The 45870-nt window shown below is 63.8% G+C and carries 47 protein-coding genes, 1 pseudogene and 1 riboswitch; of the genes and pseudogenes, 33 read left to right on the forward strand and 15 right to left on the reverse strand.

Translation table 11 applies throughout. The features are described 5' to 3' along the window. From FJ426_RS29440 to FJ426_RS29465, 7 genes are all read right to left on the reverse strand, one after another. A partial coding sequence (locus tag FJ426_RS29440) for an inositol monophosphatase family protein (RefSeq protein WP_140825679.1) occupies positions 1–757 on the reverse strand: 757 nt, incomplete at its 3' end. A gap of 87 nt (positions 758–844) precedes the next feature. Next, positions 845–1411 carry an elongation factor P gene (gene efp, locus FJ426_RS29445; protein ID WP_140493174.1) on the reverse strand — a complete coding sequence of 189 codons (567 nt, stop codon included), beginning with the start codon at positions 1409–1411 and terminating at the stop codon, positions 845–847. 112 nt (positions 1412–1523) lie between these two features. After that, positions 1524–1841 carry a UBP-type zinc finger domain-containing protein gene (locus tag FJ426_RS29450; protein WP_140560789.1) on the reverse strand — a complete coding sequence of 106 codons (318 nt, stop codon included), beginning with the start codon at positions 1839–1841 and terminating at the stop codon, positions 1524–1526. A 1-nt stretch (position 1842) separates the two neighbouring features. Beyond that, positions 1843–2016, reverse strand: a complete 174-nt coding sequence (locus FJ426_RS31565) for a hypothetical protein (RefSeq protein ID WP_181171627.1) — start codon at positions 2014–2016, stop codon at positions 1843–1845. A gap of 36 nt (positions 2017–2052) precedes the next feature. Further along, positions 2053–3093: a tetratricopeptide repeat protein gene (locus FJ426_RS29455; protein ID WP_140517548.1), complete on the reverse strand. Its 1041-nt coding sequence runs from the start codon at positions 3091–3093 to the stop codon at positions 2053–2055. Position 3094: 1 nt separating this feature from the next. Then, the gene (locus FJ426_RS29460; protein ID WP_140560790.1) at positions 3095–3742 is read right to left on the reverse strand and encodes a thiamine phosphate synthase; all 648 of its coding nucleotides are present in this window, start codon (positions 3740–3742) and stop codon (positions 3095–3097) included. 131 nt (positions 3743–3873) lie between these two features. Next, on the reverse strand, positions 3874–4779 hold the full coding sequence (locus tag FJ426_RS29465) for a DMT family transporter (protein WP_140560791.1): 906 nt from the start codon (positions 4777–4779) through the stop codon (positions 3874–3876). Positions 4780–4909: 130 nt separating this feature from the next. On the opposite strand from FJ426_RS29465, the gene FJ426_RS29470 reads away from it, so the two are divergent. The 3 genes from FJ426_RS29470 to FJ426_RS29480 all read left to right on the forward strand — a co-directional run bounded on the left by FJ426_RS29470 (position 4910) and on the right by FJ426_RS29480 (position 7053). Further along, positions 4910–5350: an Lrp/AsnC family transcriptional regulator gene (locus FJ426_RS29470; RefSeq protein WP_140517551.1), complete on the forward strand. Its 441-nt coding sequence runs from the start codon at positions 4910–4912 to the stop codon at positions 5348–5350. 87 nt (positions 5351–5437) lie between these two features. Further along, on the forward strand, positions 5438–6166 hold the full coding sequence (locus FJ426_RS29475; RefSeq protein ID WP_140517552.1) for a class I SAM-dependent methyltransferase: 729 nt from the start codon (positions 5438–5440) through the stop codon (positions 6164–6166). Between the two features lie 116 nt (positions 6167–6282). Beyond that, positions 6283–7053: a sulfite exporter TauE/SafE family protein gene (locus tag FJ426_RS29480; protein WP_140493196.1), complete on the forward strand. Its 771-nt coding sequence runs from the start codon at positions 6283–6285 to the stop codon at positions 7051–7053. Positions 7054–7074: 21 nt separating this feature from the next. Here the strand turns inward: FJ426_RS29480 and FJ426_RS29485 are convergent, their stop codons facing one another. Further along, on the reverse strand, positions 7075–7626 hold the full coding sequence (locus FJ426_RS29485; protein ID WP_140517553.1) for a DUF2269 family protein: 552 nt from the start codon (positions 7624–7626) through the stop codon (positions 7075–7077). Between the two features lie 321 nt (positions 7627–7947). On the opposite strand from FJ426_RS29485, the gene FJ426_RS29490 reads away from it, so the two are divergent. The 7 genes from FJ426_RS29490 (at position 7948) to ruvB (ending at position 12298) form a co-directional block, all read left to right on the forward strand. Continuing rightward, the gene (locus FJ426_RS29490; protein ID WP_140493202.1) at positions 7948–8328 is read left to right on the forward strand and encodes a cbb3-type cytochrome c oxidase subunit I; all 381 of its coding nucleotides are present in this window, start codon (positions 7948–7950) and stop codon (positions 8326–8328) included. A gap of 383 nt (positions 8329–8711) precedes the next feature. Beyond that, positions 8712–9245 (forward strand): DUF1465 family protein, encoded by a 534-nt coding sequence (locus FJ426_RS29495; protein ID WP_140560792.1) that lies wholly within the window; start codon positions 8712–8714, stop codon positions 9243–9245. A 92-nt stretch (positions 9246–9337) separates the two neighbouring features. Further along, the gene (ruvC, locus tag FJ426_RS29500) at positions 9338–9847 is read left to right on the forward strand and encodes a crossover junction endodeoxyribonuclease RuvC (RefSeq protein ID WP_140560793.1); all 510 of its coding nucleotides are present in this window, start codon (positions 9338–9340) and stop codon (positions 9845–9847) included. 55 nt (positions 9848–9902) lie between these two features. Beyond that, positions 9903–10172 (forward strand): AbrB/MazE/SpoVT family DNA-binding domain-containing protein, encoded by a 270-nt coding sequence (locus tag FJ426_RS29505; RefSeq protein ID WP_140493211.1) that lies wholly within the window; start codon positions 9903–9905, stop codon positions 10170–10172. Continuing rightward, positions 10150–10569, forward strand: coding sequence for a type II toxin-antitoxin system VapC family toxin (locus FJ426_RS29510; protein WP_140493214.1), 420 nt, complete (start codon positions 10150–10152; stop codon positions 10567–10569). The genes FJ426_RS29505 and FJ426_RS29510 overlap by 23 nt, the downstream gene beginning before the upstream one ends. A 27-nt stretch (positions 10570–10596) precedes the next feature. Then, entirely contained in the window at positions 10597–11217 is a 621-nt protein-coding gene (gene ruvA, locus FJ426_RS29515; RefSeq protein WP_140525049.1) for a Holliday junction branch migration protein RuvA, read from the forward strand. Between the two features lie 43 nt (positions 11218–11260). Next, entirely contained in the window at positions 11261–12298 is a 1038-nt protein-coding gene (ruvB, locus tag FJ426_RS29520; protein WP_140554916.1) for a Holliday junction branch migration DNA helicase RuvB, read from the forward strand. A gap of 107 nt (positions 12299–12405) precedes the next feature. Here ruvB and FJ426_RS29525 read toward each other — a convergent pair whose 3' ends face one another. Next, the gene (locus FJ426_RS29525) at positions 12406–13674 is read right to left on the reverse strand and encodes a cellulase family glycosylhydrolase (protein ID WP_140560794.1); all 1269 of its coding nucleotides are present in this window, start codon (positions 13672–13674) and stop codon (positions 12406–12408) included. 57 nt (positions 13675–13731) lie between these two features. On the opposite strand from FJ426_RS29525, the gene ybgC reads away from it, so the two are divergent. From ybgC to ftsH, 11 genes are all read left to right on the forward strand, one after another. Further along, a complete protein-coding gene (ybgC, locus tag FJ426_RS29530) occupies positions 13732–14202 on the forward strand; it encodes a tol-pal system-associated acyl-CoA thioesterase (protein ID WP_140554918.1) in 471 nt (156 codons plus the stop codon). Positions 14203–14469: 267 nt separating this feature from the next. Next, positions 14470–15180, forward strand: coding sequence for a protein TolQ (tolQ, locus tag FJ426_RS29535; protein WP_140493236.1), 711 nt, complete (start codon positions 14470–14472; stop codon positions 15178–15180). An 11-nt stretch (positions 15181–15191) separates the two neighbouring features. Next, positions 15192–15644: a protein TolR gene (gene tolR / locus FJ426_RS29540; RefSeq protein ID WP_140493239.1), complete on the forward strand. Its 453-nt coding sequence runs from the start codon at positions 15192–15194 to the stop codon at positions 15642–15644. A 7-nt stretch (positions 15645–15651) separates the two neighbouring features. Beyond that, positions 15652–16806, forward strand: coding sequence for an energy transducer TonB (locus FJ426_RS29545; protein WP_140493242.1), 1155 nt, complete (start codon positions 15652–15654; stop codon positions 16804–16806). Positions 16807–16847: 41 nt separating this feature from the next. Continuing rightward, entirely contained in the window at positions 16848–18158 is a 1311-nt protein-coding gene (gene tolB, locus FJ426_RS29550) for a Tol-Pal system beta propeller repeat protein TolB (RefSeq protein ID WP_140493245.1), read from the forward strand. Between the two features lie 168 nt (positions 18159–18326). Continuing rightward, entirely contained in the window at positions 18327–18446 is a 120-nt protein-coding gene (locus tag FJ426_RS32115; protein WP_246672549.1) for a hypothetical protein, read from the forward strand. Then, the gene (locus FJ426_RS32120; RefSeq protein WP_246675013.1) at positions 18425–18568 is read left to right on the forward strand and encodes a four helix bundle protein; all 144 of its coding nucleotides are present in this window, start codon (positions 18425–18427) and stop codon (positions 18566–18568) included. Before FJ426_RS32115 ends, FJ426_RS32120 begins: the two co-directional genes overlap by 22 nt. A gap of 221 nt (positions 18569–18789) precedes the next feature. Beyond that, positions 18790–19296, forward strand: a complete 507-nt coding sequence (gene pal, locus FJ426_RS29560; RefSeq protein WP_140493251.1) for a peptidoglycan-associated lipoprotein Pal — start codon at positions 18790–18792, stop codon at positions 19294–19296. Between the two features lie 212 nt (positions 19297–19508). Beyond that, positions 19509–20630 carry a tol-pal system protein YbgF gene (gene ybgF / locus FJ426_RS29565; protein ID WP_140525051.1) on the forward strand — a complete coding sequence of 374 codons (1122 nt, stop codon included), beginning with the start codon at positions 19509–19511 and terminating at the stop codon, positions 20628–20630. 58 nt (positions 20631–20688) lie between these two features. Then, positions 20689–22047 (forward strand): tRNA lysidine(34) synthetase TilS, encoded by a 1359-nt coding sequence (gene tilS, locus FJ426_RS29570; protein ID WP_140654788.1) that lies wholly within the window; start codon positions 20689–20691, stop codon positions 22045–22047. Positions 22048–22180: 133 nt separating this feature from the next. After that, a complete protein-coding gene (ftsH, locus tag FJ426_RS29575) occupies positions 22181–24106 on the forward strand; it encodes an ATP-dependent zinc metalloprotease FtsH (protein ID WP_140493260.1) in 1926 nt (641 codons plus the stop codon). Between the two features lie 483 nt (positions 24107–24589). Here the strand turns inward: ftsH and FJ426_RS29580 are convergent, their stop codons facing one another. Continuing rightward, positions 24590–25456 carry a hypothetical protein gene (locus FJ426_RS29580; protein ID WP_140493263.1) on the reverse strand — a complete coding sequence of 289 codons (867 nt, stop codon included), beginning with the start codon at positions 25454–25456 and terminating at the stop codon, positions 24590–24592. Positions 25457–25824: 368 nt separating this feature from the next. Here FJ426_RS29580 and glmM point away from each other — a divergent pair, with 368 nt between their 5' ends. The 6 genes from glmM to FJ426_RS29610 all read left to right on the forward strand — a co-directional run bounded on the left by glmM (position 25825) and on the right by FJ426_RS29610 (position 32888). Beyond that, positions 25825–27177 (forward strand): phosphoglucosamine mutase, encoded by a 1353-nt coding sequence (glmM, locus tag FJ426_RS29585; protein WP_140493266.1) that lies wholly within the window; start codon positions 25825–25827, stop codon positions 27175–27177. Positions 27178–27424: 247 nt separating this feature from the next. Continuing rightward, positions 27425–28258, forward strand: coding sequence for an outer membrane protein (locus tag FJ426_RS29590; protein WP_140493269.1), 834 nt, complete (start codon positions 27425–27427; stop codon positions 28256–28258). A gap of 184 nt (positions 28259–28442) precedes the next feature. After that, a complete protein-coding gene (locus FJ426_RS29595; RefSeq protein ID WP_140517559.1) occupies positions 28443–29207 on the forward strand; it encodes an outer membrane protein in 765 nt (254 codons plus the stop codon). A 202-nt stretch (positions 29208–29409) separates the two neighbouring features. Beyond that, positions 29410–30585: a phosphoserine transaminase gene (locus FJ426_RS29600; protein WP_140825680.1), complete on the forward strand. Its 1176-nt coding sequence runs from the start codon at positions 29410–29412 to the stop codon at positions 30583–30585. 156 nt (positions 30586–30741) lie between these two features. Continuing rightward, a complete protein-coding gene (gene serA, locus FJ426_RS29605; RefSeq protein WP_140517561.1) occupies positions 30742–32340 on the forward strand; it encodes a phosphoglycerate dehydrogenase in 1599 nt (532 codons plus the stop codon). Positions 32341–32522: 182 nt separating this feature from the next. Next, positions 32523–32888, forward strand: a complete 366-nt coding sequence (locus tag FJ426_RS29610) for a cytochrome c (RefSeq protein ID WP_224618070.1) — start codon at positions 32523–32525, stop codon at positions 32886–32888. Between the two features lie 64 nt (positions 32889–32952). Here the strand turns inward: FJ426_RS29610 and FJ426_RS29615 are convergent, their stop codons facing one another. After that, entirely contained in the window at positions 32953–33855 is a 903-nt protein-coding gene (locus tag FJ426_RS29615; protein ID WP_140554926.1) for a DMT family transporter, read from the reverse strand. 214 nt (positions 33856–34069) lie between these two features. Between FJ426_RS29615 and FJ426_RS29620 the strand changes: the two genes are divergently transcribed. Beyond that, entirely contained in the window at positions 34070–35368 is a 1299-nt protein-coding gene (locus FJ426_RS29620; RefSeq protein ID WP_140493285.1) for an adenylosuccinate synthase, read from the forward strand. A 74-nt stretch (positions 35369–35442) separates the two neighbouring features. Further along, complete coding sequence (locus FJ426_RS29625; RefSeq protein WP_140554927.1) at positions 35443–37128, forward strand: hypothetical protein; 1686 nt, start codon at positions 35443–35445, stop codon at positions 37126–37128. A 106-nt stretch (positions 37129–37234) separates the two neighbouring features. Here FJ426_RS29625 and FJ426_RS32205 read toward each other — a convergent pair. The 4 genes and pseudogenes from FJ426_RS32205 to FJ426_RS29645 form a co-directional block, all read right to left on the reverse strand. Then, positions 37235–37330 (reverse strand): annotated as a pseudogene (locus FJ426_RS32205) (hypothetical protein); the annotation flags it as partial. Positions 37331–37396: 66 nt separating this feature from the next. Continuing rightward, the gene (locus FJ426_RS29635) at positions 37397–37639 is read right to left on the reverse strand and encodes a type II toxin-antitoxin system CcdA family antitoxin (RefSeq protein WP_140560798.1); all 243 of its coding nucleotides are present in this window, start codon (positions 37637–37639) and stop codon (positions 37397–37399) included. A 44-nt stretch (positions 37640–37683) separates the two neighbouring features. Then, a complete protein-coding gene (locus FJ426_RS29640) occupies positions 37684–39501 on the reverse strand; it encodes an ABC-F family ATP-binding cassette domain-containing protein (protein WP_140560799.1) in 1818 nt (605 codons plus the stop codon). 1 nt (position 39502) lies between these two features. Beyond that, positions 39503–40147 (reverse strand): thiamine diphosphokinase, encoded by a 645-nt coding sequence (locus tag FJ426_RS29645; RefSeq protein WP_140525059.1) that lies wholly within the window; start codon positions 40145–40147, stop codon positions 39503–39505. An 88-nt stretch (positions 40148–40235) separates the two neighbouring features. Next, positions 40236–40350, forward strand: a riboswitch (TPP riboswitch). 42 nt (positions 40351–40392) lie between these two features. Between FJ426_RS29645 and thiB the strand changes: the two genes are divergently transcribed. The 4 genes from thiB to FJ426_RS29670 all read left to right on the forward strand — a co-directional run bounded on the left by thiB (position 40393) and on the right by FJ426_RS29670 (position 45745). Further along, entirely contained in the window at positions 40393–41391 is a 999-nt protein-coding gene (gene thiB / locus FJ426_RS29650) for a thiamine ABC transporter substrate binding subunit (protein ID WP_140560800.1), read from the forward strand. 237 nt (positions 41392–41628) lie between these two features. Continuing rightward, positions 41629–43242 carry a thiamine/thiamine pyrophosphate ABC transporter permease gene (thiP, locus tag FJ426_RS29660; RefSeq protein WP_140560802.1) on the forward strand — a complete coding sequence of 538 codons (1614 nt, stop codon included), beginning with the start codon at positions 41629–41631 and terminating at the stop codon, positions 43240–43242. Next, positions 43242–44024 carry a thiamine ABC transporter ATP-binding protein gene (gene thiQ / locus FJ426_RS29665; RefSeq protein WP_140560803.1) on the forward strand — a complete coding sequence of 261 codons (783 nt, stop codon included), beginning with the start codon at positions 43242–43244 and terminating at the stop codon, positions 44022–44024. The genes thiP and thiQ overlap by 1 nt, the downstream gene beginning before the upstream one ends. A gap of 257 nt (positions 44025–44281) precedes the next feature. Further along, positions 44282–45745: a M48 family metalloprotease gene (locus tag FJ426_RS29670; protein WP_140560804.1), complete on the forward strand. Its 1464-nt coding sequence runs from the start codon at positions 44282–44284 to the stop codon at positions 45743–45745. Positions 45746–45870 lie beyond the last annotated feature (125 nt).

The raw sequence follows: 45870 nt of genomic DNA on the forward strand, positions 1-45870 counted from the left end.
GCTGGATGATCTCGTTGCCGGCGACCACCGAACCGTTGTCGAGCATGTCCTGACCGCCGTCCATGTCGGAGGCGAACCCTCCTGCTTCACGGATCAGCAACAGGCCGGCTGCGATGTCCCAGGGCGACAGGCCGACTTCCCAGAATCCGTCCATGCGGCCGGCGGCGACGTAAGCGAGATCGAGCGAGGCCGAACCCAGGCGCCGGACGCCGGAAACCTCGGCCATGACATTGCGTAACTCGATCAGGAAATTGCCATGCTGGCCACGCCCCAGATGCGGCACCCCGCAGCCGATCACGGTGTCGATGAGCTTGGTGCGGCCGGCGACACGCAGGCGGCGGTCGTTCATGAAGGCGCCGCCGCCGCGCTCGGTCGTATAGAGCTCGTCCATGGCCGGATTGTAGATCACGCCGGCCACGATCTGGCCCTGGCGCTCGAGCGCGATCGAGACAGCGAAAAGCGGAATGCCGTGCAGGAAATTGGTGGTGCCGTCGAGCGGATCGACGATCCAGCGGTGCTGGCTGTCATCGCCGGCGATCGTGCCGCGCTCTTCCATCAGGAAGCCGTAACCGGGCCGCGCCTTCGACAGTTCGGCAAAGACAATATCCTCAGCCTTGCGGTCGGCCTGGCTGACATAGTCGCCCGGTCCCTTCATCGAGACCTGCAGGTTCTGGACCTCGCCGAAATCGCGCGACAGCGAGCGGCCGGCCTTCATTGCGGCCTGGACCATGACGTTGAGAAGGGCTGAGCGTGCCATCGTAACTCTTCCTGCTGCCCGCGCTTTAACCTTTGTCCTGATGCATGTCGGTGACCCGAAACCTGGGCCACCTTTGGGCGACATGCATCAGTCGGCGCGGCGCATATAAGTGATTTCATTGGTGTCGACGACGATGCGTTCCCCCGCGCCGATGAAGGGCGGCACCAGCACGCGAATGCCGTTTTCCAGCACCGCCGGCTTGTAGGAAGAGGCCGCCGTCTGGCCCCTTACCACCGGGTCCGCTTCGGTGATGGTCAGCGTTACCTGGTCGGGAAGCGAAATGCCGATAGGCCTTTCCTCGTAGAGCTGGACCGTCACCATCATGCCGTCCTGCAGGAAAGCGGCGCGGTCTCCGACGAAGTCCTTCGCCAGCTCGAGCTGCTCGTAGCTCTCGGTGTCCATGAACACCAGGGCGTCGCCCTGCTCGTAGAGGAAGGAAAAATCCTTGAGATCGAGCCGGATCTGCTCGACCGTCTCTGCCGAACGGAAGCGCTCGTTCAGCTTTGTGCCGTTGATGAGGTTCTTCAATTCGACCTGGTTATAGGCGCCGCCCTTGCCCGGCTTGACCGTGTTGGTCTTGACGGCCACCCACAGGCCGCCATCGTGCTCGATGACGTAGCCGGGACGGATTTCGTTGCCGTTGATCTTGGCCATGATGATGTGATCCGGGAATGAGATGTTCGCAAGACAGCGATTTCGGGCCTCCAAGACCACAAATCGCCCGAAGAGGCAAGCTGGCGCTGATCGGGTGTCCCGTGGCGGCGGCTCAATCGAAGCGCACGATGGTGCCGCGTTGCGGCGTCTTGTCCTGCGAGAAATCGAGCATGACCTCGTCGACATAGCACCAGCCCCACGTCTCGGGCGGGTCGTAGGCCTCGATGACCGGATGGCCGGTCGCCCGGTAGTGGCCGGTGGCGTGACGGTTCGGAGAACTGTCGCAGCAGCCGACATGGCCGCAGGTGCGGCACAGCCGCAGATGCACCCACCAGGAACCCGTCTTCAGGCACTCCTCGCAACCTTCGGCGCTTGGCGCTACCTCGAGGATGAAGCTGCCATGCGTGCATCGTTTGTCGGGCGAAGCCATTTCATTGCCTCCTTGGAGAAGCGATGCCGCGATATAAACCCTCAACCGCTCTCATCGAAACCGCGGCGACCGCTTCGGTAGTGATATCGAAGACTTTTGCCAGCCGACGGATCTGCGACGACCGCATGATAGCCATCTGCATGGAAAGATCGAGGTCACTTGCCTCGACGAGCATCGCGCGATGACTTCCGCTGGATTTCCGCTGATCGCGTCAGGGCAGGCGGTTTGCCTTCTGCAGTGCCTGCTTGGTCTGGTCGTCGCTCAATCCTTGCAGGAAATCGTCCATCTCGGGGTCGATGAGGCCGGCGCGGCGGGCGACGATGTACCAGGCGCCGGCAAGCACGAGGTCCGGCTCGGTGCCGATGCCTTGCATATAGAGTTTCGCCAGGCGGTTCTGGGCGGCGACATTGCCGCCTTCGGCGGCCTGCTTCATCCAGCCGAAGGCGGATTTCAAATCACGCCCGCCGCCGCGGCCCTCGATCATCCAGGTGGCGAGGTCGAGTTGCGCGGTGTCATAGTTTTGCCGCGCGGCCTGAGCCAGCAGGCGCCGGGCCTGGGCGTCGTCGCGCGATTTGCCGCCGACGCCGTTGGCATAGATCTGCGACATCGCATACTGGGCGTCGGCGAGGCCGGTCGCCGCGGCGCGCTCGTAATAGGTCACGGCCTTGGCGATGCCGGCGTCGCCGGGGTCCTGCTGGACCAGCATCTGCGCGAAATTGAATTGTGCCAGCCGGTTGCCCGCTTCGGCGGCGGCCTGCATCAGCGCATAAGCTTCCTTTTCGTCCTTTTTGACGTAGCGGCCGTCGAGCAGCATCAGCGCATATTGGAACTGCGATTCCGGCACCCCTTGCTCGGCGGCGGCTGCGTACCATTTCGCCGCTTCGGCCGCATTAAGGGGCACGCCCAGTCCGCGCGACAGGATCTCGGCCACCAGCGTCTGCGCCGCCGGGTCGCCGTTTTGCGCCCGCACCAGCGCGAGGTTGTAGGCGGTCTTGTAGAGTCCGCGCTGGAAAGCCCCGTAGGCCGCATCCGCCGGCTTGGCGCCGAAGCGGTCGGGATTGATCGCGTCGGCCGAAGGCAATGGCGCTGGCTCGGCGGTGGTGGCGGGCTGCGGCAACTGCTTTTCGATCGGCTTGTCGGTATGCACGCCGGCATCCGGCTTAGGGTGCGGCGAAGGAATCGTTTCGGCGGCAGCGGCCTGGATCATGACCGCAGCAAGCAGGGCCTGAAGGGGAAGCCTTGCCGAAGACACGTCAGTCCTCGAAACGCGGTGCGGTTTCGTCGAGCAGCGCATTGGCCCGCGCGATCGCCGCCTTGGGATCGTCGCCGTCGGCGAACACCGCACTCGACAGGGCGACGAACTCGGCGCCCGTATCTGCGACGGTTTCGATCGAAGCGAGCTCCGATCCGGCCATGACAATGCAGGGGATCTGAATCATCTGCGCCCACCATTGTCCCAGCGCCAGGTTGCGCGGATGCGGATCGGGCTTGTTGTCGTAGCCGAAGCGGCCGAAGAAAATATAGTCGGGCCTGACTTCGCCGAGTTCGAGCGCGTCATCACGTGTCTTGGCGCCGCCGGCGCCGACCATCATTTTTGCCTGGAAATGCTCGACCGTCTCGGCGAGCTCGGCCTTGGAGACCTCGACATGAATGCCGTCGGCCTGGACACGCCCGGCGATGCGCGTATCGCCGGCAATGACGACCGCGATGCCAGCCGCCTGTGCCGCCGGTACGATTTCGGCGGCGAAGGCCTGGAAGGAAGCTTCGTCCATGTCGTTCTGCGGCAGGATGAGCGAGGCGACGTCGCCGCCCTCGAAGGCCGAGACGATACGGGCGGCCGGCACGCCAGATGGCGCGATCAGCACGATGCGGCAGCGATTGGGGGGCGTTGCGTCGTTCATGGTCTTCGATCCCGGGTTTCGCCTATGCCGGGCGAAGATGGTTGGATTGCGGCATAGAGCAAAGTGCCCGCTTTGAACAGGCGGGCAGGCGGGATCGCTATTTTTGACCGCCGAAGCGCCGGCGATTGGCGTTACTCGATCGGTTGCGCACCTGCCGCGGCAGGCCTTGGCTTCCACAATTTCCAGCCGAGATTCATGCCGGCGGCCGCGATCAGGATGGCGGCGGCGCCGACGAGTTGGCTGAGATGCAGGCGATGGCCGAATGCCGTGACGTCGACCAGGATCGCAACGATCGGGTAGATGAAGGACAGCGACCCCTGCAGGTGCGTCGGCAGCTTCTGGATGGCGCCGTACATCAGGATGTACATCAGACCGGTGTGGACGATGCCGAGCGTCGCCAGCATGGCCCAGCTCCTTGCGTCGGTCGGAAGATGCGAGAGATTGGCGAAGGGCGCCAGCATCAACACGCCGACGCAGACCTGGACGAGCGCGATGAGATGCGGCGGCGTGCCCTTGAGCTTCTTGGTGACGATGGAGGCGACGGCCCAGAAGAAGGCAGCGGCCAGCGCCATGACGATGCCGGCGAAATAGTTGGTGCCGATATCGCCGGCGTCAGGGGCGGCCTCGACGATCAGCACCATGCCGGCGAAGGCGATTGCCAGCCAAGTCAATTTCGTCAGGGTCAGCCGCTCGCCGAAGAAGAGCGCGCCGAAGCCGACCAGCATGAAAGGCTGGGTATTGTAGACAGCGGTGGCGATCGAGATCGACGCGCGCGAGAATGCACTAAACAGCAGCAGCCAGTTGACGACGATAGCGGCGCCACCGAGGGCCGCGATGGCGAAAACGCGAAGCGACAGCCTGTTGCGCAACAGGCCGAGGCCGACGCAGATGAAGAGCAGCGTCACCGCGCCGAAAGCGCAGCGCCAGAACACCACATCCATGATAGGCTGGCCGGACAGGACGACGAACCATCCGATCGTTCCCAGGATCGCCATTGCGGTGGACATTTCGATCGTCCCACGTGCTGTATCGCTCACGGCAAATCTCCAGATCATTGAGCGTGCATAATCTCATGCTGATCCTGGGCTTTCCATCCAGCGAGAAAGGTGACATGCTGGTTTTGCCTATTAAAAATAGGTAAATACCCGGAAATCCTGAGAATGTGAAATGCTTGACGATCTCGACCGACGTCTCCTCGAAATCCTGGTGAAGGATGCGCGGACTTCACTGAAGGAGCTGGCCGGCCAGGTCGGGCTGTCATCGCCGAGCGTTTCGGAGCGGCTGCGGCGGCTCGAGGAGCGCGGCGTGATCAGGGCTTTCACCGTCGAGATAGACCCGCTGGCGCTCGGCTATACATTGCAGGCGATCGTGCGCATCAAGCCGCTGCCGGGCAAGCTGCACATCGTCCAGAAGCTGATCGAGGAGATCGCCGAATTCGGCGAATGCGACAAGGTGACGGGGGACGACTGCTTCGTCGCCAGGCTGTTCGTGCGTTCGATCGGCGACCTCGACGGCATCCTCGATCGGATCGCCGACAAGGCCGAGACCAGCACCGCCATCATCAAGGCGCAGCCGATCCGGCGGCGGCCGCCACCGCTCGGCGCATGACCGGTCCGCGTTTCTTGACTCTGCTTGGCGGTGGTGGAAATGCGTGGCGGCTCCGCCAGTCAGGCATATGAACAACGAGGAAAGAACATGGCGCAGAATGTCTATGATCAGCCGGACTTCTTCGCAGGCTACAGCCAACTTGGCCGGTCCGTCGAAGGGCTGGAGGGCGCCGCCGAATGGCCGGCGTTGCGCGCGATGCTTCCCGACGTCAGCGGCTTGCGAATCGTCGATCTCGGTTGCGGCTTCGGCTGGTTCTGCCGCTGGGCTCTTGAACACGGGGCCAAGGAGGTTCTGGGTCTCGACCTGTCGGAAAAGATGCTCGCCCGGGCGCGTGCCGCCGGCCCGGACGCCGGCATCGTCTACGAACGCGCCGATCTCGATGAACTCAGCCTGCCGCCGACGGCTTTCGATCTCGCCTACAGCTCGCTTGCCCTGCACTATGTCAGCGATGCCGCGCGGCTGTTCCAGACCGTGCACCGGTGCCTGGTCCCCGGCGGGCATTTCGTCTTTTCGACGGAGCATCCGATCTATATGGCTCCGACGCATCCCGGCTGGTCTGTCGATGCCGAAGGCCGCAAGACATGGCCCGTCGACCGGTATCTGGTGGAGGGACCGCGCAAGACGGACTGGCTGGCCAAGGGAGTTGTGAAACATCACCGCACCATCGGCACCACGCTCAACACGCTGATCCGGTGCGGCTTCACCATCGAGCATGTCGAGGAATTCCGTCCGACCGACGCGCAGATCGCGGCCAAGCCCGAACTGGCGGAAGAGCTCGAGCGGCCGATGTTCCTGCTGGTCTCGGCCCGGCGATAGGCAGAGCAGAATGGGCCGGCCTTGCTGTGGCGACGCCCACATTTGCTGTCGCTCCGCTCGGGAATCTGGGCTATTCAGGCGTTGACTCGCTTTCCCTCCAGACCAGTCCCTCCTCCATGTCAGGCCTGCTTTCCGATCCGTGGTTCTATGCGGCCGCCGTCCCGGCGGTCATTCTGGTCGGCCTGTCCAAGGGCGGATTTGGCGGCGCGGTCGGTTTCGTCGGCGTGCCGCTGATGGCGCTGACCATGCCGCCGGTGCAAGCGGCGGCCATCCTGCTGCCCATCCTATGCCTGATGGACATCGTTTCGGTATGGACATGGTGGGGCGTCTATAACAGGAAGATGCTGGTCGACATGATGCCCGGCGCGGTGATCGGTATCGGTCTCGGTTGGCTGACGGCCGCACTGGTCACCGAGGAGGCCGTGCGGCTGATCGTCGGCGCCGTCGCCATCATTTTCGTGCTGCGCTGGCTCTATCTGAAGTACCGCCACGGCGCCGACCATGCGGCGCAGCCCAACCGCGTCGCCGCGGCCCTCTGGGGCACGGTCGCCGGCTTCACCAGCTTCGTCGCCCATGTCGGCGGCCCGCCCTTTCAGGTCTACGCGCTGCCGATCCGGCTCGACCCGAAGGTGTTGTCCGGCACGGCGGCGATCTTCTTTGCCGCCACCAACGCGCTGAAGCTCGTTCCCTATTTCGCGCTCGGCCAGTTCGACAGCACCAATCTGACCGCGTCGGCGGTGCTGATGCCGCTGGCGCCGCTATCCACCATCGCCGGCGCCTGGCTGGTGCGCCGCATGCGTCCGGAGATCTTTTATCCCTTCACCTATGCGACGGTGGCCGTCGTCGCGGTGAAGCTTCTGTGGGACGGGATCGCCGGCCTGATGTAGCCGGGACCGTTTTCGCCTGCCTCAGGCGACGCTCGGCACCATGCGCCTTGGTCCGCCGAGCGCCAGGGTGGCGCCAGCCGCCAACACAAGCCCCATGGCGGCAAGGACCGTGAAGTCGTCGATGGTCGGCTTCAGCACCATGTCGGCGATGATGATCAGCATTACCGCATAGTCGAAGCGCGCCGCCCGCAAGATGCGCTGGCCAGAGGCAAGGGCGGCCGGCGTCACGCCATCCCTGGCGATCATCGCGCCCATGTGGTCGGCGCTCGGCTTGAAGACGAACATGCCGATTGAAAAGGTGGTGGCGTAGCCGGCAAGGCCGATCAGGATCCACAGTTGCGAGAAGCCGACCCAGAACCAGCACATGATTAGCCCGAAGGCCAATGTCAGCATCGACATCGGCGCGAAGAAGCGGTTTCCCAATTCGCCCGTGGCCCGCATTGCCTGCAGCGTTCCCTGGATGTTTCCCGACCGATCGGCGAGCGTCGCCAGCACCATCAGCGCGAAACCGCCGCCGACCCATAGGGTCGCCGAAAGAATGTGCAGCAATTTAACGATCGAATACCAGTCCATGCTTCTCCCCGGCGCCTGATGTAGCGGAAGGAGCGAATCCTCGCCTGCCGCTTCGATGGCCAAGCGTTTATCGCCGCGCCTGTTTCGGAACGATGTCGTGAAAAAACCAGTTCTGTTTCAAGTGCCGGCTAACGTAAGGAGCCACTGATATTGCGAGCGCGCCATTCGGTTTTCTGCTATTATGAGGGGCGTCCGGGGGCGCGACATCGTCCAGAAACAGTGCCGATGCTAGTGCGCCCGCGCCGGGAGCCCGGTGGCGAGAGCAATCGCCTGACGATCAACCCTTTCCCGAACACGGGAAAGGCAACTTGGGGGAAAGATATGCAAGGGGTAGCACGGAATTTCTTCACGCTGGCCGTTATCTATGCGCTGTGCGGCATGGCGCTCGGCCTGTACATGGCGATCAGCCAGGACCATGGCCAGATGCCGACCCACGCCCATACGATGGTCGCTGGCTGGCTGATGTCGGCGGTCTTCGCCTTCTTCTATCACCTGTTTCCGGCGGTCGGACAGAAGACGGTTGCCGTCGTTCACTTCTGGCTGACCGCAATCAGCGGCATCGGCCTTTTGATCGGGCTCTACTTCCTGCTTGGCGGCGATGCCGCGATCGAACCGCTGGTGGCGGCGTCTTCGATGGGTTTCTACGCGGCCTTGCTGCTGTTTGCCTTCATTGCCTTGCCGGCGGTTTGGAAAACGGCCTGAGCCGAGGCTCGGCACATCCTTCAGGAACTGTACTGTTACGGCACAGTGGCGCGGGGTTCGCTCAAAAAACATCGGCGCCGTTAAGGGTTCATTAAGCTTTACAGGCGTTTACTATGCGCATCCAGTGATCTGGATTCTTACCGAGTGGTTGGAGCCACTTTGTTTGACGCCTCCCTGTTAAACTCCTGAGAGCCGCCTTATCCGCGGCTCTTTTTTTGTCCGCTTTCCAGCGACACGGTCCGCACCGGATCACGTTAACCTTCTGTTAAACATGTGCTTGCCTTCACCCCGGACGAGGCGCATTTTCAAGCTTCAGTTATGTAGGGTTCCGGGTGTATCGGCAGTAAGCCGAATCGGCCGGTTGCAAGTGCAGGGGCGTATCGATGAACGAGCCTTCGAAGGGCAGCGCGAAAACCGTCAAGCTGGCGGAACGTCGGGTCTTTTCGCACTCCTTCAAACCGCTCTACCAGGAAGGCATGGGGCTAGTCGAACAGGCGGCGGAGTATCTCGACGGCAAGGGCCGGGCCGAGGCCAAGAAGCTGTCGCGGCTGGCGGCCACGCTCTATGCGGCCGAATCGATGCGGCTGACCACCAGGCTGATGCAGGTCGCCTCGTGGCTGCTTCTGCAGCGCGCCGCGAATTCCGGCGAGATGACCCGCGACCAGGTCGCATCGGAAAAGTCCAAGGTGCGCCTCGACACCGCCTCCGCCCATGACGAGGCGGCCGGCTGGGCCGAACTGCCCAAGGATTTCCTCGACCTCGTCAACCGGTCGCTGCGCCTGCAGGCACTGGTGCGCCGCATGGACGAGGAGATCTACGGCGCCGGCGCGGTGGTCGACATGCAGCCCGTGAGCCGCCGGCCCAATCCGGTCTCGGACCAGATCAGCCTGCTCAACACGGCTTTCGCCCGAAACTGAACTATTCTGGAACGTTCCCGGTCAGCGCGTTACTGTTTCCGGTTTGTTCACATTTCGCTGGCATCGCTGTCTCCGGGAGATAGAGTAACCGGATGAGGGACGCGATTCGCATCATCGGTATCGATCCGGGGCTCAGGCGCACCGGCTGGGGTATTGTCGAAAGCCTCGGCAATTCGCTGCGCTTCGTCGCGTCCGGCACGGTGCGTTCCGAAGACAAGGCGGCGCTGGCGACGCGGCTGTGCCAGCTGCATGACGGGTTGGCTGAAATCCTGCATACGGCCATGCCGCATGAGGCGGCCGTCGAACAGACCTTCGTCAACAAGGATGCGGTGGCGACGCTGAAGCTTGGCCAGGCGCGCGGCATCGCCATGCTGGTGCCGGCACGCGCCGGCCTGGTCGTTGCCGAATATGCACCCAATGCCGTCAAGAAGGCGGTGATCGGCGTCGGCCATGGCGACAAGAAGCAGATCCACATGATGGTGAAGGTGCTGCTGCCGAAAGCGACCTTCGACACCGAACATGCCGCCGACGCGCTCGCCATAGCCATTTGCCACGCGCATCACCGGCAAAGCGTCGCCTATCGGATGGCACTTGCCGGTTGACGATGTTCTTGACTTGTTCCCTTGTCTGTCGTAGGTAATACTTTGAGGTATTACCATGCGCGTCACCACCAAAGGCCAAGTCACGATCCCCAAACAGATAAGGGATCACCTGGGTATCCGCCCGGGCTCCGAGGTGGAATTCGTGGCCACCGATGAGGGTGCTCGGCTTGTGGCCGTCAACGAGAATCTCCCCGAGGAGGAGAAATTGCGCAGGTTCAGTAATGTCCTTGACCGGATGGAGGGGACGTTGGATCTGGGTGGCATGACGACCGACGAGTATATGGAGTGGCTGAGGGGGCCGCGTGAAGATCTCGACGTTGATTGACACAAATGTCCTGATCGACGTTTGGGGGCCGGCCGGACCGCTGACAAAATGGTCGGCGTCTGCAATCGCCTCATGCCGCCGCGACGGCGACTTGGTGGTCAATACGATCATCTGGTCTGAACTGGCGCCGCTGATCGCCTCGGAGGCAGCGCTTCGAAAAGCGGTCGACATGCTCGAGATCGATCGCGAGTTTCTGCCCTGGGATGCGGCCTTCCTTGCAGGTGTGACGCATTCCCGTTATCGCCGTGCTGGTGGAATCCGCGAACGAACCTTGCCGGACTTCTTTATTGGCGCTCATGCGACCGTTGCCGGACATCGTCTTTTGACGCGCGACGCCGCGCGTTATCGCAGTTATTTCCCGGACCTTGACATCATTTCTCCTGAAACGCACCCATGAGGGCCTATCTTCCATGAAAGATTTGGCATGATAGGCAAGCTCAAGGGTATGCTCGACGAGATCGAGGAGGACCACTGCCTCGTCGACGTGCATGGCGTCGGCTATGTCGCCTACTGCTCGGCGCGGACGCTTGCCGCGCTGCCTTCGCCCGGCGAAGCGGTGGTGCTGTTCGTCGAGACCTATGTGCGCGAGGATATGATCCGGCTCTACGGCTTCCAGTCGGTGCTGGAGCGTGAATGGTTCCGGCTGTTGATGAGCAATGTGCAGGGCGTCGGCGCCAAGGTGGCGCTGGCAATCCTGTCGACGCTGGCGCCGGCCGACCTTGCCAACGCGATCGCGCTGCGCGACATCGCTATGGTCTCCCGCGCGCCCGGCGTCGGCAAGAAAGTGGCCGAGCGCATCGTTACCGAATTGAAGAACAAGGCGCCGGCCTATGCGGGTTCAGCGGCGGGCACGATCGGTCTCAAGCAGGAGCTCGGCGAAGGCGTCGCAGCCGCGCCGATCACAGACGCGGTCTCGGCCCTAGTCAATCTCGGTTATTCCCGCGACACCGCCGCCAATGCAGTGGCGGCGGCACTGAAGACGGCTGGCGAGGAGGCGGACGCGTCGAAGCTGATTCGCTTCGGGCTCAAGGAACTGGCGCGGTGAGCGCACGCTTGTCCGGTTCCCGGCCATATGCAAGGAAGGCGGCATGAGCCTTTCCCCCCGTCTGATCGCTCCGGAAAAACGCGGCGAGGATGCCGATCAGAGTTTGCGGCCGCAGACGCTCGACGATTTCGTCGGCCAGGCGGCGGTGCGGGCCAACCTCAAAGTGTTCATCGAGGCCGCCAAGGGGCGCAAGGAAGCGCTCGATCATGTGCTGTTCGTCGGGCCGCCAGGTCTAGGCAAGACGACGCTGGCGCAAATCATGGCGCGCGAGCTCGGCGTCAACTTCCGCTCAACCTCCGGACCGGTCATCGCAAAGGCCGGCGATCTCGCTGCACTCTTGACCAATCTCGAAGAAGGCGACGTCCTGTTCATCGACGAGATCCACAGGCTGAATCCTGCGGTGGAAGAGATCCTCTATCCGGCGATGGAGGATTTCCAGCTCGACCTGATCATCGGCGAGGGGCCGGCGGCGCGCTCGGTCAAGATCGACCTTGCCCGTTTCACCCTGGTCGCCGCCACCACGCGGCTCGGCCTGCTCACCAATCCGCTGCGCGACCGCTTCGGCATCCCGGTGCGGCTCAACTTCTACACGGTCGAGGAACTGGAGCAGATCGTGCGGCGCGGCGCACGCATCCTGCAAATGCCGCTCGGCGATGACGGCGCGCTGGAGATCGCGCGGCGCGCGCGAGGCACGCCGCGCATCGCCGGCCGGCTGTTGCGGCGCGTGCGCGATTTCGCTTCGGTCGCCGGCGATGGTCATGTGAACCGCTTGATCGCCGACGAGGCCTTGACCCGGCTGGAGGTCGACGCGCTCGGCCTCGATGCGCTCGACCGCCGGTATCTTTCGATGATCGCGCGCAATTTCGGCGGCGGGCCGGTCGGCATCGAGACGATCGCCGCCGGCCTGTCCGAGCCGCGCGATGCCATCGAGGACATCATCGAGCCCTATCTCATCCAGCAGGGTTTCATCCAGCGCACGCCGCGCGGCCGTGTGCTGACGGCCAATGCCTGGCGCCATCTCGGCCTCGACGCGCCGAAGGACCCGGCGCAACAGCAGATCAATTTGTTCCAGGAAGAATAGCGGCCCCCGGCGGCGGCGTTCGGGCCGGCGATCAAGCGTCGCAACCGCTTTGCGGCGTGCGACCGGAGATCTTGCTGATCGATCCCGGCGGTGTGGAGCAACGGCGCTCAGTGAAGCGACCGGATCACGTCCAGCACATCGTGCTCGGCCTTTTCGCCGTTGAAAGCATCGACGATGCCGAAAGCGCCGCCGTAACTCCAGACCGACCAGGAGAAGCCATGCGCCTCGGCGCGCGCGATCATGTCCCGGACATAGGCGGCACGATGGCCGGCCGGCATCACATAGGGATTGCCGTATTCCTGGCGGATCATGCCGAACTCGCCCAGCGTGACGTTTTCCGGCCTGATGCGGTTGGCCTTCGCCCAGGCATCGACGGCCTTGAATGGGGCGTCCATGAGACCAAGCAGCTTGGCGTCGGTGTCCATGCTGGCTACCTGCTCGTCGAGATAGGCAAGCAGCCCGTCCTGCCGCGCCCAAGGCGCCTCGGCCTTGATCCTGGCGCGGATGGTGTCGAGCGTGACGTCGAGCTCAGCCCGCGGCACCGCGGTCGGCGGGTAGGGCAGGCCGGTCACATAGGGAATGAAATCGCCGGCCCAGGTCGCGCCCTGATGGGTAAGCAGGAACGGATCGTAGGAATGGAAGGTCCAGATGACGTTGTCGTCCGGGATCGCCATCGGATCGATCTTTTCCAGCGACGACGCCGCGGAATAGCAGGCCCCGGTCAGCACAAGCGTCAATCTCGTCGCCGAAGAACGCGCCGCGGCGAACAACCTCTGCTGGCGTTGCGGCCACAGGCTGGTGCCGTCGGCGTCGCAGTCGACGATCGGTTCGTTCATCGGCTCGAAGGCCACTTGCCCCGGGTCTTCCCCGGCGAGCGTGTGCGCCATCTTGCGCACCATCTCGACATAGGCATCGAATGTCACCGGGTTGTTCATCACCTCGGCCATGCCGATCTTGCGCCCGCCGCCGGCTGGGATCAGATGCATGTCGACGACAACCTTCAGGCCGGCGCGGTTGATCATGCGGACAGAGTCCAGCACGCTGGCATAGAGATCCTCGCGCAAGGCCATCGTATTTTCGGAAAGGAAAGGCGAAGGATCGACCGGCATGCGCAGGAAATCGAAGCCTGCATGCTTCAAAGCCTCGAGATCGTCGTCCTTGAGAAATTTGCGCCATTCCGGGTAGGGCAGGATGGCCTTGGCGTTGCCCCATTGGTCTTCGCCCGGCCAGGTCACCCACTGGTCGAGATTGAGCCCGCGCTTCGTGGAGAAGGTCGCGGCCTGGCCCGGCCCGGCCAGAGCCATCACGACGAACAGAGCCATCACCACGAACAGCGCCGCCACCAAGGTCTTGATCATCGCCGTCAACAGTGCCATCCGATGCCATGTCACGCGCGGCACAGGTGCCTTGCCGCGACTGAAAAAGGAAGCGCAATGGACGATCATGGTGAATCCGCGACCTTGCTGGCGGGGATTTCCGGTGCGCTGACGGCGTTCGGCCATCGGCTGATGGCGCGGGTCTATTATGCCGACACCGATTTCTCCGGCGTCGTCTACCACGCCCGCTATCTCGAATTCCTCGAGCGCGGCCGCTCCGACTATCTGAGGCTGAGCGGCGTCCACCACACCGAACTTGCCGATGGCAAGCATGGCGAAAGAATAGTCTGGGTGGTGCGTCGCATGGAGATCAACTTCCGCATGCCGGCCCGCATGGACGACATCCTGACGATCGACACCCGGACCGAGGAAATCTCCGGCGCGCGCATCTTCATGGCCCAGCAGCTCAAGCGCGGCGACGAGGTGCTGGTCGAGGCCAGGGTGGAGGCGGCGATCATCGGCGAGAATGGCCGGCCACGCCGCTTCCCCAGGGAGTGGATAGCAGCGTTCATACCCAAGGCAGGCTAAAAGGTCGGCCTCGTAGGTATCGCCGGTGCCGGCTTGAAGCGCGGCAATGCGCCGCGCCTGATCGACTAACCCATCCTTAACCATAACGGTTCATGAAGAGATTGGTGAAGATTGGCGCTATCCAGCGCCTTCCTTTCACCAACATTTGCCCCGAAAAGGCCGCGAAAGGCACGTTTTGGGGTTGTTCCGGTAGCTTCGCGCGAACCGACCACAAGGGATGCCAGGGGCCAGCCGCCAGCTTCGCCCGGAAATCTTAAGGACGTTACGATGGAAAATATCGCACTCGCCGAACCGGGCGCGCAATTGTCGATTTGGGCGCTGTTCATGCAGGCCAGCTGGGTGGTCAAGCTGGTCATGATCGGGCTGCTCTGCGCCTCGGTCTGGACCTGGGCGATTATCGTCGACAAGCTCGTATCCTATGCCCGCATGCGGCTGGCGCTGAACCGGTTCGAGCAGGTGTTCTGGTCGGGGCAGTCGCTGGAGGAGCTTTACCGCACGTTGGCCGACCGCAAGACATCGGGCATGGGCGCCATCTTCGTTGCTGCCATGCGCGAGTGGAAGAAGAGTTTCGAAAAAGGCGCCAAGACGCCGCTCGGCTTGCAAACCCGCATCGATAAGGCGATGGACCTGGCGCTGACCCGCGAGATGGAGAAGCTCGAAGGCCGCCTCGGCTTCCTCGCAACCACGGGCTCGGCGGCCCCGTTCATCGGCCTGTTCGGCACCGTCATTGGCATCATGACGTCGTTCCAGGCGATCGCCGGCTCCAAGAACACCAGCCTGTCGGTGGTCGCGCCCGGCATCGCCGAGGCGCTGCTGGCGACCGCCATCGGCCTGCTCGCCGCCATTCCGGCCGTCATCGCCTACAACAAGCTGTCATCGGATGCGAGCAAGATCGCGGTGCGCATGGAAGGGTTCTCCGACGAGTTCTCCGCCATACTCTCGCGCCAAATCGATGAAAAAGTAGCGCCGAAGGCCTGAGGAGTAAGCCGATGGGAATGTCCGTAGGCATGGCTGGACGCGGCGGACGCGGCCATAGGCGGCGCGGCCGCCATCATGGCCTCATCGCCGAAATCAACGTCACGCCGATGGTCGACGTGATGCTGGTGCTGTTGATCATCTTCATGGTCGCGGCGCCGCTTTTGACGGTCGGCGTGCCGATCGATCTGCCGGATACGCAGGCCAAGGCGATGAATGCCGACACGCAGCCGATCACCGTTTCGATCAATGCCGCCGGCCAGATCTATCTCCAGGAGACCGAAATCCCGATCGAGGAACTGGTGGCGAAGCTGCAGGCGATCTCGAAGACCGGCTATGACGAGCGCATCTTCATCCGCGGCGACAAGTCCACCGACTATGGCACGGCGATGAAGGTGATGGCCCGCATTTCGGCCGCCGGCTACAAGAATATCGGCCTGGTTTCACTGCAGGAACAGGATCAATAGACCCACTATGAGGACCGGCCTCACCACATCGGTGATCATGCATGCGGCGCTGATTGGCTTCGGCCTGTTCACGCTGTCGGCACCGGCCGCGCTTCCGTCGGCCGACGTCGAGTCGGTCGCTGTCGACATCGTGCCGATCGAAGCCACTGCCCAGGTGCTGCAGGGCGACAAGAAATCGGTGGTGCATGAAAAGCCGGCGCCCTTGCCCACGCAGCGTCCCGATGTGGTGCCGGACGCGCAGAAGGTCGGCGAGAACAGCGTCGATACCGACAAGCCGATAACGCCCGAGGCCAAGCCGAAGCCGGTCGACATGACGTCGGCTCCGCCGCCGGCGCCAACGCCGATCGAAAAGCCGAAGACCGAGGACGTGCCGAAGCCGCAGGAAAAGCCCAAGCCGACGCCGGCCACGGAAGTGGCTCCCGCGCCGCAGCCCAAGGAAGAGGTCAAGCCCGAGCCGGTCAAGCAGACCGAGCCGAAGCCGGCGCCGGCCAAGGAGCCGACGCCCGCACCGCCACAGGACAAGACCGCGGCCATCGAGCCGACGCCCGAGGTGAAGCCGGACGCGGTCGCCCAGGCGATCGCCAAGGACCAGCCTGACGATGCCCAACTGCCGGACTCCGCGCCCGCGCCTCAGGCGCGGCCGAAGCCGCAGCCGGCACAGGCCGAAAGCGCCAAGGCGCCGGAGCGCAAGGACGCCGACAAACCGGTCAAGGAGGCTTCATCCAAGCCGAAATCGGAGGACAAGCAGTTCAATTCCGACGAGATCTCGGCCCTGCTGGACAAGCAGAAGCCCTCCGGCGGCGGCGCCAAGCGTTCGACACAGCAGGCTTCGCTCGGCGGCGAGAAGGACCAGGGCCAGAAGCTGTCGAGATCAGAACTGGGCGCCCTGTCGGATCAGCTTGGCGGTTGCTGGACATTGCCGGCGGGGCTGGAGGGCTCGGAGAATTTCGTCGCCGTGGTCATGTTCAACCTCGACCCCTCGGGCAAGCTGGATGGCCGGCCCACCGTCGAGAAATCGAGCGGGAATCGCCAATTCGATGAAAGCGCCGTGCGTGCGGTTCAGAAATGCAACATGGCCGGCCTTCAGGTTCCGGCGGGCAAACAGGACATCTGGGCCCAGGTCCGTGTCACTTTCGATCCGAGGGAAATGCTTGGCCTTTGAGGCCTGCCCTCCGCAGAATCAGTGAAGAGAAGCGAGAAGACATGAAATTCATCCTCAAGCCGCTCCTGATGGTCGCGACAATGGCGCTGGGCTCGATGGCCGGCGCCGTCATGCCTGCGTGGGCGCTCGTCGAGATCAACGTCAACAAGGGCAATGTCGAGCCGCTGCCGATCGCTATCACCGATTTCCAGTCGGGCGATGGGCTTGGCGCGCAGATTTCCGGCATCGTCACCGCCGACCTGAAGCGCTCGGGCCTGTTCGCACCGATCGACAAAAGCGCCTTCATTGAGAAGATCGCCAATCCTGACGCAGCGCCTCGCTTCGACGACTGGAAGGTGATCAATGCCCAGGCTCTGGTCACCGGCAGCGTCAGCAAGGAGGCCGACGGGCGCATCCGCGCGCAGTATCGGCTGTGGGACACGTTCGCGGGACAGCAGATGTCGGGCGAACAATTCTTCGCCAACGACGCCAATCAGCGACGCGTCGCTCACATCATCGCCGACGCCATCTACGAGCGGCTGACCGGCGAGAAGGGCTATTTCGACACGCGCGTCGTTTTCATCGACGAGTCCGGCGCCAAGAATGCGCGCAAGAAGCGCCTCGCCATCATGGACCAGGACGGCGCCAATGTGCGCTATCTCTCGGACGGCAGGGCGATCGTCTTGACGCCGCGCTTCTCGCCGAACCGGCAGGAAATCACCTACATGTCCTATGAGAGCGGCCAGCCGCGGGTGTATCTCCTGCAGATCGAGACCGGCCAGCGCGAACTGGTCGGCAATTTTCCGGGCATGACGTTTGCGCCGCGCTTTTCGCCGGATGGCCAGAAGGTGATCATGAGCCTGCTGCGCGACGACGGCAATTCCAACATCTTCGCCATGGACCTCAGGAGCCGCTCGACGACCCGGCTCACCAACTCGACCGCCATCGACACTTCGCCTTCCTATTCGCCCGACGGCAGCAAGGTGGTGTTCACCTCCGACCGCGGCGGACGCGCGCAGATCTATGTGATGGGCGCCGACGGTTCGGGCCAGACCCGCATCTCCTTCGGCGACGGGGTCTATTCGACGCCGGTGTGGTCGCCGCGCGGCGATCTCATCGCCTTCACCAAGCAGACCGGCGGCGAATTCCAGATCGGCGTTATGAAGACCGACGGTTCGGGCGAGCGCATCCTGTCATCCGGCTTCCAGCAGGAAGGACCGACCTGGGCGCCGAACGGCCGCGTGCTGATGTTCTTCCGCGATTCCGCCGGCGGCCCGAAACTGGTTTCTGTCGATCTCACCGGCCGCAACGAGCAGTCGATCCCGACCGCGAACTTTGCCTCCGATCCGGCCTGGTCGCCGCTGCTGGAGTGAGAGGAATTGGAGAAATGAAGAAATGAAGAATTGAGGGATGGAGAGAGAAGCGGGCTACATCAAGCGCGCGAAGGATTTGGATGTCTATAGGCACGCTTATGGGGTTTCCCTCGACGTCCACAAGGCCACGCTTGTTTTTCCGAAAAACAATACGCGTTGGCTGACCAAATGCGGCGATCCAGCAAGGCGATCTGTGCCAATCTGGCTGAAGGATTTGCCAAACAGACCCATTCCAGGCCCGATTTGCGCGTTTCATTTCGATGGCCATGGGATCATGCAGCGAAGTAGAGACGTGGATTTCGTATGCGTTCGACCTTGGCTACATCACCCACGCGCAGCGCGATGAATGGCTGCAATCCTATGTCCATATCTATGGAATGCTGGTGAATCTCAAGAAGAAGTTGAAATGACCCTTTTCCTCATTTCTTCAATTCCTCAATTCTCCATTTCCACCTCTTTGTCGCGTTTTGGCCGCATTTCCGCCTAGGGTCCGCGCCAACTGTGGCCCGGATCAAAGGGCTGCGGACGGGCGGCCTAAACCAAATTTTAACCGTGTTTCTTGAATGCCGGTTAACCCAAACGTGGTTACTGGGTGATCAACGAAATCACTCGAATGCGAAGGAGAGGCGGCATGAGCCGTATCGCAGCACTTACCAGAAATCCCGTCATGATCGCGCTGGTGGCGATGCTCGCCATTGCCGGTTGCGCTTCGAAGAAGACGCCCAACAGCGCCGCCGATCTCGGCCTCAACGGCGCCGGTGCCGCAACGCCCGGATCGGCGCAGGACTTCACCGTCAATATCGGCGACCGCATCTTCTTCGACACGGACTCCTCCTCGATCCGCGCCGACGCCCAGACGACGCTGTCGCGCCAGGCGCAGTGGCTGAACCAGTACAAGCAGTATGCGATCGTCGTTGAAGGCCATGCCGACGAACGCGGCACGCGCGAATACAATTTGGCGCTCGGTGCCCGCCGCGCCGCCGCCACGCGCGACTTCCTGGTCTCCAAGGGCGTCTCCGCCAACCGCCTGAAGACCATTTCCTACGGCAAGGAACGGCCGGTCGCGGTTTGCGACGACATCTCCTGCTGGTCGCAGAACCGCCGCGCGGTCACCACGCTCAGCGGCGCCGGCTCCTGACATTTTTCGCGCGTCGAGCGACGCGCGAAAAACACGACGGCAAAAATGCAACACAGGTTTGCGAAAGGCGGCTGAAAGGCCGCCTTTTTCATGTTTGGTCCCTTCAAACAAAATTTGGCCGAAGTCTCGCGTCCTGCTATGAGCCGAGGGCGCTTGGCTGGTCCCATACCGATTGGAAGGCGCGAACAAGCTAACGACACGGCGAGAGGCATATGCATTTGAGATCAGTTCTGAGCGGCACGCTTGCGCTGCTGCTCCTTTCAGGCGTCACCGCGATGGCGGGTGGCTTAGGGACTGATGGCACGGGACAGCCAGCCGACAGCGGCTTCTCGTTCCATCTGCCCAGCATCGAGTTGCCTGGCGTTTTCGGCGAAAAGAAGAAGTCGGACCAGGTTCAGTTCGCGCAGCAGTCGACTGGCACAGGCGCCACCGGGCTCGAGGACCAACTGCGCCAGATGAACGGCAAGATCGAGGAACTGAACTTCCAGATCCTGCAAATGCAGGAGCAGATTCGCAAACAGCAGGAAGACAACGAGTTCCGCTTCCAGCAGCTCGAAGGCGGTACGCAGGGTGCGCAGCAGCCGGCCGGGCAGAAGAAGTCACAGGCCGCGCCCGCCGACAGCGATGACAGCGTGGCCGAGGCGCCGGCCACGCAACCGCCCGCGGAGGCCGACAATCGGGCAGCGGCCGGCCAGTCGGCTGGCGGCGGCCAGAGCGTCGAGGACGTCATCGTCGAATCCTCTGACGGTGATCCGGGCAAGGTGATCCCCGGAAGGGGAGCGCCCGAAAAGACCTTCGGCAGCATCACCGTCGACAAGAACGGCAATGTGGTCGATGCCGGCGGCAGCACGCAGGCGACCGCACCGGCGCAGGATGTCGCTCCAGCCACCGGCGCTCCGGCCAAGAGCGGCAAGTCCGACGGCACGGTGGTTGCGGCGCTGCCTTCCACGAACGATCCCGAGGAGCTCTACCGCAACTCCTACCAGTTCATCCTTTCGGGCGACTACGGCACCGCCGAACAGGGTTTTCGTGACCACATCGCGCGTTTTCCCCGTGACGCGAAAACGGCGGATGCGCACTATTGGCTGGGCGAATCGCTGCTTGGCCAGCAGAAATACCGCGATGCCGCGGAGGTCTTCCTCGCCGCCAGCAAGGACTATCCCAAGGCCAAGAAGGCCCCCGACATGCTGCTGAAGCTCGGCGTGTCGCTGGTCGGCCTGAAGCAGCACGACGTGGCCTGCGCCACCTTCAGCGAGGTCGGCAAGCGCTACCCCGACATTTCCAACACGCTCAAGGAGCGCGTGAAGCAGGAAAAGGCCCTGGCGGCGTGCTAGCCCTTCTCCTGCCTGCCGTTGCCTTGCCCTCGGAGCCGTGTTCGGGCGACATGCATTGATGCTCGACACCGAGCCTGATCTTTCGAAAGACCTTTTTTCGCACATCGACTTTACCAGCGGCGCCGTTGCGGCCGTATCCGGCGGCAGCGACTCGACCGCCCTACTTCTCCTTCTCAAACGACATCTCGACCGAACCGCGCCGTCCGCGAAGCTGCTGGCGGTGACGATCGACCACGGTTTGCGGCAGGGCGCGGCGGCCGAAGCGGAAGCGGTGGCCAGGCTTTGCGCCGCGCACGCCATCGCGCACCGCATCGTCGCCTGGTCCGGACGCAAGCCATCGACCGGGCTGCCGGCCGCCGCGCGGGAGGCGCGTTACCGGCTGCTGGCCGAGACGGCGCGGGCGGAAGGCCTCGGCCTGATCGTGACCGGTCATACAGCGGACGACCAGGCCGAGACGGTGCTGATGCGGCTAGTCCGAGGCAAGGGCGCCCGCGAGGAAGGGCGCGGCCTTGCCGGCATGGCGCCGGTCACCTTGCACGACTGGCACGAATGGATCGTGCGGCCGCTCCTTGGCATTCGGCGCGCGGCTTTGCGCAACTTCCTGCGGCGCGAGCATGTCGGCTGGGCCGAGGACCCGACCAATGCCGACGCGGCCTTCGAGCGACCGCGCATGCGCGCGGCACTGGCCGGCGCTGACGGTGCGCAGCGCATCGATGACGCATTGACGCTGGCGGCGCGCGAGAGCGAGGCGCGCAGCCGGCTTGGCATCCGCGCCGCGGATTTAATCGCGCGCTTCGCCAGCCAGCCGGCGCCGGGTCTTGTCCGCCTCGATCCGACCCTGCTTTCGGCCGGCGACGATCCGGCGGCCGTCTATGCGCTGCGCATCCTCCTCGCCACAAGCGGGGGCGTTGCGTTTCTGCCGGACCAGGCGCGATGCGAGGCGCTGTTCGGTAGGCTGAAGGCTGGATTTCTTTGCGCCACATTGTCGCGGACGGTGGTCGATTCCAGGCGCGCCGGCATCTTTCTGCGCCGCGAGACGCGAGGCTTGCCGCGTGTGGTCGCGGCCACCGGCGGGCTGCTCTGGGACGGCCGCCGGAACATCACGTTGGACGACGGCGGCAGTGCATTGTTGATCGCGCCGTTCGGGGCAGCGGCGGCGAAGCGTCTGGCGATCGCGGAAGGCGAAACGCCACGCAGCCTCGTGCGCGCCGCGCTGGCCTGCGAGCCGGCATCGCGGCAAGCCGTTGAGAACCCTGGCCTGCCTCAGGGTGGGCAGGCGTCGCCGGGGTTCACGGCACAGGCCGTCGTCGCCCCTTTTGTCCGTTTCCTGCCGTCCTTCGACCTGGCGCCGGCGCGGGTCGTCGCCGAATTGATCGGCGCACCGTTGCCTCCCGCCCTGCCTTTCAAGCGGCCATAGCGCCGGTCGGTCATGGGCGAAAGCTTAACCCAGACGTGCTGTTCTGCTTGGCAAGGGGGGGCGCTCTCCCTATGTTAGGCTCAAGTTTCCTCTCACGACGCGTGTCCGCCCGCGGACGCCAACGGGACAATTGATGAATCCGAACTATCGCAACCTCGCGCTCTGGGCGATCATAGCGGTCCTGCTCATCGCCCTCTTCAATCTGTTCCAGACGCCGCAGACGCGTGGGGCTTCGAGCGATGTACCTTATTCGCAGTTCCTGCAGGATGTCGCGGCGGGCCGGGTCAAGACGGTGACCATCGCCGGCGCCCGCATCTCCGGCACCTACACCGACAATTCGAGCGGCTTCCAGACCTATTCGCCCGGCGATCCGTCGCTGGTCTCGCGGCTGCAGGACAAGAACGTCACCATCAATGCGCGGCCGGAGACCGACGGTTCAAACTCGCTGTTCGGCTACCTGATCTCGTGGCTGCCGATGATCCTGATCCTCGGCGTATGGATATTCTTCATGCGCCAGATGCAGTCCGGCTCCGGTCGTGCCATGGGCTTCGGCAAGTCGAAGGCCAAGCTTCTGACCGAGGCGCATGGCCGCGTCACCTTCCAGGACGTCGCCGGCGTCGACGAGGCCAAGGAAGACCTGGAGGAGATCGTCGAGTTCCTGCGCGATCCGCAGAAATTCCAGCGGCTCGGCGGCAAGATCCCGCGCGGCGTGCTCTTGGTCGGCCCTCCGGGAACCGGCAAGACGCTGCTCGCCCGCTCGGTCGCCGGCGAGGCAAACGTGCCGTTCTTCACCATTTCGGGTTCGGACTTCGTCGAGATGTTCGTCGGCGTCGGCGCCAGCCGCGTGCGCGACATGTTCGACCAGGCCAAGAAGAACGCGCCCTGCATCATCTTCATCGACGAAATCGACGCGGTCGGCCGTCACCGCGGCGCGGGTCTCGGCGGCGGTAATGATGAGCGCGAGCAGACGCTGAATCAGCTGCTGGTCGAGATGGACGGCTTCGAGTCCAACGAAAGCATCATCCTGATCGCCGCCACCAACCGGCCCGACGTGCTCGACCCGGCGCTGCTGAGGCCCGGCCGTTTCGACCGCCAGGTGGTGGTGCCGAACCCCGACATCGTCGGACGCGAGAAGATCCTGAAAGTGCATGTGCGCAACGTGCCGCTGGCGCCCAATGTCGACCTCAAGGTCGTCTCCCGCGGCACGCCGGGCTTCTCCGGCGCCGATCTGATGAACCTCGTCAACGAGGCCGCCCTGATGGCGGCGCGGCGTAACAAGCGCCTCGTGACCATGGCCGAGTTCGAGGACGCCAAGGACAAGATCATGATGGGCGCCGAGCGCCGCTCCTCGGCCATGACCCAGGCCGAGAAGGAGTTGACCGCCTATCACGAGGCCGGTCACGCCATACTGGCGCTCAACGTGCCGTCGGCCGATCCGCTGCACAAGGCGACAATCATTCCGCGCGGCCGCGCGCTCGGCATGGTCATGCAGTTGCCGGAAGGCGACCGCTATTCGATGAGCTACAAGTACATGATCTCACGGCTTGCCATCATGATGGGCGGCCGCGTCGCCGAGGAGTTCAAGTTCGGCAAGGAGAACATCACGTCGGGCGCTTCCTCCGATATCGAGCAAGCGACCAAGCTGGCGCGCGCCATGGTCACGCGCTGGGGCTTTTCCGACAAGCTCGGCCATGTCGCTTATGGCGACAACCAGGAGGAAGTGTTCCTCGGCCATTCGGTGGCGCGCACGCAGAACATCTCGGAAGAAACCGCGCAGATCATCGACGCCGAGGTGCGGCGCCTGATCGACGAGGCCTATTCGACCGCGAGGTCGGTGCTGACCAAGAAGAAGAAGGAATGGATCGCGCTGGCGCAGGGCCTGCTCGAATACGAGACGCTGTCGGGCGACGAGATCAAGCAGCTGATCGCCGGCGAGAAGCCCGCGCGCGATCTCGGCGACGACACGCCGCCGAGCCGTGGTTCGGCCGTGCCGAAGTCGGGCCGCCGCAAAAAGGGTCCCGAGCCCGAGGGCGGCATGGAACCGCAGCCGTCGAGCTGAACTCGGCCAAGAACAAATTGAGAAACGCCGCGGTTCGACCGCGGCGTTTTTGTTTGGGGCAGGCTGCTGAGTTTCTCCGTGGCCTGCGCCTGCAAGGTTGGCTAGGCGATTGGCGGAAGCCGGCGTGGCAGCAGCCAATCTTCCCACTTTGTGGAAGATGACGGGCAGCTCAGCGGGGGCAGCGTCCGCCGACAAATCGAGTTAGGCCTTCCGGGCTGCGGGGAGGATCTCTCTTGCCGTTCGACGATTCCTCGAGCCACCCTCGCCCAGCTTTTCGTGAATGCGAGGCAACCTGGCCGGGAGCAGGCAACGATCCTTCGTGCCCCCCCTTCTGGCCTGCCGGCCATCTCCCCCACGAGGGGAGTTTGCAGCGTCGCCGGCAACGCGCCTCTCGTCAGCGGGGATTCCTGCTGAAGCTGCGGGCAAAAAAGCCCGCGAACCCTGCGGCTCGCGGGCCTTACTTTCCTCAAATAGTGCTGTCGCTCAGCTCTTCAGCTTGGCATTGCACAGGCTGTAGAAGCCGCCGCCCTTCTGGATCCACTTCAAGCCGCCAAGCGTGTTGGCGTCCTTGTTGGCATAGTACTGCTGGAGGCAGGTATGCATGCGGGCCTTGGCCGGGGTTTCGGTGGCGAATTTCGGCGAGATTGCGGTCGGGAAACTCACGCCCTTCGGCGCAGCGACAGTCGGCTTTGCCGGCTCCTTGGTGTAGGTCGCCTCTGTTGGAGCCGGGACGGTGTCATCGTCCGAGGCGCTGGCGCCGCATTCGGCCTTCCGGAAGTCGTTCCACTTCATGCCGTTGAGCGTATTGGCGGTCTTGGCAGCCTGGTACTTGCTGCTGCAGTCGGCCATGCTCAGGCCCTTGCCCGAGCTGTCGGTCGCCGCAGCCGTGGTCGCCGCCTTGGTGGTCGCCGGTTTGGTGGCGGCGGCAGCGGATGCGCCGGCGGCAGCGGACGCGCCGGTGGCGCATTCGCTCTTGCGGAAGTCGTTCCACTTCATGCCGTTGAGCGTGCCGGCGGCCTTGGCCGCCTGGTACTTGGTGCTGCATTCCTTTGCGGTCAGGCCTTTGGCTCCGTCGTCGGCGGCGGCCGCAGCCTTGGTCGCCTTGGCCGGCTTCGTATCGGCCGCCTTGGTGTCCGCTGCCTTGGCGTCGGGCTTGGCTGTCGCGGCGGCATCAGTGCCGCACTGCGCCTTGCGGAACTGGTTCCAGGTCTGGCCGGCAAGTGTCCCCGCGTCCTTGGCCGCGTTATACTTCGTGCTGCACTCGGCCATCGTCAGCGCGTTGGCTGGCGCGGCCAGGAATAACGTCGCGACCGCAAGGCCGGTCAAAGTGGCAAGTCGGTGGATGAGCATAGCGTTTCTCCGTTGCAGCAGCCCATTATACGTCCCAGCAAATCAATAACGCTCAACGGTCGGTTGCGCCAGATGCTAAGTGGCGTATACATCGCCGAAACCCGGCTTCTGCCGGCAAGGTGATGAAATCGTTGCCTGTTGCCGGCTGGAAGACAAGAATTTGTGGGTAAATCCATGTCGAATGGCCCACAGGCATGGTATATTGTGGCGAGGCAGCGCCATCACGCTAGGTTGCGCCAGTCTGTGTGCAATGCACAACAAGGGTTTTCTAAAGGATTGGTAACAGATAATCACGAAATGTGATCGTAGTGCGCCGGCCAATTATGGCATGACGTACCGGGCAAGAACCACCGGGGACACTGACTAGCATGGCAGGAAATTATTTCGGCACGGACGGTATTCGCGGGCGCGCCAACAAGTTTCCAATGACGGCGGAAATCGCGATGAGGGTCGGTATGGCGGCCGGCCTGTCCTTCCAGCGCGGCAGCCATCGTCACCGTGTGGTGCTCGGCAAGGACACCAGACTTTCCGGCTACATGATCGAGAACGCCATGGTGGCGGGCCTCTGCGCCGCCGGCATGGACGTGTTCCTGCTCGGCCCCATCCCGACGCCGGCGGTCGCCATGTTGGTGCGTTCGCTGCGCGCCGATATCGGCGTCATGATCTCGGCCTCGCACAATCCTTATTACGACAATGGCATCAAGCTATTCGGTCCCGACGGCTACAAGCTCTCCGACGAGATCGAAGAGCGCATCGAGAGCATGCTGGACAAGGATATCGAACTGGCACTCGCCGATTCCGACGGACTTGGTCGCGCCAAGCGCGTCGATGGCGTGCATGACCGCTACATCGAGTTTGCAAAGCGCACCTTGCCGCGTTCGATGTCGCTTTCAGGTTTGAGGATCGTCGTCGATTGCGCCAATGGCGCCGCCTACAAGGTTGCCCCCGAGGCGCTTTGGGAGCTGGGCGCCGAAGTGGTGGCCATCAATGTCGAGCCCAACGGCTTCAACATCAACAAGGAATGCGGCTCGACCCATCCGGCAGGCCTGCAGAAGAAAGTGCACGAGGTGCGCGCCGACATCGGCATCGCGCTCGACGGCGATGCCGACCGTGTCGTCATCGTTGACGAGAACGGCGCGATCGTCGACGGCGACCAGATCATGGCAATGATCGCCGAGTCCTGGCACCAGAGCGGGCGGCTTGCCGGCGGTGGCGTCGTTTCGACGGTCATGTCCAATCTCGGCCTCGAACGCTTCCTCGGCGACATGAAGCTGCAATTGCACCGCACCAAGGTCGGCGACCGCTATGTCGTCGAGCATATGCGCGCGCACGGGCTCAATGTCGGCGGCGAGCAGTCGGGCCACATCGTGCTGTCGGACTTCTCGACCACGGGCGACGGCCTGGTTTCGGCGCTGCAGGTGCTGGCCTGCATCAAGCGGCAGGGCCGGCCGGTCAGCGAATTGTCGAAGAAGTTCGAGCCGGTGCCGCAACTCCTCAAGAACGTCCGCATCGCCGGCGGCAAGCCGCTCGAGGAAGCTCCGGTCAAGGCTGCGATCGAGGACGCCCGTCAACGCCTCGGCAAGGCGGGGCGGCTCGTCATCCGGCCGTCCGGCACCGAGCCGCTGATCCGTGTCATGGCCGAGGGCGACGACCCGCAGCTGGTCGAGGCCGTCGTCAACGACATCGTCGAGGTCATCTCGGAAACACGCAGCGCCGCCTGATCTCAGGTGCATTCGGAGGGCCGACGCCGCTCTGATTGCTTAGAAGCCCGCCCGTCCGGCGGGCTTTTGTTTGCCTGCGAAACTGGCTCGAGACATGTGGAACCATCCGAATTCCTCAAATGCTCGAGATTCGTGGTTAATAGACAGGGTTAAATGCCTTTTAACCTTTGCAATTCATTATCCACGCCTGAAAGCCAATCTCATTCGGACGCGACCGCTGTTCCGAGGGTTTCTAGGGGTGACAAGCATGTTCAATACAGCAAGAAAGGCCCTGTTCGCCGCGCTGTTCGCGGGCCTGGCATGGCCGGTGTTCGCGGCCGACCTTCCGGAGCCGGTGGTCGAAGAGGCGCCGCCGCCGGTATACGAGCAGCCAGTCGATGTCGGCGGCTGGTACATTCGCGGCGATCTCGACTACCACAAGTCGAAAGTGCGCGGCATCGATTACACGACCTACACCATCGATCCCTGTAATTGTAACGTCATTCCCGGCGACAGGAGCTTCGATTTCGGCAAGCTCAAGGGCGGCTTCTCGCTCGGCGCCGGCGTCGGCTACAAGATCAACGATCATTTTCGTACGGATTTGACCGCCGATTACTGGTTCAAGTCGAACTTCGACGGTGGAACCTCGGACGCTTTCTCGACGTCGACCGAAGTGTCGAAAATGAGCGCCTTGCTGCTGCTGGCCAACGCCTATGTCGATCTCGGCACCTATCACGGCATCACGCCCTATGTCGGCGCCGGCATCGGCGGCGCGCATGTCAGATGGGACGATGTCAGGGACCCGAACACCACCGAGTTCAACCCCGGTGCGAAAAGCTGGCGCTTTGCCTACGCGCTCATGGCCGGCGCTTCCTACTGCCTGACCGACAAGCTGATCCTGGACGCGGGCTATCGCTACAGCCACATCCAGGGTGGCCGCATGTTCGAGTGGGATATCAGCAGCGCCGGGCCGGGCTTCGACCGCGGCATCGACACGCATGAGGTGCGCGGCGGCCTGCGGTACCAGTTCGGCGGCAACAACGGTTGCGCCGCGCCGACGGTGGCCTATCAGCCCGAACCCGAGCCGATCTACACCAAGTAACATCCGACCATCCAACGGTCCGAAACCGCCCGGCATCAGCCGGGCGGTTTTCGCTTGTCTGGCTGCCCGAAAATCATTCGCTAACGCTCTGTTAGCCTTAACCCCGACTTAACCACTATGGTTAACAATGCTTCCTGAAACGATGGCTGCCGTCTGGTGGCGCCGAAATCGGGAGCAGGGGATCATGAAACTCACATCGCGTATGGCGCCGGTGCTTGCCACATTCGCCATCATGCCGCTGACGCCTGCGCTGGCCGCCGACTATGATCCCCCGGTCTATGTCGACCAGGCGCCCGACTACGTGCCGGTCGAGGTCGGCTCGGGCTGGTATCTGCGCGGCGATGTCTCCTACCTGGTAGAGAAGAGCTTCAAGAATGAGGATTTCGCCTTCACGCCGGCGAGCTTCGACAACGAGGAAGACCCGGTCTTCGCCAGCATCGGCTTCGGCTACCACTTCAACGATTATCTGCGTGCCGATCTCAATCTGGGTTACCTGCCCGGCAACAAGATCCGCATTGGCTATGACGATTCAGCGACCGCGGCAGAGGCGACCCTGGCGTCGGCGTCCCTGAAGAACTATGCCTTTTCAGGCATGCTCAACGGCTATGTCGACCTTGGAACCTATGTCGGCATAACACCCTATCTCGGCGCCGGCATCGGCATCGTCAGGAGCACGCACAAGCTCTCGGCGAGCTATTTCACCGACAATGGCGATCCAACCGACGACTTCGGACTGAGTGACGACAAGACCAAGTATTCCTTCGCTTACACGCTGAATGCCGGCCTTGCCTATCAGGTGTCGAAGAATGTTTCCGTCGATCTCGGCTATCAGTATTTCTCGGCGCCCGACGCCGAATATGTGACGGCCGAGAGCCTGACCTCGTTTCCGGTCCACAAGGGAATCAGCAATCATCAGGTTAAGCTCGGGCTACGCTACGATCTCTGGTAGTAGGCTGGCATACATGAACCCTGGCGGCGGATCTCTTCGGTCCGCCGTTTGCGTTTGAAGCTCACGAGATCCTGATCGTGGGTCGCCAGTATCCTGCCCGCGACAAAAACTTTCCCCTTGACGCCCGAAGCCCGAGCGCATATCGCCGTCCGTGGGCCACCCCTCCCCAACGAGGGGCCACTATCTGGAAGGATAGACCACCATGACGACGCATACGAAGCCCGGACTCCGTCCGGCAAACCCCAATTTTTCCTCAGGTCCCTGCGCGAAACGCCCCGGCTGGTCGGTCGAGGCGCTGAAAGCTGCCGCGCTCGGCCGTTCCCATCGCGCCAAGATCGGCAAGACCAAGCTCGAACAGGCGATCGCGCTGACGCGCGAAATTCTCCAGGTTCCTGCCGACTACCGCATCGGCATCGTGCCGGCGTCCGATACAGGCGCCGTCGAGATGGCACTCTGGTCGCTGCTGGGTGAGCGCGGCGTCGACATGGTCGCCTGGGAGAGTTTCGGCTCCGGCTGGATCACCGACGTGGTCAAGCAGTTGAAGCTTGCCGGTGTGCGCAAGCTCGAGGCCGGTTACGGCGAACTGCCGGATCTCGGCAAGATCGATTTCGACCGCGACGTGGTCTTCACCTGGAACGGCACGACCTCGGGCGTGCGCGTGCCGAACGGCGATTTCATCCCGGCCGATCGCAAGGGTCTGACCATCTGCGACGCGACATCGGCCGCCTTCGCGCAGAAGCTCAACTTCGAGAAACTCGATGTCGTGACCTTCTCCTGGCAGAAGGTGCTGGGCGGCGAAGGCGCGCATGGCATGCTGATCCTGTCGCCCCGCGCCGTCGAGCGGCTGGAGAGCTATAAGCCTGCATGGCCGCTGCCGAAGATCTTCCGCCTGACCTCGGGCGGCAAATTGATCGAAGGCATCTTCAAGGGCGAAACCATCAACACGCCGTCGATGCTGTGCGTCGAGGACTATCTCGACGCGCTCAGCTGGGCGAAATCGATCGGCGGCCTCGATGCGCTGGTCGCCAGGGCCGACGCCAACGCGGCCGTGCTCGACCGTTTCGTCGCGAAATCCTCCTGGCTTGGCCATCTCGCCGTAGAGCCGGCGACGCGGTCGAACACGTCCGTCTGCCTGTCCTTCACCGACGGACAAGTCGCTGCACTCGACGCCGACGCACAGGCGGCCTTCGCCAAGGGTCTGGTTTCAGCGCTCGACAAGGAAGGTGTCGCCTATGACATCGGTTCCTATCGCGACGCGCCGCCTGGCCTGCGCATCTGGTGCGGCGCAACGGTCGAGACCTCCGATCTCGAAGCTCTGCTGCCCTGGCTCGACTGGGCCTTCGCCGGCCAGAAGGCGTCGCTGAAAGCGGCAGCCTGAAACTCAATAGCTATTTTCTGGAACAGCCCTCATCCGGGCGCTTCGCGGCCACCTTCTCCCACAAGGGGAGAAAGATCGGCGCCTGACCTTCTCCCCCGTGGAGAAGATGCCTGAGCGAAGCGAAGGCGGGTGGGGTAAGCAACAAGGACCAATCCCATGCCTCGCGTTCTCGTCTCGGATAAACTTTCCACCACCGCTGTTCAGATCTTTAGGGATCGCGGCATCGAGGTCGACTATCTTCCAGATCTCGGCAAGGACAAGGAGAAGCTGCTTGAAGTGATTGACCAGTATGACGGCCTCGCCATCCGCTCGGCGACCAAGGTTACCGAGAAGCTGATCAATGCCGCCACCAGGCTCAAGGTCGTCGGCCGGGCCGGTATCGGCGTCGACAATGTCGACATACCGGCGGCCAGCCGCAAGGGCATTATCGTGATGAACACGCCGTTCGGCAATTCGATCACGACAGCCGAGCATGCGGTAGCGATGATCTTCGCGCTCGCCCGCCAGATCCCGGAAGCCAACGCCTCGACGCATGCAGGCAAATGGGAAAAGAACCGCTTCATGGGCGTCGAGATCACCGGCAAGACGCTCGGCGTCATCGGCTGCGGCAATATCGGCTCGATCGTCGCCACGCGCGGCGTCGGCCTGAAGATGCATGTCGTCGCCTTCGATCCGTTCCTGTCGGACAAACGCGCCGAGGAACTCGGCGTCGACAAGGTTGAACTGGACGAGCTCTTCGCCCGCGCGGACTTCATCACGCTGCACACGCCGTTGACCGACAAGACGCGCAACATCATCGATGCCGCCGCGATCGCCAAAATGAAGGACGGCGTGCGCATCATCAACTGCGCCCGTGGCGGGCTGGTCGTCGAAGCCGACCTGGTGGCGGCGCTGAAGAGCGGCAAGGTGGCCGGCGCCGGCATCGACGTGTTCGAGGCCGAGCCGGCCGAACAGAACGCATTGTTCGGCATGGAGAATGTGGTGGCCACCCCCCATCTCGGCGCCTCGACGGCGGAGGCGCAAGAGAACGTCGCGCTGCAGGTCGCCGAACAGATGGCCGACTACCTGATCAAGGGCGCCGTCTCCAACGCCATCAACATGCCGTCGATCACCGCGGAGGAAGCGCCGCGGCTCAAACCCTTCGTCAAGCTCGCCGAAGTGCTTGGCGCCTTTGTCGGCCAGGTCACCGAGGACCCGATCAAGGAGGTGGAAATCCTGTTCGACGGCTCGACCGCGACGATGAATACGCGCGCGCTGATCAGCGCGGCCCTTGCCGGGCTGATCAGGCCGCAGGTAGCCGACGTCAACATGGTGTCGGCGCCGATCATGGTGAAGGAGCGCGGCATCATCGTCGCCGAGGTCAAGCGCGACAAATCGGGCGTGTTCGACGGCTATATCAAGCTGACGGTCAAGACCGAGCATATGACGCGCTCGATCGCCGGCACCTGTTTTTCCGACGGCAAGCCGCGCTTCATCCAGATCAAGGGCATCAATCTCGATGCCGAGGTCGGCCAGCACATGCTCTATACGACCAATGCCGACGCGCCGGGCATTATCGGCCTGCTCGGCACGGTGTGCGGCGAGAACGGCGTCAACATCGCCAACTTCCAGCTCGGCCGCAACCGGCCAGGGGGCGATGCCATCGCGCTGCTCTATCTCGACGCACCGTTCCCGGAAAAAGTGCTGGAGCAGGTGCGGGCGCACAAATCGATCGATTCGGCCAAGCGGCTACAGTTCGACGTCGGCAGCGTGTAGGGCTCTTCCCGCACAGGCTGCAACTGCACGATCGCGATGCTCCGCGCATCGAGTGTTTTCCGGCAAGCCTAGATGGTCTTGATCGTCCGTCTGAGGATACTTGCCTTCGCGATAGCGGGGCGTCTGCTGCTGACCTTAGCTGCCCCGATGCCTGATCATTTTCGCAGCGTGCAAAGCAGCGCATGGTTTCCCAGGCGCCCAAGCCCGACGAAACCCGCATGGCCGCTGGCGAGGCGATCTACCATGACAATTGCTCGGCCTGCCATGGTGGAGACGGCGCCGGCGCCGGGGCTCTTTTCCCGCCGCTCGCCGGCAATTCGATCGTAGCACAGGCCAGCACCGAAACGCTTGCCCGGGCCGTTCTGGCGGGAAGCCAGGCCGTGCATACGGCCCGCGCGCCGACGACGCCGGCGATGCCCTCGCTGGCGGGGCGCCTGAAGGATCAGGAGATCGCCGACGTCTTCACTTACGTGCGCGGCAGCTGGGGCAACGCCGCCCCGGCAGTCTCGTCCGACGACGTGGCGGCGGTGCGCAAGGAATTGCAGTAGTCCTGCGAATTGCCGGGCGAGCCGACGCTCTCCTTGAAGCTGACGATCGGGGCGCGAAGCGAGTTTACTGGCGCCTCGGCATGGCTGCCTTGCGGCCGCTATATTCGGCAAGCGCGATGCCGCCCAGCACAAGGACGAGCGCCAACGCCTGGTAGAGCTGGAATGTCTCGCCGACGATCAGCACCGATAGCAGGGTGCCGAAGATCGGCACCAGGTTGATGAACAGGCCGGCCCGGTTGGCGCCGATCAGCTCATTGCCCCTGATGTAGAATATCTGCGAGACGACCGAGGCGCCGATCGCAGTATAGACGATCACCGCCCAGCCGCGTGCGTCGGGAACGATGACCTTGCCGGCCGCGATTTCCCATAGGAAGAACGGCAGCGAGGTGACGAGCGCGGCGAGCGACATGGCCAGCATCAGGCTCTGCCATTGCATGGCCGGCTTCAGCCGCAATCCGACCGAATAGCCGCTGTAGAGAATGACCGCGACCAGCATGATGGCGTCGCCGAAATTGAGCTCCAATGTCAGCAGCCGGCGCGGATCGCCGTGGCAGGCGGTCAGGATGACGCCGAAGATCGTCAGCACCACGCCGGCGATCTGCGCCCAGTTCACGCGCAGGCGGAAGAAGATGAAATTGGCTACGATGATCAGGATAGGCATTGCCGCCTGCTCGATCGAAACGTTGATCGCGGTCGTGTAATTGAGCGCCGTATAGAAGATCGTGTTGAACAAGGTGAAGCCGCTGGCGCCAAGTGCGGCGAGCACGAACCAGTGCCTGCGCACGACGGGCCAATCTCTTTTCAGCGCATTCCAGCCGATCGGCAGCAGGATCGCTACCGCCAGCACCCAGCGCAGGAAGACCAGCGTCATCGGTGAGACGTGATGGACCGCCAGCTTGCCGGCCACCGAGTTGCCGCCCCACAGCAAGGTGGTGAGCAGCAGGAACATGTAGGCGCTTCGGTGCATGGCGGGTCGCAGCGGGGAGGAGGTGAATGGGGCGTGCCTGCCGGCCTATTGCCCCCGCCTGGACAAGTAAATGATGTCAAAGCTGAAAATTGTTGTGCCTCAGCCCATTTTCGGCGGCAAAGAAAGGTCGCATCGGCCTGCTCTTGACGTTATAGAGGCCTGTCGTTTCGAACCGTATCCAAGCCGCGCGGCGGCGCCTCGAAGGAAAAGAAACATGGCCAATGTGGTGGTCGTCGGCTCGCAATGGGGTGACGAAGGCAAGGGCAAGATCGTCGACTGGCTATCGGAGCGCGCCGATGTCGTGGTGCGTTTCCAGGGCGGCCACAATGCCGGCCACACGCTGGTCGTCGACGGCAAGGTCTACAAGCTGTCGCTGTTGCCGTCGGGCGTCGTGCGGCAGGGCAAGCTGTCCATCATCGGCAATGGCGTCGTCTTCGATCCGCACGCATTCGTTGCCGAAGTGGCGAAGCTCAAGGGGCAAGGCGTCGAGGTAACGCCGGAGCGCCTGAAAATAGCCGAAAACACAGCGCTTATCCTGTCCCTGCACCGGGAACTGGACGGCTTCCGCGAGGACGCCGCCTCAAATTCCGGGACCAAGATTGGCACGACCCGCCGCGGTATCGGCCCCGCCTATGAGGACAAGGTGGGCCGGCGCGCGGTGCGGGTGATGGATCTGGCGGATTTGGAAACACTACCCTTGAAGGTCGACAGGCTGTTGACGCATCACAATGCACTGCGTCGCGGCCTTGGCCATGCCGAAGCCACGCATGACGCGGTCATGCAAGAGCTGACCTCGGTCGCCGGCGAAATCCTGCCCTACATGGACCGGGTCTGGAAGGTGCTCGACGACAAGCGCCGGGCCGGCGAGCGCATCCTGTTCGAGGGCGCGCAAGGCACGCTGCTCGACATCGATCATGGCACCTATCCGTTTGTCACCTCGTCCAACACCGTCGCCGGCCAGGCGGCAGCCGGTGCCGGCGTGGGCCCGGGCGCCATCGGCTATGTGCTTGGCATCACCAAGGCCTATACGACGCGCGTAGGCGAAGGTCCGTTCCCGACCGAGCAGCAGAACGAGATCGGTGAATTCCTCGGCACGCGCGGCCATGAATTCGGCGTCGTCACCGGCCGGAAGCGCCGCTGCGGCTGGTTCGACGCGGTGCTGGTGCGCCAGGCCGTCGCCGTCAACGGCATCAAGGGCATTGCCCTGACCAAGCTCGATGTGCTTGACGGGCTGGACGAGATCAAGGTCTGTACCGGCTACCGCCTCGACGGCGAGACGATCGACTATCTACCCGCCAGCCAGGGCGCGCAGGCCCGCGTCGAGCCAATCTACGAGACGCTGGAGGGGTGGAAAGGCACCACCGCCGGCGCGCGCAGCTGGAACGACCTTCCGGCCCAGGCCGTCAAATATGTCCGCCATATCGAGGAGTTGATCGGCGCGCCGGTCGCGCTCCTCTCCACCAGCCCGGAACGGGACGACACGATACTTGTGACCGATCCGTTTCAAGACTAGTTTCTCAAGCCTTTCCGGGCGTTGCGGCTGATTTGCGGAGGCCGGCCCGGAGCACAATACAGGTCGACTGACGCATGGCGAAAGATTTCGTTTCTGCTCTGAGGGATACGATAAACAATTTTGGCGATCCTACGCCGGAGCTGCGGGCCAAAGTCTACGACAAAGCGCGCTCGACGATTGCAAAGAAGATTGCCGAGCGCGAGCCGCCGCTTTCGCCGTCGGAAGCCGAAAGGCAGAAGCGCGGCCTGGAAGACGCCATATCGAGGCTCGAGCGCGAATATGCCAAAAGCGTGCCGGAGACCGATCCGCTTGCCGAACTGGAGCACATATTTTCCTCCATCGATCGCAACAAGAACCAGTCGAACCATACCAAACAGCCGGTAAAGGCGGAGCCGGCCTGGCCGGCAGCGCCTGCCTCGAAGGCTGAACCCTACAAGCCGCCGCCCCCCGCTCCGGAGCCCGACATCTCCAGGCCTGCATCGCCCGCCGCCGAGGTCGAGCCGAACTGGCAAAAGCCCGTACCGGTGCAGCCGGCCCCGGAGTTCGACGACAGGGCTCAGCCTGGCATGGATGTGGGTCAGGACGACGAGCATGCCGATGTCTTTGCGAGCGACGAAGAGGCTGCGGCCGCCGACACTTTCCAGCGCTTGCGTCCGGCTGAACGCAAGCGCAGCTATGGCGGGCTGATTGCCGCTGCCGTTGCGTTGCTGGTCATTGCCGGCGGCGGCTATGGCATCTGGCTGAACAAGGATGCCTTCGGCAAGATGCTGGGTCTGGGCGGCGGCAGCAAGGTCGCGACGACCGAGCCGGTCAAATCGACACCCGCCAAGCCGGCGAGCGATGCGGCGGCAACGCCCCCGGCACCTTCGGCTAGCGGTGCCGAGCCCGAAGGGACACCGAAGTTCACTCAAAGACTGACACCGCAAGGAAGCGAGGTCGATCCTGGCCCGGCCGGCGGACAGAGCGGCGTGGGCGAGGGCGAGTCCGTCGCGGCGCTGACGACGCCGCCTTCAGCCACGACCACCCCGGCCTTGTCGGCTCCGGCAGGAGGCACGCCGGCCGCAGGCGCGCCCGCCGGGACCACGCCCCCTGCACCGGGCGCTGCGCCGGCGGCGCCACCCGCCAATGGGACCGCACCCGCGGCGCCGGCTGACAACGCCGCCACGCCGCCCTCGCCTGCCGGTGCGCCGACGCAAACCTCTCTGCCGGTCGGCCAGAAGGCGATCTTCTATGAGGAGCGCACCAGCACCGCGCAGGGTTCGGCCGAGCCGGGCAACATCGTCTGGTCGCTGGTGCAGGAATCGCCCGGCGGCGACCTGCCGCCTGAGCCGGCGATCCGCGCCGAGGCGACCATTCCCGGCAAGGACATCCAGTTGCGCATGACCATCCGCCGCAACACTGACCAGACGCTGCCGGCCAGCCACATCATCGAGATGATCTTCCTGACACCCGACGGTTTCGAAGGCGGCGGCGTCGACAACATCCTGCGCGTGGCCATGAAGAGTTCCGAGCAGGATGCCGGCAGCCCGCTGATCGGCATTCCGGCCAAGATCGCCGACGGCTTCTTCCTCGTCGCGCTCAACGATACCAAGGCCGACGAGGACGCCAATCTGACCTTGCTTCGGGGACAGGACTGGATCGACGTGCCGGTCGTCTACAAGACCGGACGACGAGCGTTGCTGACGATGGAAAAAGGCATTCCCGGCGAGAAGGTGTTCGACGAGGCGATCAAGGCTTGGCAGGCGAAGACGGCGGGCTGAGCCGACGGCAACGGTCGGCTCCGGTCAGAAGCCTTGGAACAGCATGTCGAGCGCGGCGACGATGTCGTCGTGGTGCTTGGAGAGATTTCCCTCGGCATCCGGCAATTCAGTGGCCATCAAGGCAGAGCCGGCGGCCAGGAACGGGGGCTGTGTCGGGCGGCATCAACGGAATGACGACTCTCGTGTTCAGCCTCTCAAGAAGGTCGGACTGAACATCGACAAGGTAACCACTGCCTCCGGCATTCCGATAGAGATCGTAACGGGCCCATCAAAACAGCGGGCGTGTGGCCAATGGCAACCCGTTCCGCTCGACATAGGCGTTGGAGCTCACAATCGCCTCAAAGTTCTCCTCTTGCCACCGACGCGTTTTTTCCGACGCGATGGCCTTCGCAATACCCGCCTCGGCGGCGCGCGAGAGATTGATACCCGACGCTTTGGCGTCTTTGATCAGCTGAGCGTCAATGGATGTATTGACAGACTTTCGCTGAGGTTTTGTCCTCGATTGAAGCACGGAGACAGCCCTCTTTTAAGCGCATAACGTAGCGCATACCATCTTCACCCCTCCATCTCCTCGCGCAACATCTCCAGTTCGAGCCACTCTTCCTCCAGTGCCGCCAGCGTCGCGCGCTCCTTGTCGAGGGCGGCGATGGTCTTCTGGAACGAGGCCGGATCGCGCTCGTAATAGGCCGGATCGGCGATGTTGTTCTCCAGCCGCGAGATCGAGGCTGTCACCGCCTCGATCTTCTTGGGCAGCGATTCCAGCGCGAATTTCTGCTTGAACGAGAGTTTTTTTGCCGGGGCTTTGGCGGTGGGGCTGTCCGCCTTCGCCGTCGGCGCCTCGCTTGCATCCGCCTTCGCCCGCGCCTTGCGGTCGTCGAGCCTGGTGCCGCCGCGCTGCGCCAGCATGTCGGAATAGCCGCCGGCATATTCGACCCAGCGGCCGCCGCCGTCCGGCGCGATCACGCTGGTCACGGTGCGGTCGAGGAAATCGCGGTCGTGGCTGACCAGGATGACCGTACCGGCAAAGCCGGCGACCAGTTCCTGCAGCAACTCCAGCGTTTCCATGTCGAGATCGTTGGTCGGCTCATCGAGCACCAGCAAGTTCGCCGGCCGGGCCAGCACGCGCGCAAGGATCAGCCGTGCCCGCTCGCCGCCCGACAGCTCGCGCACCGGCGTGCGTGCCTGCTCCGGCTTGAACAGGAAGTCCTTCATGTAGGAGACGACGTGGCGCTGCTCGCCATTGATGACAAGGTTCTCGCCGCGCCCGTCGGTGAGATATTGCGCCAGCGTTTCCTGCGGATCGACCGCCTCGCGCTTCTGGTCGAGCGTGGCGATCTCCAGATTGGTGCCGAGCCGCACCGAACCGGCATCCGGCTGCAATTCTCCGGTCAGCATCTTCAGAAGCGTCGTCTTGCCGGCGCCGTTCGGCCCGACGAGGCCGATGCGGTCGCCGCGCTGGATGCGGGTCGAGAACCCCTTGACCACGGTGAGGTCGCCAAAGCTCTTCTCGATGTTCCTGGCCTCGATCACCAGCTTGCCGGATTCGGCGGCGTCGCTGGCCACCATGGTCGCGGTGCCTTCGGCGCCGCGATGGCCGCGAAAACGCTGGCGCATGGTCTGCAATTCGCCCAGGCGGCGCATGTTGCGCTTGCGCCGCGCCGTCACGCCATAGCGCAGCCAGTGTTCCTCGCGCACGATCTGGCGGCCGAGCTTGTGCTGTTCGCGCTCTTCTTCCTCAAGCACCTGGTCGCGCCATTCCTCGAAATGGCCGAAGCCCTTATCCAGCCGGCGCGTCTGGCCCCGGTCGAGCCACACGGTGGCGCGCGAGACGCGCTCGAGGAAACGGCGGTCGTGCGAGATGACGATGAGGGCCGAGGAGGTGCGGACGAGCTCCTCTTCCAGCCATTCGATCACCGAGAGATCGAGATGGTTGGTCGGCTCATCGAGCAGCAGGATATCGGGCTCCGGCGCCATGACGCGGGCAAGGGCGGCGCGCCTGGCCTCGCCGCCGGAGAGGTCGCCCGGCTGCTCCTCGCCCGAGAGGCCGAGATGCTCCATCAGGTAGCTGGCGCGATAAGGATCGTCGGCGGGACCGAGCCCGGCCTCGACATAGGCGCGCACGGTTGCGAACCCGTCCATGTCGGGCATTTGCGGCAGATAGCGGACGGTCGCCGATGGCTGGCGGAACACCTCGCCGTCCTGCGGCTCGATCAGGCCGGCGGCGATCTTGAGCAGCGTCGACTTGCCGGACCCGTTGCGACCGACCAGCGCGATCTTGTCGCCGGCCGACGCAGCCAAGTCGGCGCCGTCGAGCAGGGGCGTGCCGCCGAAGGTCAGTTTTATTCCGTCGAGATTGAGAAGAGGCGGCGCCATGTCAGCTTTCTGGCAAGGGATAGGGATGGGCGAGCAGCAGCGCGCGCCCCGCTCCCAGCGCGATCTCGAGCCTGCCCTTGACCTCATTAGAGATGGTCAGCGATGAGCCGAACGCGACCTTGACGCGGTCAAGCGGCCATTTCGCGCCGGCGACGGTCAGCCCGGCAAGCTCGGAAAAACCCAGGATCGAGAACAGGGTGCCGTCTGTATAGTCGAAGTGGACCGTGCCGTGCGCCAGGGGCACGCCTTCCTGCGCGCCGCTGGTCAACAGCACCTTTGTCCCGGCCCCGGCCAGCCGCAGGGCGAGCGCCATGTGCAGGAAGGCATGGTCGGCGCGTTTGCCGCCGAAGGCGCCGGCAAGCACGAGGCTGGTCGCGCCGCGCTCCAGGGCGGCCGATATCGCGAGTTCGCCATCGGTGGCGTCCTTCTCTGCCGGGAAGGTTCGGCGCGGCACGGCGGCCAACTCATCCGGCAGGCCGGCGGGCACGGAATCGAAATCGCCGACCCACAGTTCCGGCACAAGGCCGAGCGTCCTCGCATGGCCGATGCCGGCATCGGCGGCGATGACGCGGGTCCCCTCGACCTGACGGTCGAGCCGTGGCGTGCGGATGAGGTCGCCGCCAAGCAGGATGGTGAATGTGCTCATATCGTGTGGCCCTTACCAGCCCGACAGCGGAAACGGAAGGCCGGCAAACAGCCACTTGCGCGGTTCACCGGCCGGGCCTATGTGTCGAGGCGCTCTAACGGGGTGCCGGACGCGATATTCGCGGACCGGCTGAGAGGCAGTCTCGCCAACCCGCTGAACCTGATCCGGTTTGTACCGGCGGAGGGATTAGACGTTTCGGACAGTCCGACGCCTCAATTCCTTTAACCCGAACGAAGGAGGCGCCGATGCGCACGCTTTTATACGCCCTTGTCTCTGCAATGGTCGTGGTTCTGTCCGGGCCGGCCTTAGCCAAGGACAAGCTCACCGTCTACACTTATGAGAGCTTTACCGCCGACTGGGGCCCCGGCCCGGTGGTGAAGAAGGAATTCGAGGCCGAATGCGGCTGCGATGTCGACTTCGTCTCGGTTGCCGACGGCGTCGCGCTGCTCAACCGCGTCAAGCTGGAAGGGGCCGCGACTAAGGCCGACATCGTGCTTGGCCTCGACACCAATCTCACCGCCGATGCCAAGGCCACTGGCCTGTTTGCGCCGCATGGCGCCGTGACCGGGCTCAATGTGCCGGGCGGCTGGAACGACGACATCTTTGTCCCGTACGACTATGGCTATTTCGCCGTCGTCTATGACACGCAGAAGCTGAAGACGCCGCCCAAGGGCTTGAAGGAATTGGTCGAGGGCAGTGCCGACGACAAGATCGTCATCCAGGATCCTCGCACCTCGACGCCGGGCCTCGGCCTGCTGTTGTGGGTGAAGTCGGTCTATGGCGACAAGGCGCCGGAGGCCTGGGCCAAGCTCAAGGCGAAGGTCTTGACCGTGACGCCGGGCTGGAGCGAGGCCTACGGCCTGTTCACCAAGGGCGAGGCGCCGATGGTGTTGTCCTACACGACCTCGCCCGCCTACCACATGGTTGCCGAGAACACCGAGCGCTACCAGGCCGCTTCCTTCGAGGAGGGCGAGTATCTGCAGATCGAGGTCGCCGGCATCACCACGACGGGAGCCAAAAATCCGCTGGCGGAAAAGTTCATCGCCTTCATGACCGGGCCGAAATTCCAGGATGTCATCCCCGAGACCAACTGGATGTTCCCGGCCGGCAAGACCGACAAGCCGCTCAATCCGGCCTTCGACAGACTGGTCAAGCCGACCAAAACCTTGCTGTTCAGTCCCGAGGAGGTCGCGGCCAACCGCAAGGCATGGGTGGATGAATGGCTGGCGGTGATGAGCAAGTAGTTTGGTCGTATGATCGAATGATGAGTGCTCTACGGCGCCCTCCTCTGTCCTGCCGGACATCTCCCCCACGAGGGGGGAGATTGGCCGTCACGACGGCTTTCGCCAATTGGCGACGTCACAGGAGAGGGTGGAGCGCTGAAGCAGCCAATCTCCCCCCAAGTGGGGGAGATGTCCGGCAGGACAGAGGGGGGCGCGAAGGAACGCGACGCTCGCTAAAGATCCTTTGGGCGGCCCAGCGTGCAGCGCGCGTCTGACTCCCGCATCTCCGCCGGCATCCTCGCGCTTGCGGCGATCGCGCTGCTGATCGGCGGCGCGTTTGCGGGTCTTCTTTTCGAAGGCGCGAACGATTTCTCCGGAGCCTGGGCAGCCTTCGATCCTTATCTCCTGCGCGTCGTGCGCTTTACGTTCTGGCAGGCGGCGCTTTCGACGCTGCTGTCGGTGGCGCCGGCCCTGTTCGTGGCTCGCGCGCTGTCGCGGCATCCGCACTTTCCCGGCCGCGGCTTCATCCTCCAGCTCTTCGCCCTGCCGTTGGCGCTGCCGGCGATTGTGGCGGCGCTCGGCATCCTGGCGCTCTACGGCCGCGCCGGCTATTTCGCCGGCTTTCTTGGTGCCGTCGGCGGTTACCATTGGCCGGGCATTTATGGCCTCTCCGGCATCCTCGTTGCTCATGTTTTCTTCAACCTGCCGCTGGCCACGCGGCTGTTCCTCGAAGTGCTGCAAACCATCCAAGCCGACCAATGGCGGCTGGCGAGCCAGCTCGGCATGGGTGCCGCACCGGCTTTCCGGCTGATCGAGTGGCCGACACTGCGCGCCGCTCTGCCGGGCGTCGCCGGCCTGGTGTTCATGCTCTGCATCACATCCTTCACGATCGTGTTGACGCTGGGCGGCGGCCCCAGCGCGACGACGCTGGAGGTCGGCATCTACCAGGCGCTGCGTTTCGATTTCGATCCCGCGCGGGCGGTGGCGCTGACGCTGCTGCAGATCGCGCTGACCTTTGTCGTGGTGCTGGCGTTGACGCGGCTCGGCGCCAACACCACCGGTGACGCCAATCTGCCGGTGGCGCCGCGCCGCTACGTCTCGGCCGGCAGGACCGAGACCGCGCTGAATGCCGCGCTCGTCGTGCTGGCCCTTTTGTTTGTCGGCGGGCCGATGACGGCGACGCTGATGTCAGGCCTCGGCGCCGACCTTGGCCGTCTCGCCGGCGAGGCGGCGGTGCGGCAGGCGACGCTGACCAGCGCCGTGCTGGCCTTCCTGTCGGCGCTGCTGTCGGTTGCGCTGTCGCTTTCGCTCACCATCGCGCGCCGCGTGCTGGCCCTGAAGCGCCGCTCCGGTCCGCGGACCGTGCTCGAACACGCCACCGACACCGGCGCCGGCTTCGTCCTGGTCGTGCCGCCCATCGTCATCGGCGCCGGCTGGTTCCTTCTGCTGCGCCATGTCGGCGATGTCTTTGCCATAGCCCCGGTCATGGTCGTCACCGTCAATGCAGTCATGGCGATGCCTTTCGCCATCCGTGCCATCCGCCCCGCCTATGATGCGGCGAGCGAGCGCCATGAGCGGCTCTGCGCGCTTCTGGCAATAGCGGGCTGGGCCCGGTTGCGGCTGGTCGACTGGCCGTCGCTGCGACGGCCGCTGGCCACCGCCTTCGCGTTTGCCATGGCGCTGTCGCTTGGCGATCTCGGTGTCATCGCACTGTTCGGCAGTGATTCCGTGCAGACTTTGCCCTACCTTCTCCTGGCGCGCATGGGCAGCTACCGTACCGAGGACGCCGCCGGCCTGGCGCTGCTGCTCGGTCTGGTCTGCCTTGCGCTTGTGGTGGCGGCGAGCTGGCTGGGAAGGGGGGAACGAGACTGATGGCTGCGGGCGCCACCAATGGTGCGACAAGGGGAGCCGAGGTGCGGCTGGACACGGTCTCGTTCAGCTACGGCGACGCGCCGCTCGTTTTCGATGTCGATTTCGCCGCGTCGAAAATTACCGCCATCATGGGGCCGAGCGGCTCGGGCAAGTCGACGCTGCTCAATCTGGTGGCGGGCTTCGAGACGCCGCGAGCTGGCCGCGTGCTGATCGGCGGCGCCGATGTCGGCGCGGCGCCGCCTTCGGCGCGGCCCGTGTCGATGGTGTTCCAGGAAAACAATCTTTTTGCCCATCTTTCGGTCGAAGAGAATGTCGGGCTCGGCCGCTCGCCCTCGCTGCGGCTGACCGAGGCCGACCGCGCTGACATCGCGGAGGCGATCGCGCGCACCGGCCTCGCGGGCAAGGAAAGACGCCTGCCGCGCGAACTTTCGGGAGGCGAACGCCAGCGTGTCGCATTGGCGCGCGTGCTGGTTCGCAACCGCCCGGTGCTTCTTCTGGACGAGCCTTTCGCTTCACTCGGACCGGCCTTGCGCGACGACATGCTCGATCTTGTCGCCGACGTGCATGCCGAGCGTGGCATGACGCTGCTGTTCGTTACGCATCAGCCACAGGACGCACGCCGTATTTGTGAGGAGGTGGTGTTCCTCGACAAGGGCATGGTTGCCGCCAAGGGCAAGGCGGATGATTTCTTTGCCGGGGCTGGTCCTGAAGTTTTCCGGCGCTATGTTGGCACAAGCGCCTGGGAGGCTGGATCACGAGATATTGCCCGGAAGCGGACATAATTTACGCTCAAACCGGCTCCTGGCGACGGGGCGATTGCTTGCCATGACAGAGGTAGTGTGGCTAGGTCCGCCCCGTACCGGTTCGGTGCAGGCCGTGATTTGCCTGCGGCATCCGCCGCGCGTTGGTATGGCGTGGATGCTGTAATGCTTTGATTTGCGCATGAGCCCTTGCGAGGATCGCCCCGACTTTCGCGGGCATGCGCCAGACCCGAAAGGAAGCCGTTCTGCCGACCGGCACGGAAAGACCAAGAGGGAAAATGCTGGCGCGCTTTCTGGCGCTGGCTGGCTTTGTCGTAGCCCTGGCAAGCTGCCAGATGTTCACACCTCCGGAAGTCCAGGAATCCGGCTTCCAGCCTTCCGACAAACCGATCACGGTCGACAATGTCGCGGCCAATAACAAGTTGGCCGAACTGGCCAAGGCGCAGCATCCACGCATACTGGCGACCTATGGCGGCGAATATTCCGATCCCAAGCTCGAGCGCATGGTCGCCAAGGTCGTCGGCAGCCTGACGGTGGTGTCGGCCAATCCGACCCAGACCTATCGCATCACCATCCTCAATTCGCCCAACGTCAATGCCTTCGCGCTGCCGGGCGGCTATCTCTACGTCACGCGCGGCCTGCTGGCGCTGGCCAATGATTCGGCCGAGCTCGCCGCCGTCATCGCGCATGAGATGGGCCACGTCACCGCCAACCACGGCCTGCAGCGCCAGCAGCTCGAGGCCGAGGAGGGGCTCGCCACCAAGGTTGTTTCCGACGTGCTCGGCGACAGCCCGACCGCCAAGGCGGCGCTGATCCGCGGCAAGCTGAGACTGGCGCAGTTTTCGCGCAACCAGGAACTGGAGGCCGACGCGATCGGCATCAAGTCGATCGGCGAAGCCGGCTACGATCCTTACGCCGCCGGCCGCTTCTTGCAGTCCATGTCGGCCTACACTGATTTCCGCTCGATCAGCGGCGCCACCGACGCCAGCCTCGATTTCCTGGCAACGCATCCCAATACGCCGCAGCGTATCGACCTTGCGCAACGCCATGCCCGCCAGTTCGGCCCGCCGGGCGTCGGCACCCGCGATCGCGACGCCTTCCTCGCCGGCATAGACGGCCTGCTCTACGGCGACACGCCGGAAGAAGGCTATGTGCGCGGCGAGACCTTTCTGCATCCGGGCCTGGGCGTGTCCTTCTCGGTGCCGGAGGGCTTTATCATCGACAATTCGGCCGCCGCCGTGACGGCGACCGGGCCGGGCGACATTGCGATCCGCTTCGACGGCGTGTCGATCGACAAGAACCGTGCGCTGACCGATTATATCAGGAGCGGCTGGGTGGCCGGTCTCGATGATGCGAGCGTCAGGCAGGAAACGATCAACGGCAACGAGGCGGCGACGGCGCATGCAGGCGCCGAAGGCTGGCAGTTCGATATCGCGGTAATCCGCGCCGGCGGCCAGGTCTACCGGCTGCTGACGGCGGCACCATCCGCCAGCACGTCGCTCGACACCGTCGCGCGTTCCGTCAGCGGCTCGTTCCGCATTCTGAGTGCCGCCGAAAAGACGGCGCTGAAGCCGCTGCATATCCGCGTGGTCACCGTCCAGCCGGGGCAGACGATGGGTTCGCTTTCGGCGCAGATGGTCGGCGTCGACCGCAAACTCGACCTGTTCCGGGTGCTCAACGCGCTGTCGCCGGGGGCTGCGGTTTCGGCCGGCGACAAGGTCAAGATCGTCACCGACAAATAGCCGATAGTCGGCGCTGACCCGCTCTCTCGTTTTTGGGACGAGAAACTTCTAGAGCATTTCCTATTTTGGGAGAATCGTAGGATTCCCAAAACCGGATGTTTGTGATTCAAGATGCTGGCTGGATT

Origin of the sequence: Mesorhizobium sp. B2-6-4 (assembly GCF_006441495.1) — a bacterium.
Taxonomy (GTDB): Bacteria; Pseudomonadota; Alphaproteobacteria; order Rhizobiales; family Rhizobiaceae; genus Mesorhizobium.

What these genes read in the sequence shown, in the direction of transcription:
- efp (WP_140493174.1), bottom strand. Translation starts at nt 1,411, where the DNA reads ATGGCCAAGATCAACGGCAACGAAATCCGTCCCGGCTACGTCATCGAG.
- FJ426_RS29450 (WP_140560789.1), bottom strand. Translation starts at nt 1,841, where the DNA reads ATGGCTTCGCCCGACAAACGATGCACGCATGGCAGCTTCATCCTCGAG.
- FJ426_RS31565 (WP_181171627.1), bottom strand. Translation starts at nt 2,016, where the DNA reads ATGCTCGTCGAGGCAAGTGACCTCGATCTTTCCATGCAGATGGCTATC.
- FJ426_RS29460 (WP_140560790.1), bottom strand. Translation starts at nt 3,742, where the DNA reads ATGAACGACGCAACGCCCCCCAATCGCTGCCGCATCGTGCTGATCGCG.
- FJ426_RS29470 (WP_140517551.1), top strand. Translation starts at nt 4,910, where the DNA reads ATGCTTGACGATCTCGACCGACGTCTCCTCGAAATCCTGGTGAAGGAT.
- FJ426_RS29475 (WP_140517552.1), top strand. Translation starts at nt 5,438, where the DNA reads ATGGCGCAGAATGTCTATGATCAGCCGGACTTCTTCGCAGGCTACAGC.
- FJ426_RS29480 (WP_140493196.1), top strand. Translation starts at nt 6,283, where the DNA reads ATGTCAGGCCTGCTTTCCGATCCGTGGTTCTATGCGGCCGCCGTCCCG.
- FJ426_RS29485 (WP_140517553.1), bottom strand. Translation starts at nt 7,626, where the DNA reads ATGGACTGGTATTCGATCGTTAAATTGCTGCACATTCTTTCGGCGACC.
- FJ426_RS29490 (WP_140493202.1), top strand. Translation starts at nt 7,948, where the DNA reads ATGCAAGGGGTAGCACGGAATTTCTTCACGCTGGCCGTTATCTATGCG.
- FJ426_RS29495 (WP_140560792.1), top strand. Translation starts at nt 8,712, where the DNA reads ATGAACGAGCCTTCGAAGGGCAGCGCGAAAACCGTCAAGCTGGCGGAA.
- ruvC (WP_140560793.1), top strand. Translation starts at nt 9,338, where the DNA reads ATGAGGGACGCGATTCGCATCATCGGTATCGATCCGGGGCTCAGGCGC.
- FJ426_RS29505 (WP_140493211.1), top strand. Translation starts at nt 9,903, where the DNA reads ATGCGCGTCACCACCAAAGGCCAAGTCACGATCCCCAAACAGATAAGG.
- ruvA (WP_140525049.1), top strand. Translation starts at nt 10,597, where the DNA reads ATGATAGGCAAGCTCAAGGGTATGCTCGACGAGATCGAGGAGGACCAC.
- ruvB (WP_140554916.1), top strand. Translation starts at nt 11,261, where the DNA reads ATGAGCCTTTCCCCCCGTCTGATCGCTCCGGAAAAACGCGGCGAGGAT.
- FJ426_RS29525 (WP_140560794.1), bottom strand. Translation starts at nt 13,674, where the DNA reads ATGGCACTGTTGACGGCGATGATCAAGACCTTGGTGGCGGCGCTGTTC.
- ybgC (WP_140554918.1), top strand. Translation starts at nt 13,732, where the DNA reads ATGGACGATCATGGTGAATCCGCGACCTTGCTGGCGGGGATTTCCGGT.
- tolQ (WP_140493236.1), top strand. Translation starts at nt 14,470, where the DNA reads ATGGAAAATATCGCACTCGCCGAACCGGGCGCGCAATTGTCGATTTGG.
- tolR (WP_140493239.1), top strand. Translation starts at nt 15,192, where the DNA reads ATGGGAATGTCCGTAGGCATGGCTGGACGCGGCGGACGCGGCCATAGG.
- FJ426_RS29545 (WP_140493242.1), top strand. Translation starts at nt 15,652, where the DNA reads ATGAGGACCGGCCTCACCACATCGGTGATCATGCATGCGGCGCTGATT.
- tolB (WP_140493245.1), top strand. Translation starts at nt 16,848, where the DNA reads ATGAAATTCATCCTCAAGCCGCTCCTGATGGTCGCGACAATGGCGCTG.
- FJ426_RS32115 (WP_246672549.1), top strand. Translation starts at nt 18,327, where the DNA reads ATGCGGCGATCCAGCAAGGCGATCTGTGCCAATCTGGCTGAAGGATTT.
- FJ426_RS32120 (WP_246675013.1), top strand. Translation starts at nt 18,425, where the DNA reads ATGGGATCATGCAGCGAAGTAGAGACGTGGATTTCGTATGCGTTCGAC.
- pal (WP_140493251.1), top strand. Translation starts at nt 18,790, where the DNA reads ATGAGCCGTATCGCAGCACTTACCAGAAATCCCGTCATGATCGCGCTG.
- ybgF (WP_140525051.1), top strand. Translation starts at nt 19,509, where the DNA reads ATGCATTTGAGATCAGTTCTGAGCGGCACGCTTGCGCTGCTGCTCCTT.
- tilS (WP_140654788.1), top strand. Translation starts at nt 20,689, where the DNA reads ATGCTCGACACCGAGCCTGATCTTTCGAAAGACCTTTTTTCGCACATC.
- ftsH (WP_140493260.1), top strand. Translation starts at nt 22,181, where the DNA reads ATGAATCCGAACTATCGCAACCTCGCGCTCTGGGCGATCATAGCGGTC.
- FJ426_RS29580 (WP_140493263.1), bottom strand. Translation starts at nt 25,456, where the DNA reads ATGCTCATCCACCGACTTGCCACTTTGACCGGCCTTGCGGTCGCGACG.
- glmM (WP_140493266.1), top strand. Translation starts at nt 25,825, where the DNA reads ATGGCAGGAAATTATTTCGGCACGGACGGTATTCGCGGGCGCGCCAAC.
- FJ426_RS29590 (WP_140493269.1), top strand. Translation starts at nt 27,425, where the DNA reads ATGTTCAATACAGCAAGAAAGGCCCTGTTCGCCGCGCTGTTCGCGGGC.
- FJ426_RS29595 (WP_140517559.1), top strand. Translation starts at nt 28,443, where the DNA reads ATGAAACTCACATCGCGTATGGCGCCGGTGCTTGCCACATTCGCCATC.
- FJ426_RS29600 (WP_140825680.1), top strand. Translation starts at nt 29,410, where the DNA reads ATGACGACGCATACGAAGCCCGGACTCCGTCCGGCAAACCCCAATTTT.
- serA (WP_140517561.1), top strand. Translation starts at nt 30,742, where the DNA reads ATGCCTCGCGTTCTCGTCTCGGATAAACTTTCCACCACCGCTGTTCAG.
- FJ426_RS29610 (WP_224618070.1), top strand. Translation starts at nt 32,523, where the DNA reads ATGGTTTCCCAGGCGCCCAAGCCCGACGAAACCCGCATGGCCGCTGGC.
- FJ426_RS29615 (WP_140554926.1), bottom strand. Translation starts at nt 33,855, where the DNA reads ATGCACCGAAGCGCCTACATGTTCCTGCTGCTCACCACCTTGCTGTGG.
- FJ426_RS29620 (WP_140493285.1), top strand. Translation starts at nt 34,070, where the DNA reads ATGGCCAATGTGGTGGTCGTCGGCTCGCAATGGGGTGACGAAGGCAAG.
- FJ426_RS29625 (WP_140554927.1), top strand. Translation starts at nt 35,443, where the DNA reads ATGGCGAAAGATTTCGTTTCTGCTCTGAGGGATACGATAAACAATTTT.
- FJ426_RS29640 (WP_140560799.1), bottom strand. Translation starts at nt 39,501, where the DNA reads ATGGCGCCGCCTCTTCTCAATCTCGACGGAATAAAACTGACCTTCGGC.
- FJ426_RS29645 (WP_140525059.1), bottom strand. Translation starts at nt 40,147, where the DNA reads ATGAGCACATTCACCATCCTGCTTGGCGGCGACCTCATCCGCACGCCA.
- thiB (WP_140560800.1), top strand. Translation starts at nt 40,393, where the DNA reads ATGCGCACGCTTTTATACGCCCTTGTCTCTGCAATGGTCGTGGTTCTG.
- thiQ (WP_140560803.1), top strand. Translation starts at nt 43,242, where the DNA reads ATGGCTGCGGGCGCCACCAATGGTGCGACAAGGGGAGCCGAGGTGCGG.
- FJ426_RS29670 (WP_140560804.1), top strand. Translation starts at nt 44,282, where the DNA reads ATGCTGGCGCGCTTTCTGGCGCTGGCTGGCTTTGTCGTAGCCCTGGCA.